This is a genomic window from Nonomuraea sp. B12E4 (assembly GCF_039871825.1).
GTDB lineage: Bacteria > Actinomycetota > Actinomycetes > Streptosporangiales > Streptosporangiaceae > Nonomuraea.
This window is the reverse complement of record NZ_JBDPME010000001.1, coordinates 57,672-113,507: the sequence shown is the minus strand read 5'-3', so window position 1 is coordinate 113,507 and position 55,836 is coordinate 57,672. Positions and strand designations below refer to the sequence as shown.

Below are 55,836 nucleotides of genomic sequence, written 5' to 3'. Positions count from 1 at the left end.
GTGGCGGCCGAGCGGCTGGGCAAGGCGGCGCTGGGCGACAAGACCATGGTGGACGCCCTGGCTCCGGCCTCGCGCGCGCTGGCGCTGGCCGTACGGGACGGGGTGGGGGTGCGGGAGGCGTTCGAGCAGGCGGCGCGCGCGGCGGCGGACGGCGCGAAGGCCACGATCCCCCTGCAGGCCCGCAAAGGCCGGGCCAGCTACCTGGGCGAGCGGAGCGTGGGCCACGAGGACCCGGGCGCGGCCTCGGCGGCGTTGCTCATGGCGGCACTGGCGGCGGTGGTCACGTGACAAGCACCGGTGCCGTGGCGGTGAGGCCGATGCGTGATGACAGGACGGGTGACGGGGTGGCAGGGCGGGTGACGTGATGGTGAGGGCGGTGGCGTGATGGTGGGGGTGGTGCTGGTCTCGCACAGTGCCGGGCTGGCGGCGGAGGCGGCGGCGCTGGTCCGGGGCATCGCGGGGCCCGAACCGCCGGTCGCCGCGGCCGGCGGCACCGGTGACGGTGGGCTGGGCACGAGCCTTGACCTGATCGAGGAGGCGGTGCGGGCCGCCGACCAGGGGGCCGGGGTGGTGATCGTGCCTGATCTGGGCAGTTCGGTGCTGACCGCCCGCCTCGTGGAGGAGGACGGGCGAGTGGTGGTGGCGGACGTGCCGTTCGTGGAGGGCGCGATCGCGGCGGCGGTGGCGGCGGGTGCGGGCGCGCCGCTGGCCGACGTGCTGGCCGCGGCCGAGGAGTCCCGCGCCTACCGCAAACTCTGAGCCACCGGCCGCGTCAGTGGCCTTTGAAGGCTTCCTCCAGCCACCAGGAGCCGTGCTCGCCGGTGACCTTGGCGTGCACCAGAAGCGGGCGGTCGCGCGGCCCTTCGAGCCAGGCGGCCACGCCTGACAGGTCGGTCCGCTCCCGGACCGTGACGGCGGCGAAGCCGAGCCCCCGCGCCGTGGCGGCCAGGTCCGCCGGCGGGAAGGTGACCGTTTCCAGCGGGTGGCCGTGCGGTCCGAAGTGGTGCACCTCGGCCCCGTACGCCTCGTCGTCGTAGACCACGACCACCATCGGCAGGCCGAGCCGGACCACGGTCTCCAGCTCCGCGAGGCCCATGAGGGCGCCGCCGTCGCCGAGCGCGGCCACGGGGAGCCGGTCCGGCCGGGCCACGGCGGCGCCGATCGCCGTCGCCAGTCCCAGCCCGATCGACTGGAACGCCTGCGTGAAGCAGAACCCGCTCTCGTCCGGGACATCAATGAACATCGACGGATATCCCATGAAATTTCCCGAATCGACCGCGAGGATCCGCTCCCGCGGCAGCAGGTCGTCCAGGCCGATGCTCAGCGTCCTCGGGTCGATGCGCCCGCCACCGCTCTCGTCCTCGTACGCCACCGTCCGCCAGCGCCCCCCGGCCCGGATACGAGCGGCGAGCCCCGGCCGGCGATACCCCTCGACGGGCGCGCCGACCTGGTCGGCCAGCGCGCTCGCCACCAGCCCGACGTCGCCCACCACGCCCAGATCCACGGGCACGTACGCCTTGAGCGCCGCCGGATCGAGATCCACCTTCGCCACCTTCGCGTGCGGCGAGATCAGCCGGCCGTGCCCGGTGGTCCACATGTTCAGCGCGCACCCCCAGCCGATCACCAGGTCGGCCCCCTGGATCAGCTCGGTGGCCAGCGGCGTGGCGAAGCCGCCGCTCACGTCGAGGTCCCACGGGCTGCCCCGGAAGAGCCCCCGCGCCACCGCCGAGGTGGCCAGCAGGGCGCCGGTGCGGTCGGCGAGCTTCTCCAGCCCCCGCCGTGCGTGCCGGGCCCCGCGCCCGGCCACGAACACCGGCCGCTCGGCCTCCCTGAGCAACTGCGCCAGGGCCGGCACCTCGCCGGGTGAGGGCTCCACGGCGGGCGCCCGGCTCGCGTCGACGGTCCGGGCGGCGATCTCCGCCGCGTCGAACGGCCCGTCCAGGGACGCGGCCTGGACGTCCAGCGGCAGGTTCAGCAGGACGGTGCGCCGCTCCCGCACGGCCACCCGGTACGCCCGCGCCACCTGCTCCACGGCCCTGTCCGCGGAGGTGACCCGCATCGGCACCGCCCCCACCGCCGCGGCCAGCCCGGCCTGGTCGATGTGGAAGTTGGAGGAGGGCTCGGTGGCCTCCCCGGCGAGCACGACCAGCGGCGTCCGGCTCTTGGCCGCCTCGGTGAGGCCCGTCACCGCGTTGGTGAGCCCAGGCCCCTGGTGCACCGAGACGATCCCTGCCTGGCCGCTCATCCGGGCGTAGGCGTCGGCCATGGTGGTGGCCCCGCCCTCGTGGCGGGCGGCCACGAAGCGCACGCCGCCGGCCCGGAGCGCGTTGGTCACGTGGAAGTTGCCGCTGCCGACCACGCCGAACGCGGTCTCCACGCCGCAGGCGGCCAGGACGCGGCCGACGGCCTCCGCGACGATCAACGTTCGACCAGGGCGAGCACGCGGACAGGGCTGCCGGAGCCGCCCACGATGGGCAGCGGCGGCGCGACCACGACGGCGCCGGTCACCGGCAGGCGGTCAAGGTTGCGGAGCTGGGTGAGGCCGTATTTGCCGGCGCCGAGCAGGAAGGAGTGGCACGGGAAGGCGGGGTCGAAGGAGTGGGCGGCGCCCGCGTCGGTGCCCACGGTCTCGACGCCGAGCCCGACGATCGGGGTCTCGGAGGCCAGCCACGACGCGCATTCGATGGAGATGCCGGGCGTGTGCGGGCCGGTCTCGTCGGCGTTGAGGAAGGCGGCCTGGTCGCCGGAGCGGGTGTCCCAGCCGGTCCGGTAGAGCAGCCAGCCGCCATCGGGAAGCGGGCCGTTGGCGCGCTCCCACTCCCGCACGTGGTCGATCTGGAGGAGGAAGTCGGGGTCCTTGGCGGCCTCGGCGGCGAAGTCCAGCACCACGGCGGGGGCGATCAGGCTGCGCGCGGGCACCTGGGCGACGTCCAGGCCGTCGCGGCCGGTGACCCAGTGGACGGGCGCGTCGAAGTGGGTGCCGGTGTGCTCACCGGTGTGGATGTCGTTCCAGTACCAGGCGGGGCCGCGATCGTCGTAGCGGCTGATCTCCTCCAGCCGGAACGGAATCGTGTTGCCGAACGGCTCGGGCAACTGGAGGATCGGCGTCTCGGACGACAGGGGCGCGGTCAGGTCGATCACCTCGATCGCCCCGCTGCGCACGCTGTCCACGAAGCTCTGCAACACCGACATGTCTTCCTCCTTGGTGGGCTTAGCGCATCCTCCTACGCCCGCTCCACCACCGCAAACAACGTCACGCCTTGATCCACTTCGCGCACCCGCCGGTCTGGAACGCCTTGTCGGTGGCCTGGATCGTGACGGTGGCTGCCCCCGTCGGCATGGCGGTCGCGATCACGCCGCCGGTCGTGGTCCTGAGCCTGGCCCAGAAGCACATGCTGAACCCCGCGGTGGGCCCGCTCGTGCGGTAGGTGCCCGGCTGGATGTCAGTGCCCACGACCAGCGTACGCAGGGAGGCGGGGTTGACGCTCAGCAGCCCCGTCCCCGTCTCGCCGCCCGGCACCGTCTGGCCCGGCGCGGTCTGGCTCGGCACCGTCCCCGGGGCGGTCTGACTGGGCACGGTCTGGCCCGGAGCGGTCTGACTGGGCACCGGCTGACTGGGCACGGGCTGACTGGGCACGGGCTGGCTCGGCAGTGACTGGCTCGGCAGTGACTGGCTGGGCGACGGCTGCTCGGGGGCCGTGGCCTCCGGCTCCGACGGCGTCTCCTCGACCGTCACAGTGACCCTGGGCGCGGACGGCTCCGACGTCGTGCCCGCGCCGAACCCCACGAAGACCCCGAGCAGGAACCCCAGCAGGGCGGCGAGCCCGGAAACGAGCACGATGATCGTCGGACTGCTCGACGCCCGAGGGTATTCGGGATACTGGGGGTAATCAGATGGCGGCCCGTACATCACGGACCAAGCGTGCCATCCCTGTCAACGGTGGAGGTAGTCCACGAGGGACGCCTTCTCCGTCTCCAGCTCCTCGATGGCGCTCTTGACCACGTCGCCGATGCTCACGATGCCCACCAGCCGGCCGTTCTCGACGACCGGCATGTGCCGGAAGCGCTGGGTGGTCATGGTCCGGCGCAACGTGTCGACGTTTTCGCCGGGGCCGACCGTGCGCACCTCGGTGGTCATGATCTCCGACACGCACTGATCGAGGACGACGGCGCCCCGATCGTGCAGATGGCGTACGACGTCACGTTCGGACACGATGCCCTCGATCGTGACGCCGTCGGTGGAGACCACGACGGCCCCGATGTTGCGCTCTGCGAGTCTGGTGAGCAACTCCCGCACCGTCGCGCCAGGCGCCACGGTGGTCACGTCGCTGCCCTTACCGCGCAGGATTGTCCCGATGAGCATGTGCACCACCTCTGCCCTCAGTCTTCCAAGTCTGGCTCCAGGCAAACAACACCGGAGGACGCCGTCAAGCGCTCACGTAGGCTGCTGACGTACGTGATCTCGTACATTGACCGAAAACCACCCTGGGGACTGCCACATGACCGAGGTGCTCAACACCGGAAGCCACGACCTTCCCATCACCGAGGAACTGGCCGCGTTCATGCGGACGGGCTGGGCCGGCGGGACGGCCCGAGACACGGCGCCGGTGACGGCACGGCCGATCGCGCCGTGGGCGGCCAAGCGCCGCGCCGCGCTGGCGCAGCGTTTTCCCGGCGAGCGGCTGGTGATCCCGGCCGGCCGGCTGAAGGTGCGCAGCAACGACAGCGACTACCGCTTCCGGCCGCACAGCGCCTACTCCTACCTGACCGGCGCCAGTGAGTCCGACGACGTGCTGGTGATCGAGCCGTCGGGCCAGGCGGTCCTGTACGTCAGGCCTCGCGCGCCGCGCGAGGAGGGCCAGGAGTTCTACCGGGACCGGCGCTACGGCGAGTTCTGGGCCGGCCCGCGGCCGGACCTGGCGGAGGCGGCCGAGCTGTACCAGGTGGAGTGCGCCCACATCCGCGACCTGGAGCTGGAGCGCCCGGCCCGGGTGCTGCGCGGCGTGGACGCCGCGGTGGACGCCCGGGTGCCGCGCGGCGACGGGGACGCCGAGCTGGAGACGTTCCTGGCCGAGATGCGGCTGGTCAAGGACGAGTGGGAGCTCGGCGAGCTGCAGTCGGCGGTGGACGCGACCGTACGCGGCTTCGAGGACGTGGTACGCGCCCTTCCCCAGGCGTTCGGGCACGCCCGGGGCGAGCGGTATCTGGAGGGTGTGTTCGGGCTGCGGGCCCGGCTGGAGGGCAACGCGGTCGGCTACGACAGCATCGTGGCCTCCGGGGCGCACGCCTGCGTCCTGCACTGGATCCGCAACGACGGCACGCTCAACCGCGGTGACCTGCTGCTGCTGGACGCGGGCGTGGAGACCGACACGCTCTACACCTCCGACGTCACCCGCACGTTCCCGCTGGCGGGCACGTTCGGGACCGTGCAGCGGCAGGCGTACGAGCTGGTGTACGAGGCGCAGACGGCGGCCATCGCCACGCTGAGGCCGGGCGCCCGCTTCCGCGACTTCCACCTGGCGGCCATGCGCGTGATCTGCGACGGCCTGCGCGACTGGGGCCTGCTGAAGGGCTCCACCGACACCCTCATGGAGACGGGCCTCTACCGCCGCTACACCCTGTGCAGCAGCGGCCACATGCTCGGCCTGGACGTGCACGACTGCGCGAAGTCGCGGGCGGAGGTCTATCTGGACGGCGTGCTGGAGGAGGGCCAGGTGCTCACGGTCGAGCCGGGTCTCTACTTCCAGCCGGACGACCTGACGCTGCCGGAGGAGCTGCGCGGCATGGGCATCCGGATCGAGGACGACCTCGTCGTCACCGCCGACGGGGCCACTCTCATGTCCGCCGGGCTCCCCCGCCACCCGGACGAGGTCGAGTCCTGGATGGGTGCGCTGTTGTAACGGGGCGGTCACGTTTCGTACCTGGCTGACAACGCCGACCCCGGGCCTCATACCTTTTCCGCAAATTCTCACCAAAGCATCGACTACTAGACAGGCCGTCAGTAGGGTCGGTCATCCGTAGCGGCGGAGGTGGTCGTCTGATGACCCTGGGCTACGTCGGACGCCGGGCCGGATCGCTGCTGGGCCAGGTCGGTGACCTGTTCGTCATCGTCCTTGAGGCATTACGCAGGAGCTGGGACGTCCGGCGCTGGTGGTGGGAGTTCGTCGAGCAGTGCTGGTTCCTCGCCCGCGTCACCAGCGTCCCCGTCCTGCTCGTCTCCCTGCCGCTGGGAGCCACCGTGGCGCTGCAGGTGGGCGAGCTGGCCTGGCAGCTCGGCGCCGGGTCGGCCACCGGCAGCGCGGTCTTCGTCGGCCTCATCCGTGAGGTGGCGCCGCTGGCCAGCGCGCTGCTGATCGCCGGGGCCGGCGGCAGCGCGATGACCTCCGACATCGGCGCGCGCAACATCCGCGACGAGCTGAGCGCGATGGAGGTCATGTCGGTCAACCCCGTCCACCGCCTGGTCACGCCGCGGATGTGGGCGGCCGGCACGGTCGCGGTGTGCCTGTGCCCGCTGGTCATCCTGGCGGGCGCGAGCGGCGGCTACTTCTTCAACGTGGTGGTGCAGGGCGTCACGCCCGGGGCGTACTTCGACGGGGCGCTGTCCCTGGTCGTGGCCTCCGACCTGTACGTCACGCTGTTCAAGGCGTGGATCTTCGGGTTCATCGCGGCCGCGGTGGCCTGCTACAAGGGCATGACGTGCGCGACCAGCCCGGTCGGCGTGGGGCGGGCGGTCAACCAGGCGACCGTGCTGACGTTCATGCTGGTGTTCACATTCAACTACGTGATCTCGGCGGTCTACTTCCTGGCCTACCCACCGAGGTCGCTCTGATGGTCACCTGGACCGCCGGTTCGGGACTCGCCCGCCTGCTCACTCATCGGGGACGGGACCTCGCCGAGCGGTTCGCGACGCTGGCCGACTGGCCGCTGTTCGTGTGGAAGGTGCTGTTCTACTCCGTCCGGGACATCGTCCTGCGGCTCAAATACGGCAAGGTCGTCATCAAGCAGGTCAGCGACGTCGTGGTGGGCGTCGGGGCGACCGTCATCGGCGGCGGCATGATCTTCGTGGTGTTCACGATGGCCTTCGTCGTGGGCGCGACCGTGGGCCTGCAGGGTTACCAGGGGTTGCAGGCGATCGGCGCCGAGTCGTTCATGGGCCTGGTGGGCAGCTTCGCCAACGTACGTGAGATCACCCCGATCATCGCCGCGACCGCGCTGGCGGCTCAGGTGGGCTCATCGTTCACGGCGGAGCTGGGCGCGATGCGGATCTCGGAGGAGATCGACGCGCTGGAGGTGATGGGCATCAACGCCTTCACCTACCTGGTGTGCACCCGGGTGGTGGCGGCGCTGCTGGCGCTGGTGCCGATCTATCTGATCGCGTTGTTCGCCAGCTTCTTCGCCACCCGGCTGATGTGCACGGTGCTGTTCGGCCTGGCACCGGGGGTCTACGACTACTACTTCTACCTGTACCTGCCGGTCAGCGACATCGTGTTCAGCGTGGCCAAGGTCGGCGTGTTCGCCTTCACCGTCATCGTGATCCACTGCTTCCACGGGTTCCACGCCACCGGGGGGCCGGTGGGCGTGGGCGTGGCGGCGGGGCGCGCCATCCGCCAGTCGATCGTCACGATCGTGCTGCTCAACCTGCTGCTGTCGTACCTGTTCTGGGGCGGCGGTGGCAACATACCGCTGACGGGGTGAGCCGGTGGCCCGTTTCGAGCTCTCCCTCACCGCCCGGGTGGGCCTCGCGCTCGCCGTGCTCGCGCTGCTCGCGGGCGCGATCATGTACGTCGTCCGCCCCACCGCGATCTTCGGCACCGCCGTCTCGGGCACCCGGATCGACGCCGTCTTCGCCCGGTCCGGCCAGGGCCTGGACACCAACTCGCCGGTAAAGATCCGCGGCATCAGGGTGGGCGAGGTCACGAACGTCTCGCTCGACCCCCGGGGCCGGGCCGTGGTGACCATGCACGTCGATGCCGGCGTCAGGGTGCCCGCGTCCACGGTCGCGTCCGTGGAGCCGACGTCGGTGTTCGGCCCCAAGTTCGTCGACCTGCGGCCCGGCTCCGGTGAGACCACCGGCCCCTACCTGGCCGGCGGCGCGGTCATCACCGACACCGAGGGGCCGCTCGACCTGTCCGACACGCTCGGCGCCGCCTACCGCGGCCTGGACGCCGTCGATCCCCGCGAGGTGACGGTCATCGTGCACACCCTGGCCAAGGGGCTCGACGGCGAGGGCGAGCACCTGCGCGAGCTGATCGGCGACGCCGGCACGGTCGTGGGCGTCGCGCACCGGCAGCGCGGCCGGGCCCGGCAGTTCCTGCACGACGCCGCGCTGCTGGGCACGGCACTGTCGGACAAGGGCGACGAGCTCGTCTCGATCTCCTCCGACGTCAACGTCATCACCACCGACCTGCTGAAACGCGCCGACAAAGTACGCGTGCTGCTCCAGCAGGTGACCTCCGTCTCCGGGCAGGCCGCGCACGGGCTGGCCCGGCACCGGCAGGACCTGCGGGCCGGCGTGCATTCGGGCGAGCGGGTGGCCTCCCTCCTCTATGCCCAGCTCGGCCTGGCCGGTGACGGCGTACGCGGCCTGAACCGGCTGGTGGACCTGCTCAACGAGCTGATCGAGGCGCCGGGCCCGGACGGCACCCGCCAGCTCCAGGTCGAGGTGTTCGTCGCCACCGACATCTGCGAGCTCATCGTCGGCGCCTGCGGCCCGGCCGACGGGAGGCGGTGACATGCGGCGCGGCTGGGTGCTGGTGCGGTTCGTCCTGTTCGTCGGGACGTGCGTGGCGCTGATCGTACTGATCACCGTGCAGATCGCCCGGGTGAGCACCGGCGGCGGCTACCGGCTGGTCGCGATGTTCGACGACGTCTCCGGCCTGGTCGAGGGCGACCAGGTCAAGATCGCCGGGGCGCCGGTCGGGCAGGTGGACACGATCAGGGTCGTGGACGGCCGGGCGGAGGTGACCCTGGAGGTGCAGGACGCTGTCAGGGTGCCCACCGACACCGAGGCCGCCGTACGCTGGCGCAACGCCGTCGGCCAGCGCGTGGTCTACCTGCTGCCGGGCACCGCGCCGGCCCGGCTGGCGCCCGGGGCGCGCATCACCCGCACGTCCTCCGTCGTCGACATCGGCGAGCTGATCAGCGACCTCGGCCCGCTGACCCGCAGCCTGGACCCCGAGCAGATCAACCAGCTCCTGACCGCCGCCGCCAGGGCGCTCGACGGCAACGAGCGGAACATCCCGCGGCTGCTCGACAACGTCAACGCCATCACCACCACGGTCAACGAGCGCAGGCGGACCATCGAGCGGCTGCTGAAGGACTACGCCACCGTCACGGGCGTGGTCGCCCGCCGTGACAAGCAGATCGAGCGGCTCGTCGACAACCTCGTGACGCTCTCGGAGGCGTTCGCCGACAACCGGGAGCTGATCGACGAGGCGCTGGTACAACTGTCCACGACCGTGCACACCTCCAACGAGGTGCTCGGCAAGAACGCCGGCGAGCTGGGCGCGCTGGTGGACAACCTGGCCGGCCTGACCGGCGGCATCCGCCGGCACGTCGGCGAGGTGGACCGGACGGTCAGCACCTTCCAGCCGCTGCTGGCCCGCGCTCATTCCAGCGTCAACCGCGGCCACTACTTCGTCAGCGCCATCCCGTGCGTGGCCCTGAGCGCCGCGCCCTGCCCGTACGGGATGCGGAGCCCGCCGCCGCTCCGCAACACCCGCGTCCAGAGTACCGATGACCTGCGCGAACTCCTGGTGGGCGGCTGATGGCGCTCAAGTCCTTCCGCGACCGCAACAAGATCGCCGTCGGCCTGGTGTCGGTGGCCACGATCGCCACCCTGCTCGTCGCCACGTTCCTGGCCGGCACCCTCGGGCTGCTGGAGGGCGGATACACGATGTCGGGCGTGTTCGTGGACTCGGGCGGGCTGCGCACCGGCAACGATGTCAGGGTCGCCGGGGTGCGCGTCGGCGAGGTCACCGAGGTGCGTGCCGACTACGCGCGGGGCCACGTGCTCGTCACCTGGCGGGTGGCCGACGACGTGCGCCTCGGCCGCGGCACCCGCGCCGACATCGCGCTGTCCAACCTGCTCGGCGGCCGGTACGTCAGGCTCACCGGCCTGGGCCGGGCCCCGTACTACGACCAGCTCCCCGAGGGCGGCCGGCGCATCCCGGTGACCAGGACCGGCGTGCCCACCCTCATCAACGACGCCATCAACGACGCCACCCGCCTGGTCGAGCGGCTGGACACCGGCGCCGTGGACGACCTGCTCACCGAGCTCGACCAGCTCGACCTCGGCAAGCGGGGCCGCCTCACCAGGCTGCTGGAGAACGTCGGCGACCTGTCGGACACGATCAGCGGGAGCGAGCCGCAACTGCGCCGCCTGCTCGACAACGGCACCAGGATCATGAGGGTCCTGGAGAGGAAGGACAAGCAGCTCACCCGGCTCCTCGACGCCATCGACGTGATGCTGGACGAGCTGCGCGCCCGCCGGAACGAGTTGCGCGCGCTTCTCGGCGACGGCAGCGACCTGGTGCGGAGCACGACCCGGCTGATCGACGAGCACGAGCGCTCGCTGGTCCGGGTGCTCGACGACAACGCGGCCATCACGGCCCGGCTCAGCGGCAGCAACAAGCAGCTCAACTCGCTGCTGGCGTGGGCGGGGCCGACGTTCACCGGCCTGTCCACGATGGGCGGCCAGGGCCCGTGGCTGGAGGCCATAGCCACTGGTCTGGGCCCCATCAACCCGGAGGTGCTCGCCGTCATCAAGAAGGACAGGAAGAGCGACCGATGAGACGACTTCTGGCGGTGCTGGTGGCCGGCGCGTTCCTGACGTCGGGGTGCTCGGTGCTGGGGGCGGAGCCGCCGTACCGGCTGGCCGCGATCTTCGCCAAGGCGCCCGCCCTGTACGAGGAGGCGCGGATCAAGGTGATGGGGCTCGACGCCGGATACGTCGAAAAGATCCGCATCGACGGGGACAAAGTGCGAGTTGACCTGCTGGTGGACCGGCAGGTGCCGCTCCCGGCCGGTGTGCAGGCCGTGGTCGCGCCGCAGAACACCCTCGGCGAGCGCAACGTCGTCCTCTATCCCCCGTGGAAGCCCGGCGACCGGCGGATCCAGCCCGGGGCGACCATCCCGCTGGAGCGCACCGACCTGCCGGTGGAGATCGACGACGCGCTCGACGCGTTCACCAAGCTGACGAACGCGCTCGACGACCGCAAGCTCGGCCACGTCGCGGGCGACCTGGCCGACGGCGTCCGGGGGCGGGGCAAGACGATCAACAACGCGATAGCGGACACCGCCGAGCTCACCGGCACCCTGGCCGAGCAGGACCAGCGGCTCGTCGACCTGGCCAAGGGCCTGAACAGGCTGGCCACCACCCTCAACGAGCGCGAGGCCCAGGTGACGGGCGCGATCGACTCCTTCGCCGAGGCCGGCGCGATCCTGGCGGAGGAGCGGCGGCGGCTGCGCGGCTTCGTCACCAGCATGGCCGGGTTCGTACGGCGCGGAGACGTGCTCATCGAGCAGTATTCCGAGCGGCTCCCGCAGGCCGCGGGAACCCTGGCCGAGCTGGTGCTGACGGTCAGGGCCAACAGCGCCTCGACGGCCCGGGCGGTCAAGGGCGCCGCCGACTTCGCCGACGTGATGATCGACGCGTGGGACCGGGAGCAGCACGTCCTGAAGATCCGCGTGGTGCTCAACGCGATGACCAGGGCATGGCTGACGCCTCTGTTCGACTCGCTCGGCCTGGGCCGGGTGCCGTGCCTGCCCGCCGGGCTCAGCAACTGCCCCTTCGAGCAGGGGAGGCGACGATGACGACACGCCTGTCGGCCGCGCTGCTCGCCCTGGGCCTCACGGCCGCGTGCTCGCTGCAGACGCTCGGCGCCACCACCGGCGACCTCACCCTGTACGCCACCTTCGACGACGTGCAGAGCCTGGTGGCCGGGCACAGCGTGCAGATCTCCGACGTACGGGTGGGCACGGTCACCGGCATCCGGCTGCAGGGCTACCGGGCCAGGGTGACGATGTCGGTCCAGTCCGAGCACCGGGTGCCCCGGGGCAGCACGGCCACCGTGGCCAAGACCTCCGTCCTGGGTGAGAACTACGTCCTGCTCACCCCGCTGCCGGGCAAGGACCTGGCCACGGGCCCGTACCTGGACGACGGCGCCACCATCGCCGACACGTCGGCCGAGCCGGACATCGAGCAGGTCACCGCGGAGGCCGGGCCGCTCATCGAGGCGCTCGGCGCCCAGGACGTGAACGCCATCCTCGACGCCGCCTCCACCGCGTTCGCCGGCCAGGGCGACGACGTGAACACGCTGATCAAGCAGACGGCCGAGGTCACCGACGCCTACGCCGCGGCCCGCCAGGACCTGGGGACCAGCATCGACGCCCTGGCCAGGCTGGGCGACGACCTCGCCAGGGGCAGCGCCGAGCTGGACCGGCTGCCGGGCACGCTCGCCGCGGCCACCTCCCGGATCGCGCACGGGCGGCAGCACGTGAGGAGGACCATCGTCGCGTTGACCGCGCTGGCCAAGGAGGCCAACCTCACGATCTTCCCGCGCCACGCGGCCCGGCTGCGCACGCTGCTGCGCGAGCTGGCGGCGATCTCCTCGGCCATGCAGCGGGGCCGGGAGGACCTGAAGGCGCTGGTGGTGAAGCTGCAGAAGTTCATCGACACGCCGCCGATCACGGTCAACGGGCAGGTGCTCATCTACCTGTGGCTGAAGGGCGTGCTGCCGCCCCGGGCCGGCCGTGGGCCCGGCGGCGTGCTCGGCGGCGTGCTCGGCGACGGGCCGCTGCCGAACCGGGTGGAGGACTTCCGCCTGCTGCTGGAGCCGCCGCGATGAGAAGCCGCATCTATCTGAACCTGGGGTTCTTCGTGGCGCTGGGGATCGTCATGACGGTCTGGGCGTTCAGCACGATCATCCGGCTCGACGCGATCGAGCGGCCGTACCGGGTGTCGGCGGAGTTCGTGTCCTCCCCCGGGCTGATCCGCGGCTTCGAGGTGGCCTATCTCGGCGTACGGGTGGGCAGGATCGGCGACGTGCGGCTGGCGCCCGGCAGGATCGTCGTGGGGCTGGACATCGAGCGGGAGATCCGGCTGCCGAAGGGCGTCACGGCCGAGGTGCGGCGCAAGTCGGCGATCGGGGAGCCGTACGTGGAGCTGTCGCCGCCCCGTACCGGCGTGACCGGGCCCGCGCTGGCGGCCGGGGACACGATCCCGCTGGCCAGGACGTCGGTGCCGCTCGACTACAAGAAGCTGTTCGAGGGCGTCGGCAAGCTGCTCAACGCGGTGCCGCCGCGGGACGCCAAGACGATCACCCACGAGCTGGCCGTCGCGCTGGACGGCCGGGCCCCGGCGATCAGGAGCATCATCGACGACGCCCACACCCTGACCGGCACCCTCGCCGACAACGCCGAGGTTCTCGACGACCTGTCGGTGCAGCTCACCCGGCTCACCCACACGCTCGCCGGCAAGCGGGACGAGCTCGCCTCCGGGATCACGGACCTGAGCGCGGTGACGGGCACGCTGCGTGCCTCACGGGCCGACCTGAACGCCTTCCTCGACCGGGGGCCGGGGGTGTTCGCCCGGCTCGACGAGGCCGTCAGGAGGTCCCGGCCGGGGTTCTCGTGCCTGCTGACGGGCCTGGGGCTGCCGCACAAGCCGGTGTTCTCGCCGGAGACCGAGCGGAACGTGCACCACCTGCTGAGCATCGTGCCGACGGCGCTGAGCCTGGCCGACGACATCAGCGACCGGCGCGGTGACACCGTCTACGGCAAGGCGTCGTTCATCTTCAGTGTGCCGGGCGGGCCCCAGCCCGCCGAGGAGTACGCGAGCGCCGTCGGCCCGCCGCCCGTACCCCGGCTGCGCTCCTGCCCCGCCCCGCCCCCCGCCGCCACTACCGGCCGGGACGGCGACCACGACGAGGGCCGGAACGACGGCCGCGACACCGACCCGGACGCCGACCCGCACGCCGACCCGGACGCCGGGCAGGCCGGGCAGGCCGAACCTGCCGAACAGGCCGATCGGCCGGAGCAGGGCACGCCGGCCGACGCGTCACCCGGCGGCCTGGCCGCCACCACCACCGCATCCCGCACCCCGCCGAACCCCGCCCCGCTGATCGCCGCGATAGCCCTCGCCGTCATGGCCGGCGGTGCCATCGTGGGCTGGATCGCCGCGGGCCGGGCCGCCCGCCGCCGTGAGGAGTCACCATGACCACCAGGCAGGACCTCACCGAGGACACCACCGAGGCCCACCCCGAGAAGGCCCCCGCCCCCACCCCCACCGACGCCGCGACACTCACCGACACCGTCCCCGCTGGGGCCGCACTCACCGACCCCACCCCCACTGAGACCGCACCGGCAGAGACCACCGGCAGCACGCCGGCCGAGGCCATCGGCGCGTCCTCCCCCGGCAGGGGCGGGCGTTTCACCCGGGCCCGGGCCATGGGGGCGCTGGTCGCCATGCTGGTGGTGGCCCTCGCCGCCACGGCCGTCCTGCAGTGGATCTCCGCCGCCCGGGCCGAGGACGCCCGCGCCCGGCTGGCGAGCGAGCGCGCGTTGCGGCTGGAGGTGTCCGGCGCGGCGAGCGCGTTCAGCACGGCCCTGCTCGGCTACGACTACCGGGACCTGCAGACCACCCGCTCCACCCTGGCCGCCCAGGCCACGGGCGACTTCCTGAGCACGTACGACGAGGCGTTCGGCGGCGCGATGGCGCAGGTGATCGTTAAACTGAAGGCCACCGCCCGGGCCACGGTGCGCGAGGTCTACCTGGCCGAGGTGGACGAGGCCACGGCACGCGCCATCGTCGTGGTCGACCAGCAGGTGAACACGTCGGAGGCGATCCGCTCGGTGAAGGACTCCCACTTGAAGGTCAGTATGGTGAAGGAGAAGGGTGCCTGGAAGGTCCACGACGTGACCGTCCTCGGCGCGGCCTCGGAGGACCAGTACAACCTCGACGGCGCCGAGAAGAAGGACTGAGACGATCGGCCCTTTGGCGATGGGCGGCCTCCCCGAGGAGGTGCTCGCCCCTGAGGAGTGGCTCACCGAGGTGGAGCGGGAGCGGGCCGCGCGGTTCAGGTACGCGACGGACCGCGAGAGTTTCGTCGCCGCCCACCTGCTGATGCGCGTCTGCGCCGCCGCCGTGCTCGACACCGAGCCGGGTGAGCTGACGCTGCGGCAGCACTGCGACCTGCACGGCCCCGGGCACGGCAAGCCGTACATCGAGGAGGCGCCCGCGCTGGGCGTCAGCTTCAGCCACACGCGCGGCTACGTGTGCGCGGCGGCCGGCCCCGGCAAGGTCGGCGTGGACGTCGAGCGCGTGCGGCCCGGCCCACTGGACGTGCTGCTGGCCGACCGGGTGCTGACGCCGCGCGAACGCGCGCTGGTCACCGGCAACGACGAGCTGATCAGGCACTGGACGCGCAAGGAGGCGCTGATCAAGCGCGGTGAGCTGGAGCTGGGCAAGGTGGGCAGCGGGGGCGACGACCTGACGGGCCGTCACCTGCTGGAGTGGAGCGCGGGCCCCGACATCCGCGTGGCCGTCATCACGGACACCCCCGCCAGGAGGGCGCCCATCCCCGGGTAGGGTTGCCCGCATGTTCTACCGCAAGCCCCTTGAGGAGCGGATCGCTGACCGGATGGCTCAGCGCAAGCCCCTCGATGAGGGCAAGACCTTCGAGCACGGTCCGGCGAAGTTCGTGTTCATCTCCTTGATCGTCGCGGTGGTGCTGATGCACGTCGTCGGCGTCGCCATCGTCATGGCGTTCACCTGATTCCGGCTCCGGGCCTGCGGGCACGCGGCCTCCGGCAGCATGGCCGCCGAGCCGCTGACGAGCCCCGCGGCGAGCTTGGCCAGCGCGATGGCCTGGTTGGCCGCGCCCGCCACGAGCACGGTGCCCAGGCTCTCTCCCGGCTTCTCCGCCATGCCGCTCAATTTTGGAGGTGGGCGGGTGGCGGACTCCACCGGGGCGCGGGGTCCGCTCGCGCGCGCGTGCGCTAGATTGGAGATCATGAGCGCGCCTCGCTGGCTTTCCACCGCCGAACAGCGTGCCTGGCGTACGCATCTGGCGCTGCACAAGCTCCTCATGCACCGGCTCGACCGCGAGCTGCAGGAGCACTCACTCTCGTTGAACGACTACGAGATCCTCGTCAACCTCTCGGAGAGCCCGGAACGCCGCATGCGCATGAGCGACCTGGCGGACGCGACCATCCAGTCGCGCAGCCGGTTGTCCCACCAGATCTCCCGCATGGAGGTCAAGGGCCTGGTCACCAGGGAGGACTGCCGGGATGACCGGCGCGGCACGTTCGCGGTGCTGACCGACGAGGGCTGGGAGACGATCCAGCGGGTGGCGCCGTTCCATGTGGCGAGCGTGCGCGAGCATTTCGTCGACCGGCTCACCGGCGACCAGCTCGACGCGATCGAGGCGGCTTTCCAGCCGATCGTGGAGCATCTGAAGAAGCTGCGCTGACACCCAACTGATATGCGCGACGGCGCACGGACGTTCCCGAGCGCTCGCTACGATCCGCTCATGCTCAGAAAGCTACTGATCGTGGCCGCGCTCGCGCTGGTGTCGGCGTGCTCGTCGGACGCCGGGACCGAGCTGCCCGCCGGGCCTGATCTGATGAGGAAAGCCGCGGCGGCCATGCAGGCCGTCAAGTCGGCGAGCTTCTCGATCTCGACCGAGGGCCGGCCGCAGGTGCCGGTCAAGAAGGCCGAGGGCAGGCTCACCGCCACCGGGGACGCCGACGGCACGATCACCATCGACATCCTGGGCACTTCGCAGGAGATCAGCTTCGCCGTCGTCGGGGAAACCGTCCACTTCAAGGGCGTGACGGGCGGGTTCCAGCAGATGACGCGGGAGCAGCTCGCGCAGTTCTACGACCCCTCGGTGATCCTGGAGCCGACCAAGGGCATCTCCCAGCTGCTGACCTCGGGCACGGACCCGAAGGTCGAGGCCGTGGAGGACGGCTCATACCGGGTGGCCACGACGTTCCCCGGGCAGGCCGTGGGCCCGATCATCCCGGGGGTCACGACGAGCGTGAACGCCAAGATCTGGGTCGACCAGGCCACCAGCAGGCTCACCAAGGCCAGCCTGCCGCTGCAGAAGGGCACGGTGATGGTGTCGTTCAGCGAGTATGACGCGCCGGTGACGATCACGCCGCCCGCCGGATGAGACACGCACGCCGGGTCGCGCTCGGCGCCGGGGGCGCGGTGGTGCTGCTGGCCGCGCTGGACGCGTACGTGGTGGTGACGGTCCTGGTCGGCATCGCCGAGGACGTGGACATCCCGCTCAACCACCTGGAGCGGGCCACCCCGATCGTCACCGGGTTCCTGCTCGGGTACGTGGCCGCGATGCCGCTGCTCGGCCGGCTCTCCGACCGCTACGGGCGGAGGCCGCTGATCCACGCCTGCCTGGCGGCGTTCGCCCTCGGCTCGGTGCTGACGGCGCTGGCCTCCGGTGAGGTGACGGTGGTGGCCGGGCGTACCGTGCAGGGGGTGGCCGGCGGGGCGCTGCTGCCGATCACGATGGCGCTCATCGGCGACCTGTGGCACGAACGGGAGCGGTCGGTCGCCCTGGGGACGGTGGGGGCGGCCCAGGAGCTGGGCAGCGCCCTCGGGCCCCTGTACGGCGGGCTGCTGGCGCAGATCCCCGCCGTCGCGGTGGCGGGGGTGGAGCTGGGCGGCTGGCACGCCATCTTCTGGATCAACGTCCCCCTGGCGGCACTGGCCGCCGTGGCGGTACACCTCACGGTCCCGGCACACACCAGACCCTCCCCTCCCAGCACGGACACACCGGGCACCGCGCCGGCACTCCTGACCACGGCGACAGCGGACACCGAGCCCACACCTCACACCACAGCCACACCGACCGCCGCCGCGACACCCCCAGCCGCTGAAACGCCGGACATCGCCGGAGCCCGGCCGGCGGGCCCAGGCGAACTCGCGGGCGTGGGCCGGGTGGATGTGGTTGGTGGGGTGTTGCTGGCGTTGGCGCTCGGGCTGCTCGTCGTCGGCCTCTACAACCCCGACCCCGCCAAAGCCGTGTTGCCGCCCTGGGGCCTGCCCGTGATCGCCGCCGGCGTGGTGGCGGCCGGGGTCTTCGTCTGGTGGGAGGTCCGATCCCCCGTCCGCCTCCTGGACCTGTCCCGCACCCGTAAGGGGCCGCTGCTGGCCACCCTGGCCGTGAGCTTCCTGGCCGGGTCGGCGCTCCTGGTGACGATGGTGTTCGTCCAGCTCACCGGCCAGACCCTGCTCGGCAAGGACGAGCTGGCGGCGGCGCTGGTGCTGGCCAGGTTCCTGGCCGCGCTGACGGTCGCCGCCCTGCTCGGCGGCCTGCTGGCGCGCGGGCTGGGCGACCGGGCCGTGGCCGTGGCGGGCATGGCGGTGGCGACGGTCGGCTACTGGCTGATGAGCCGCTGGCCGCTCGACCTGGCGAACGCGGGCCTCACGGTCGATGTCTCCCTGGTCGTGGCGGGGCTCGGGCTGGGCCTGGTCATCGCCCCGGTCTCGGCGGCGGTGCTGCGGGTGAGCCCGGCGGCCCAGCACGGGGTGGCCTCGGCGGCCGTCGTGGTGGCCAGGATGATGGGCATGCTGATCGGCATCGCGGCCGTGTCGGCGTGGGGTTTCTACCGCTTCCAGTCCCTGACCGCCGACCTGGACACGCCGCTGCCGTTCGGCGTGGACGCGGAGACCTACCAGCGGCGGCTGGCCGACTACCTCGCCAAGGTGCAGGCGGCGCTGCACACGGAGTACACGGAGATGTTCCTGGTCACGGCGGTCATCTGCCTGCTGGGCGCGGCCGTGGCACTGCTCATGCCACGCCGCGCCCAGCAGGTCGGACCCCGGTGACCGGCAGCCGGTAGCAGGCGGCTACGGCGAGAGGTGCCGGCGACCGGGTAACAGGCGGCTACGGCGAGAGGCGGTGCAGGTCGCGGGGGAAGGCCGTGGTCTGGCGGATGTTGGCGGCCCGGGTCAGCCGCGCCGTCCACCGCTCCAGCCCGAGCGCGAACCCTCCGTGCGGCGGCATTCCGTACCGGAACGCCTGCAGGTAACCCTCGTACGCCTGCGGACCCTCACCCCGGGCGGCCAGCACCTCCAGGTAGTCCGCGTACCGGTGCAGCCGCTGCCCGCCGGTCACCAGCTCCATCCCCCTGAACAGCAGGTCGAACCCGTTGGTGTAACCCGGCCGGGCGGGGTCGGGATGGGTGTAGAAGGGCCGTTTGGCCATCGGGTAGCCGGTGACGTACAGGAATTCCGAGCCGTGCTCCCGCAGTGCCCACTCCGACAGCAGGCGCTCCTGCGCGGGCGACAGGTCGGGCTCCGCGGAGCCGGTCAGCCGCTGGGCCTCGGTGAAGTGGATGGCCGGGATCTCGGCGGGCACCTCGGGCAGCGCGACCCCGAGCAGGCCGAGGGCGGGCCGGGCGCGGTGGCGTACGGACTCCAGCATGCCGGCCACCGCCTCCCGCAGCACCGCCATCACGTCCCGGTGGTCGCGAACGAAGCCCAGCTCGGCGTCGAGGCTCGTGTACTGGGCCAGGTGGCGTACGGTGTCGTGCGGCTCGGCCCGGAAGACCGGCCCGACCTCGTAGACCCGCTCGAACACGCCGACCATCGCCTGCTTGTAGAACTGCGGTGACTGGGCGAGATAGGCGGGCCGGCCGAAGTAGTCGATGCCGAAGACGTTCGCGCCCGACTCCGTCGCCGAGGCGACGATCTTCGGGGTGTGCACCTCCGTGAACCCCAGCCCGTCGAGCGTGGCCCGGAACCCGGCCACGCCGGCGGCCGAGATCTCCAGCGGCGCCCGCAGCCGCGGGTGCCGCAGCGCGACGGGCGCGTGGTCGAGGACCGTGGGCAGCGCCGCGCCCACGACGGGCCGGTAAAGGTCGAACGGCGGCGCCGCGCAGGCCTCCGCCAGCACCTCGATCTCCGGCTCGACCAGCTCGAACCCGCCGGGGGCCTGCGGGTTGGCGGCCGCGGTCCCGGTGATCTCGACGACGTTCTCCTCGCCGGGCAGGTCGCCCGCCGCCACCACCTGAGTGAGGCCGGTACGGTCCCTGACGACGAGGAAGGACACGGATTTCAGTTGCCGGCGGCGATGAACCCAACCGGCGATCGTCACTCGTTGCCCGGCGTGCTCAGCGAGCTCCGCCGACATGACACGAGAGATCATTACAGCTCCTCACGAGGAATTGCATGACCCCTTGGGAGTGCGGGGGAGAAGGGAGCTCCCGGTGCCACCGCACTTTCGCCGCCCCGGAGAGGCGGCCTCGGCGACCCGATGACGGGGGTCAGACCGGCGGGGCATTTCCTCCCCGCACTCAGGAGTGTCTTCGCCGGCGGGCTCGGGGCCGCCTTCACAGCAATCGGCGGCTCTCTGGGCCCGAACGGAACGCCGGCTACTCGTCTCCGTCAATGTTTGCGATCAATCCTACGATTGGGCCCGCCCGCTCGGCAAAACGATTACTTGTCCTTCTTGGCGCGCTTCTCCCTGATCTTCATTGTGACGTCGATCGGCGACCCCGCGAAGCCGAACTCCTCCCGGATGCGCCGCTCGATGAAGCGCCGGTAGGTCTCCTCCAGCCACCCGGAGGTGAACAGCACGAACTTGGGCGGCTCGACGGAGGCCTGCGTGGCGAAGAGGATCTTGGGCTGCTTGCCTCCGCGCACCGGCGGCGGCGTCTGCTGCACCAGCTCGGTCAGGAACGCGTTGAGCCGGGCCGTCGGCACCCGGGTGGACCACGAGTCGAGCGCCTTCTCCAGCGCCGGCACCAGCCGGTCGAGGTGCCGCCCCGTCTTGGCGGAGATGTTGACCCGCAGCGCCCACGGAGTGCGGACGAGCTGCCGGTCGATCTCCTTCTCCAGGTAGTAGCGCCGGTCCTCGTCGAGCAGGTCCCACTTGTTGAACGCCACCACCATCGCCCGGCCCGACTCGATGACCAGCCCGATGATGCGCAGGTCCTGCTCGGTGAGCGGCTCGCTGGCGTCGATCAGCACGATGGCCACCTCGGTGCGCTCCAGCGCCGCCCGGGTACGCATGGCGGCGTAGAAGTCGGCCCCCTGCAGCTCCCGGTCGCGCCGCCGGATGCCGGCCGTGTCGACGAAACGCCAGGTGCGCCCGCCCAGCTCGACCAGCTCGTCCACCGGGTCGCGGGTGGTGCCCGCCATCGGGTCGACCAGCACCCGCTCCTCCCCTGCCAGCTTGTTGAGCAGGGAGGACTTGCCCACGTTGGGCTTGCCGAGCAGCGCCACCCGGGCGGGCCCGCGCTCGGCCTCGAACGTCACCTCGGGCGTCTCGGGCAGCGCGTCGAGGATCACGTCGAGCAGGTCACCGCTGGAGCGGCCGTGCAGGGCCGAGACGGGGTACGGCTCCCCGAGCCCCAGCGACCACAGGGACGCGGCCTCCAGCTCCAGATTCTGGTTGTCGACCTTGTTGGCGGCCAGGATGACCGGCTTGCCCGACTGCCGCAGCACCGAGCCCACGATCTCGTCGGCGTCGGTCGCGCCCACGGTGGCGTCCACGACGAAGACGATCACGTCGGCCAGCTCGACGGCGACCTGGGCCTGCTCGGCGATGCGCAGGTTCATCCCCGTGGCGTCGGGATCCCAGCCGCCGGTGTCGACCACGGTGAAGCGGCGCCCGCGCCAGTTGGCGTCGTAGGTGACGCGGTCGCGGGTGACGCCCGGCACGTCCTCGACGACGGCCTCGCGGCGGCCGATGATGCGGTTGACCAGCGTGGACTTGCCCACATTGGGCCGGCCCACGATGGCCACGACCGGCAGCGGCGTGCTGTCGCCGTGCTCGGTGATCTCAAGCTCGTCGAGGCCGGCCTCGATCCAATCCCCCGTTGTCACGTTGTTTCATCCTTCGTGAGTACCGCACCTGTCAGGTGCGCTCGTGTATGTGGTCGCGGCCGCTTGGGAACTCGTGGGCGCCACTCGCCCCTCCCGAGCTCCCCCGCTGCTTGACCAGACTCAGCACCTCGCCGATGACCTCTTCGAGGCTCAGGGCGGTGGTGTCGAGCTCGACGGCGCCAGCCGCCATCGAAAGTGGGTCGGTCTTGCGGGTCGAATCGATGGTGTCACGCTTGGCCATGGCCGCCTGATGGTCCTCGACCTTGGATCCGGCCACCTCGGCGGTGCGCCGCCGGGCGCGGGCCTCGGCGCTCGCCGTGAGGTAGATCTTCACGGGGGCTTCCGGGCAGACCACCGAGCCGATGTCCCGGCCCTCGACCACGATGCCGCCCGCGCCGATGATCTCTCGCTGCCGGGCGACCAGGCGCGCCCGCACCTCGGGGACGGCGGCGACGACCGAGACCGAGCCGGTGACGTCCGTCTCCCTGATCGCCGCGGCCACGTCGACGCCGTCGACGTGGATCGTGGGGCCGTCGGGGTCGGTGCCCGAGACGATGCCCGGCTCGCCGCAGCGCGCGGCCACGGCCGCGGAGTCGGCCAGATCGACGCCCTCCCGGAGCATCCACCAGGTCATCGCGCGGTACATCGCCCCTGTGTCGAGGTAGCGCAGACCCAGCGCGCGGGCGACCCCGCGCGAAACGCTCGACTTGCCCGACCCCGAAGGGCCGTCCATGGCGACGACCAGACCGGTCACGGCCTCTCCCTCTGCAAGTTTAACCAACCCGAAGAGGCTACAGCCTCCGGCTCAGTCGGCGATCCAGCTTCCGTGGAAGCCGAGCGGCACCCTGGCGGGAAGGTGCACGGTGGCGACCGGTTCGCCGGTGAAGTCCTGTGCGGAAAGGATCACCAGGTCCGCCGCTCCCCGGGCCGGGTTGTTGACGTAGCTGAGCACATAGCCGTCGTCCTCCCCCGCGCCGGACGGCACGAACACCGGCTCCGCCACGTGGGCGCCCCGCCCGAACCGCCGCGCCTCCTGGGTGCCGCGCTTCAGGTCGTGCTTGATGAGCGTGTTGTCCAGCGCCCCGTCGGGCAGGTCCGTCAGGTCGGTCCCGTACGGGTGGACGGCGTCGTAGAGCTCCGGGGCGGCCGAGGTGTAGCCGTAGCGGTACGGCCGGCCGGTGCGGCGCTCGTCCATGCGCGGGAACTCCTGCGCCCGGTCGTCCAGCCGGGTCCGCCGCACCCGGCCGGAGCGGAGGTCGATGCGCCACCGGTCGAGCGTGGGGGCCCCGCCCTCCGTCAGTTGCGCGTCCACGAACCGCCTGGGGTAGCTGACCACGTCCACGACCACCTCGTCGCCGTCGTCGTAGGCGTTGAGCGTGTGGAACACCCAGCACGGCTCCACCTCCACCCACCGGATCTCACCGCTCTCGCGCGACATGAGCCCGACCCTGGCCCCGTGCGCGTCGTCCCACGCGTACGGGAACTGCCGCCCCTGCTCGGCGTGGGCCATGCTGAACGTGACCGGCAGGTCGTAGATCACCACGTATCGCTCGGTGAGCGCGAAGTCGTGCAGCATCGGCTTGCCGGCCACGGGGATGTCCCTGATCCGTGTGACCGTGCCCTTGCCGTCGAGGACGACGTGCTGGTGGTGGTCCCAGCCGAAGTAGTAGGCGATCGCGTGCAGCTCGCCGGTGGCCGGGTCGAGGTGGGTGTGCGCGGCGAACCCGCCGGGCAGTCCGCCGCCGAAGTCGCACGGGCCGATGGTGTCGAGCTCGTAGCCCAGCTCGTACGGCAGCGCTCCCGCCTCCACGGTCGCGAACGTGCGCCCGGCCAGCCCGATGACGTGCGTGTTGGCCGCGAAGTCCATGCCCTCGTGCACGGGCCCCGGCCGGGGCTGCTCGCCGAGGCGCTCGGCGACGGCGGCGCTGCGCACCCAGCGGTTGCGGTACCACTCGGCGCGGCCGTCGCGCAGCCGCACGCCGTGCACCATGCCCTCGCCCATGAACAGGTGCCCGGCGCTGGGGTCGTCGAGGCCGAGCGGGTTGGGGCCGTTACGCAGGTAGCGGCCGTCGAGCTCGGCCGGGATGCGGCCGGTGACGTCCAGGTCGAAGGCGGTGATCTCCTCGGTGACCGGGGCGAACGCGCCGCGGTAGGGGGTGGTCGTCATGCTGGTGTCTCCTCCCGCAGGAATGGCGTGAGAACCGAGGAGGAGAGCAGCCGGAAACGCCGCTCGGCCTCGTCCCCCTCGAAATAGCCTGAATTTTCCAGACTTACGGCGCCATGCACGGCCATCCACAGCACATCAGCGATCTCCTCGGCGGTGCCACCGCGCAGCGCCCCGGCCGCCAGGCAGTCGGCCACCCAGCCGACCAGGATCTCGAACGTCCGCTTGGCCGCCCGCAGCGCGTCGGGCCCCGGCTCGAAGCCCGGCATCGCCCCCTGGAACATGACCCGGTAGTAGCCGGACTCCGCCAGCGCGTAGTCGCGGTAGGCCTGCGCCCCCGCGATCAGGCGGGCGAGCGGGTCGTCGCCGGGCGGCACGCCGAGCAGCCGCCGCTCGAACCTGGCGAACCCCTCCAGCCACAGGGCCTCACTGAGCCCGTCCTTGCCGCCGAAGAGCGTGTAGATGACCTTCGTCGAGCAGCCGACCTCACCGGAGATCCGCCGCACGGTCAGAGCCGCAGGGCCCTCGGAGACGAGCAGACGCGTGGCCACGTCGAGAATGACCGCCCTGACAACACTCTGCCCTTCCCGCTGCGCCTGCTGGTACGCGCTGACCGTCATGTCGGTAACGCCGTTTCTTGTCGGTAACGTTGTTACCGCCTTTATACGCCCCCACACACCCGCTCGTCAATGGGGACCGCACTTCACGGAGCACCACCACACCACTCCCCCGGCGTCCTGAGGCGGGCCACGCCGTGCCGGACCCGTGCCCGAGGCCGGCCGTGCTGGTCACGCCTGTGCTGGTGGGACCGCGGGCGCGGCCCTCACTTCAGCCCGGCGGTCAGCGAGAACAGCCCGACGGGCACCAGGCCGCGCTTGAGCAGCTTGTACGTCGCCAACGGGCTGCTCGACACAGCCTCCTTGTACACGATGGCCGCCCGCCCCTTCAGGAACGCCCGGCGCGGGCTGTCATCAGGACGGGTGAACTGGATGACCGCGTCCTTCCGCCCGATGCTGACGGGCTGATGCACGAATCCGAACCTGAACCCCTTCGGCGTCCTGCCACGCAGCGTGGCGGTCAGGGAGTCGGCCGCGTGCAGGCCGGTCGGGATGCCGCCCTGGCAGGTGCCGTGCAGCACGCCGAACCGCTGGCTGACCGCGGCGGCGTCACCGACGGCGTACACGTCGGGGTGGGACACCGAGCGCAGCGCCGAGTCGACCACGATCCGGCCGCGGGCGTCGACCGTCAGCCCGGACTCCGCGGCCATGGGCAGGCCCTCGGTGCCGCCGGTCCAGAGCGTCGCGTCGGAGCGGACCAGCTCGCCACCGGCCAGCTCCACCGCGTCCGGCAGCACCTTGGTGATCTCGACACCGCCGCGCACCTCGACGCCGAGCCGCTCCAGCGCCGCCTCCAGGTAGGCGCGGGCCCCCTCGCCCAGCATCGCGCCCGGCCGTCCCCGGGACAGCAGGACGACGTGCACGCGGGGGTGCGCCTCGGCCAGCTCGGCCGCCGCCTCGATGCCGGTCAGCCCGCCGCCGGCCACCACCACCGTGCCCTCCTGGAGCGCGTCGAGGCGCTCCGCCAGGCGTACGGCCCGCCGGTGGTCGTCGAAGGTGTGGGCGTGCTCGCGGACCCCGGGCACCGAGTCGCCGGTGACGGTGCCGAGGGCGTAGACCAGCTTGTCGTAGCCGAGGACGCGCCCGTCGTCCAGCCGCACCTCGCGGCGCTCGACGTCGAGCGCGGCCACCCGGCCCGCCACGAACTCGACGCCGGTGCCCGCGACCACATCCCGCAGGGAATGGTCGGCCAGGTGCTCGCCCGCCGCCGTCTGGTGCAGCCGCAGCCGCTCGGTGAACCTCGGCGAGGCGTTGACCAGCGTGACCCGGCCGCCCAGCCGCCGGGTTTTGACGGCGGCCCTGATGGCCGCGGCGGTGCCGGTGTAGCCCGCGCCCAGTACCAGAATGTCGGTCATTTCCGTACCTCCTCGATTCGCCATGAAGACGGATCGAGGAGGTACGGACGTGACATCGGGCGCTAGGGAACCTGCCAGCCGCGTTCGCGCAGGGCGTGGGTGAGCTGGATGCCCGCGTCGGGCTCCACCGACAGCTCGGCGATGCCCAGGGGCAGGCCGGGAGCGTGCTCCAGGCGCACGTCCTCGACGTTGACCCCCACCTCGTCGCACACCTGGAACAGCCGGGCGAGCTGGCCCGGGCGGTCGCCGATGACGACCTGGACGGTGGTGTACTCGGAGTGGGGCCCGCCGTGCTTGCCGGGGATGCGGTCGTGGCCGACGACGCCGCGCTTGAGGAGCTGGGTCAGCTCGCCGGTGGCGGTGCCGTCGCCCTCGGCCAGGGCGCGCAGCGCGGCCGCGGCGTCGGCCAGGTCACCGGCCACGGCCTCCAGCACCTCGGCGACCGGCGAGGCGTTGCCCGACAGGATGCCGATCCAGAGCCCCGGGTCACTGCCCGCGATCCGGGTCACATCACGCACGCCCTGCCCGGCCAGGCCCAGCGCCACATCGGTGGCGTCGGCCAGGCGGGCGGCCACGGCGGAGGCCGCGACGTGGGGCGCGTGGGAGACGACGGCCACCGCGCGGTCATGGTCGATGGCCCCGACCTCGACCGGGTTGGCCCCGCACAGCTCGATCAGCCGCAGCACGGCCGCCTTGGCCTCGGGGTCGGCCTCCTCCGTGGGGCACAGCGCCCACGGGCGGCCGAGGAACAAATCGTCCCTGGCGGCTCCCGGGCCGGACTTCTCACGCCCGGCGAGCGGGTGGGAGGCGACGTAGGAGGACAGGTCGCAGCCGAGCTGCATGGCCCGGTGGATGGGCTCGGCCTTCACGCTGGCCACATCGGTGTAGCAGCGCGCGGCGCCGATGCGCTGCAGTTCGAGCAGCTCGGTCGCCACGTGGGCCGGGGGGACCGCGATGATCGCCAGGTCGGCGCGCTCGCAGTCGGGGATGGAGGCGCCGTCGGCGGTGCCGCCGTACTGCCACTCCTCGCCCGCGCCGAGCTCCCGTGCCAGCCGTACCGCGCCCTGATCGCGGTCGGCGAGCAGCACGCGTACGCCGCGCTTGCGCAGGGCCAGCGCCGCTGAGGTGCCGATGAGACCGGTGCCGACGACCAGCACGGTACGTAGTTCCATCTCGATGTCCTGATTTATCGGGCTGTTTAGAGTAATTTCACGGTTATGAGTATCGCCTGATGTGCTTGCCGGTGGCTTATTGCGCGATGTCCTGCCGCAACGCCACGGCACCACGCAGGTAGACATGGTGCATCTCGGCCCGCGGCTTGTCGGTCTCCACGTGGGCCATGAGCCGTACGACGCGGGGCAGCGCGCCGGGCACGTCGATCTCGGTGCAGCAGATCAGCGGCACATCGTGGAAACCCAGCTTCCGCGCCGCCAGCGCGGGGAACTCGGCCGTCAGATCAGGCGACGCGGTGAACAGCACGCTGATCACGTCATCCGTGGTCAGCTGGTTACGCTCCATGAGCGCCACGACCAGCTCCGTGGTCCCCTCGATGATGGCGTCACGGTTGTTGGCATCCACCTGGATCGCCCCACGGATGGCCCGCACCATGTGGTTTGTCCCTTTCTCACTAGTGGAGAAGCCCGTGCGGAGGTCCGCACGGGCTCCTACGTCCGGCCAGATTACAGCTTTACGGCCGCGTACAACTCGCCGACCTCCTTCAGGGACAGCGCCCTGACGGTCCCGGGCTTGGTACGGCCCAGCTTCACCGGCCCGAACTCGATCCTGGCCAGGTCGATGACGCGGTGCCCCGACTCCTCCAGCATGCGCCTGACGACATGCTTGCGGCCCTCGTGCAGCACCACCTCGACCAGCGCCTGCTGGCCGTGCTCCTGCACGATGGAGAAGGAGTCGGCCCGGACGAGGCCGTCCTCCAGCTCGACGCCCTGCCGGAGCCTGCGGCCGAGATCACGCGGGATCGGGCCGGGCACCTTGGCCCAGTATTTCTTCTGCACCCCGTAGCTGGGATGCGTGAGCCGGTTGGCCAGCTCGCCGTCGTTGGTGAGCAGCAGGAGCCCCTCGGTCTCGGTGTCCAGCCGCCCCACGTGGAACAGCCGCGGCGCCAGCTCCTCGACGAAGTCGGCCAGGCACGGGCGCCCCTGCGGGTCGCTCATGGTGGACACGACCCCGATGGGCTTGTTGAGCGCGTAGTAGACGAGGTCGGGCGCGGTGGGGATGCGCATGCCGTCCACATGGATGACCTGGGCGGCGGGGTCGACCTTGGCCCCGAACCGCCGTACGACCTGGCCGTTGACGGTCACCCGGCCCTCGCCGATCATCTCCTCGCACGCCCGCCGGCTGGCCACCCCGGCCTGCGCGAGCACCTTCTGCAGCCGCACCCCGTCCGGCACCTCGGTGGTGTCGCGCTCGTCGGTGTAGCCCTCGGGGTAGAAGTCGCGGTCCCGCAGGGGCTGACGTGCGGCCTTCACCCGCTGCTGCTGGGGGCTGCCGTAACTCTGCCGCCGCCCGCTGCCCAGGGTCTGCACGTCATCCCGCCGCGGCGCCCGCGCATTCCTCTCGCCCCGATCGGTACGGGCGGGGGCGTCGCCGTCCCGCCTGCCGTAACGGGAGCGCGTCGAGGACGACCCGCCCTCACGGCTCACGTCCTCCCGGCGCCCGCCCCGATCGGCCCGGAACCCCGTCCGTTCGGTCCGGCGGTCACCACGGTCGCCAGCCGAATGGTCGCCCCGGTCATCACGAGACCGCTCGGACCCGGCGTAGCGGCCCTCACGCCGGCCGCTCCCGTAACGCTCCTCACGCCCGTAGCGCGCCTCGCGCTCGCGACCGTAACCCTGCTCGCGGCCGCCACGGCTGTAACGCTCGTCCCGGCCACCACCACGGCGCTCGTCACTCTGACCGCGCCCATAGCGCTCTTCGCGATCGCCGCGCCCATAGCGCTCCTCGCGATCGCCGCGCCCATAGCGCTCCTCACGGTCGCGCCCATCGCGCTGCTCACGGTCACCGCGCCCGTTGCGCTGCTCACGACCGTAACGCTCCTCACGGTCCCCGCGTCCGTAGCGGTCCTGCTGTTCACGCCCACCACGGGCGAATCGACCCGCGTCGTCACCGTCGCGGCCGCCGGGCCTGCCGTACCGGGCGCGAGACCCGCTCCGGTCGGCGCGGAGGGAATCACGAGAGGCTCCGCCCCGGAAGCCATCACGCCCGGCGCCACCGCGGAACTCGTCGCGCGCGCCCCCGCCGCGGGAGTCCTCTCTCCGGGACCCACGGGAGTCGTCACGCCGGGCGCCACCACGGGAGTCGTCACGCCGGGTGGAACCACCGAAGTCGTCGCGCCGGGATCCGCCACGGGAATCCCTGCGGTCGGACCGGCCGCCCCTGAAATCGTCGTCGGAACGGAAGGCGGGACGCCCGCCACGGCCGGAGCCGCCGGTGCGTCCACGACCGCGTCCATCACCGGACGGGGTGCTACGCCTGTTGATCACTTTGTCGTCTCCTCGAGATTTTCCACGTCGTCGGGGAGGAAGGGAGCGAGCTCGGGAAGCTCGCTGAGGTCCCGCAGTCCCAGACGTTCAAGGAAGTATGAGCTTGTCCGGTAGAGCACGGCCTGGCTCTCCGGGTCGGTGCCGGCCTCTTCGACCAGCCCCCTGGCGACGAGCGTGCGCATGACGCCGTCGCTGTTGACGCCGCGTACGGCGGCGACGCGGGCGCGGCTCACCGGTTGCCGATAAGCCACCACCGCGAGTGTTTCGAGCGCGGCCTGGGTCAGCCGCGTCTGCTGTCCATCACGGACGAACCGCTCGACCAGCTGCGCGCAGTCGGCACGGGTGTAGAAACGCCAGCCCCCCGCCACTTCCCGCAAGTCAAAACCGCGCCCATCAGCCGTGTATTCCTCCGCCAGCCCGCGCAGGGCCGCAGCGACCTCATGAGTGGGCCGCTCCAGCACCTGAGCCAGGGTCACTTCGGCAACCGGCTCATCGACCACAAGCAGGATAGCCTCCAACGCCGCCCGAAGCGTCGGCCCGGGCGCTCCCGCACCAAAACCGCCCTCCGCCTCATCCACCCCAGCACCGAAAGCACCCTCGCCCGTCCCGTTACCGGCCACGAATGCGGGCTCGGGCTCGAATGCGGGCTCGGGCTCGAGCGTGCCCCGATCGCCCTCGTCCAAAGGCCTCTCGTCCGGGTGGGACGCGCCCGCATCCCCCTCGTCCGGAGCCCCGGCGTCCGGATGCGACGTGTCCGCATCGCCCTCGTCCAAAGCCCCCTCGCCCGGATGCGACGCGCCCGCATCCCCCACGCCCGCATCCCCCACGCCCGCATCCCCCTCATCCGCATCGTCCTCGCCCGGGGCCCCGGCGGCAGGGGACGGTGTCTCCGTTGCGGCAGGAGCCTGGGCAGGGGGTGGTGTGGACGAGGTTGGGAGGTCAGGGTCGGAGGGGTCGGGGGTCTGAGTGTCCTCGCCCTCCACAGCCGGTGCCGAGGGCTGGACCAGGGAGCCAGGGAGGGTCATCCAGGCGGGCAGCGGGGGCTCCGAGTCCGGGGACCTGCGAGGCGTGGGCAGTGGGTTGTCAGTCATTGGGTGGTTTCTCCGCTGATTCCTCGTAGTCGTCCCCCACCGCGACGTCACCGTCGTCGGAGCCCGTCCAGGTCACGTGCAGATCCCCCAGCGGCTCGACCTGCTCGAACGTCACCGCCGACTCCCTGAACAATTCCAGCACGGCCAGGAACCGGGCGATGACCTCGAAGGCCCCCTCGCAGTCGGCGACCAGCGCGCGGAAGGTGGCCCGGCGCATCCGCCGCAGGTGCGCGACCAGGATGGCCGCCTGCTCCTTGACGCTGGCCAGCGGCTGGTAGATGTGCCCCACGCTGACGGTCGGCGGAAGCTTGGGGGTGAAGGCCCGCGCGGCGATCTTGGCGAGCTGCTCCGGCCCGATGCCCAGGATGAGCTCGGGCAGGAGGTTGGCGAACTGGGGCTCCAACTGCACGGTGCGCGGAAAGCGCAGCGCCTCCTCCGCCATCCGCCCGGCGAAGACCTTGGCCACCTCTTTGTACGCCTTGTACTGCAGCAACCGGGCGAACAACAGGTCCCTGGCCTCCAGCAGCGCCAGGTCCTCCTCGTCCTCCACCTCGCCGGAGGGCAGCAGCCGGGCCGCCTTCAGGTCCAGCAGGGTAGCCGCCACCAGCAGGAAATGACTGGTCTGGTCGAGATCCCAGGCGGGGCCCCGGGAGCGGATGTAGGAGATGAACTCGTCGGTGACCTTGGAGAGGGAAACCTCGGTGATATCCAGTTTGTGCTTGGCGATGAGACCCAGGAGCAGATCGAACGGCCCCTCGAAGACATCCAGGTGAACCTGGAAACCCGGCTCTGCGGTCACCTGGCCATTGTCGCAGGTGCCGGCCAGCGGGAGAGCACCTCACGGGCCAGCTCACGATAGGCGTTGGCGCCCAGGGACGACGGGTCGAAGGTGGTGATCGGCTCGCCGGCGACGGTGGCGTCGGGGAAACGGACCGTACGGTTGATCACCGTGTGGAACACCTTGTCGCCGAACGCCTCGACCACGCGGGCCAGCACCTCGCGCCCGTGCAGGGTGCGGGCGTCGTACATGGTGGCGAGCAGGCCCTCGATCTCGAGGTCCTCGTTGAGCCGCTCCTGCACCTTGGAGATGGTGTCCATGAGCAGCGCCACACCGCGCAGCGCGAAGAACTCGCACTCCAGCGGCACCATGACGCCGTGCGCGCAGGTGAGGGCGTTGATGGTGAGCAGGCCCAGCGACGGCTGGCAGTCGATGAGGCAGACGTCGTAGTGCGGCAGCAGCGGCTTGATGACCCGCCCGAGCACCTGCTCGCGGGCCACCTCGGTGACGAGCTGCACTTCGGCGGCGGACAGGTCGATGTTGCTGGGCAGCAGGTCGAGCCCCTCGACGCCGGTCTCCAGCAGCACGTCCTCGGCGGTCACGCCGCGCTCCATCAGCAGGTTGTAGACCGTCAGGTCGAGCTGGAGCGGGTTGATGCCGAGCCCGACGGAGAGCGCGCCCTGCGGGTCGAAGTCGACCAGCAGCACCTTGAGCCCGTATTCCACGAGCGCCGCGCCCAGGTTGATGGTGGTCGTGGTCTTGCCGACCCCGCCCTTCTGGTTGACCATCGCCACGACCCGCGCCGGCCCGTGCTCGTCCGGGGGGACCGGCTCCGGGAACACCGGTCTGGGCCGCTGCGTGGGGCCCAGGTTGACGCCGTTGGAAGGCGCGTTGGTCTTAGTGTCGCCCCAGGGGTTGTCGGGGGTCCCCGGGGTCGAACCCTTGGTCGTCACAGTCACCAGCTCGAACCTCCCTGACGATCCCGAACCGGACCGTCCGGACGGACACTATGGCGTCACCACTAAACGCGGCAAGGCGGCACGCCGAAGGTACCGCACGTCGCACATGATCATAGTTCACTGCCGGGCACGCGGATGCGCGGCGGCATAGACCTCTCTGAGCTTGTCGACCGTGACCAGGGTGTAGACCTGTGTGGTCGTCACCGAGGCATGGCCGAGCAACTCCTGCACCACCCTAACGTCGGCGCCACCGTCCAAGAGATGAGTTGCGAAGGAATGCCGCAGAACGTGCGGACTTATCCCCGCAAGCCCGGCGCGTTCGGCCGCCGCCTGGAGCACTTCCCACGCGCCCTGCCTGGTCAGATGCCCGCCTCGGGCGTTCAGGAAGACGGCGGGGGTCCCGCGTCCGTGGGCGAGCAGGCCGGGCCTGGCCCTGACCAGGTACGCGTCGAGCGCGGAGCGCGCATAACGCCCCAGCGGCACCACCCGGGTACGCCCTCCCTTGCCGTGCAGGCGCACCTGGTCGGTCTCCAGGTCGTCCACCGCCAGCCCGACGGCCTCGGAGATGCGGGCCCCGGTGCCGTACAGCAGCTCCAGCAGGGCGCGGTTGCGCAGGGTCAGGGGCGCGCCGTCGGGGCCGGAGGCGGCGATGAGCCGCTCGACCTCGTCCACGGCGATGGCCTTGGGCAGCCGGCGGAGCTGGCGCGGCGGCCGTATCTCGTGGGCGGGGTCGTGGGCCGTCACGCCTTCGCGCAGGGCGAAACGATGCAGCCCCCGCACCGCGGAGACGGCACGCGCGGCCGAACTGGCGACCAGGGCGCGATGCTCGTCGTCGCCCTCGCGCAGCGCCGCCAGGAAGGCCTGCACGTCGTCCTCCCCCACCTCGTCGAGCTGACGCCGGCCCCGCGCCCGCAGATGCTCGACGTAACGGCGCAGGTCACGGCGGTAGGACGCGAGCGTGTTGGCAGCCAGGCCCCGCTCCACCGCCAGATGGGCGAGGTAGCTGGAGAGCACTGCCTCCACGAACCGGTCCTTCCGTCACTCCTCCGGGGCGTCGGCGGGGCGCAACAGGGCGAACCCGTCAGCCGAAGCCGCATACGCGGCGAGGATACCGGCCACGGCCGGGGAATTGTGGATCATTCCCATGAGCGCCTTCTGCACGGCGTCGGCCAGCGGTATCCACTCGACGGGCATATCGATCTCTTCGTGCCGGTGCACGAAGTCCGTTTCGACCTTGGTCAGGTCGCGGGCGAGGAACACCCGGATCCGCTCGTCGGTCATGCCCGGCGAGCTGCGCAGGTCGACGAGCGTGTGCCAGGTGCCGGCCCGGTATCCGGCCTCCTCCTCCAGCTCGCGGGCGGCCCCGGCGACGAGCGGTTCGCCTGCCACGTCGCGGATCCCGGCGGGCAGCTCCCACAGCAGGTGGCGCGTGGGGTGACGGTATTGCCGGATCATCAGGACCCGGTCGTGCTCGTCCAGCGCGAGCACGGCCACGGCCCCGGGATGCACCACGTAGTCGCGCTCGGCGGCCTCGTCGCGGGGCATCTTCACGGTGTCGGTGACGACCCGGATGATGTGGCCCTGGAACCGCTCTTTCGTCTCGATGACTTCCCACGACTCGGGCGTGTCTCTGATCATGGTCGTGCTCGCCTCCGCACCGTGGTCCGCCCGGGAGTCGCCGCTCACTGGCCCACCTTGGCGCCCATGCGGTTGTCCGCGTAGACCAGAGCCGCGCCGACGAGGCCGTGGAACATCGGGTTGGCCCGGGTGGGGCGGGAGCGGAACTCGGGGTGCGCCTGGGTGCCGATGAAGAACGGGTGCCGCTCGACGGGCAGCTCGGTGTATTCGACCAGGCGGCCGTCCGGCGACAGCCCCGAGAAGATCAGCCCGACCCCCTCCAGCCGCTCCCGGTAGGCGTTGTTGACCTCGTAGCGGTGGCGGTGGCGCTCGTCGGCCTTGGCCTTGCCGCCGTAGAGCTGCCGGGCGAGCGTGCCCTCGCCGAGCTTGGCGGTGTAGATGCCGAGCCGCATGGTGCCGCCCATGTCGCGCTCGCCGGCGACGACGTCCTCCTGGTCGGTCATGGTGGAGATGACCGGGTGCTTGGTGTCGGGGTCGAACTCGGCCGAGTTGGCGCCCTCGATCCCGGCCAGGTTGCGGGCGGCCTCGATGACCATGCCCTGCATGCCGAGGCAGATACCGAGCAGCGGGACCTTGTTCTCGCGGGCGTGCCGGATCGCGCCGATCTTGCCCTCGATGCCGCGCACGCCGAACCCACCGGGGACCAGCACGCCGTCCACGCCGTCCAGCTCGCGCTCGGCGCCCTCGGGCGTCTCGCAGTCGTCGCTCTTGACCCACCGGATGTTGACCCGCGCGTCGTTGGCGAACCCGCCGGCGCGCAGCGCCTCGGTCACCGAGAGGTACGCGTCCGGCAAATCAATATATTTCCCCACGAGGGCGATCGTGACTTCCTTCGCCGGGCGGTGCACCCTGCGCAGGAGCTGCTCCCACTCCTTCCAGTCCACGTCGCGGAAGGGCAGGCCGAGCCGGCGCACCACATAGGCGTCGAGCCCCTCGGAGTGCAGCACCTTCGGGATGTCGTAGATCGAGACCGCGTCCACGGCCGAGACCACCGCGTCCTCGTCCACGTCGCACATGAGGCTGATCTTGCGCTTGATCGCCGTCTGCACCGGCCGGTCGGACCGCAGCACGATCGCGTCCGGCTGGATGCCGATGCTGCGCAGCGCCGCCACGCTGTGCTGCGTCGGCTTGGTCTTCAGCTCCCCCGAGGGCCCGATGTACGGCAGCAGCGACACGTGCAGGAAGAACACGTTGTCGCGCCCCACCTCGTGCCGGATCTGCCGCACGGCCTCCAGGAACGGCAGCGACTCGATGTCGCCCACCGTGCCGCCGACCTCGGTGATGACCACGTCCACCTCGGGACCGGCCATGCCCCTGATCCGGTCCTTGATCTCGTTGGTGATGTGCGGGATGACCTGGACGGTGTCGCCCAGGTATTCGCCCCGCCGCTCCTTGGCGATGACGTTGGAGTAGACCTGCCCGGTGGTCACGTTGGCCGAGCCGTGCAGGTCGGTGTCGAGGAACCGCTCGTAGTGGCCGACGTCGAGGTCGGTCTCGGCACCGTCGTCGGTGACGAACACCTCGCCGTGCTGGAACGGGTTCATGGTGCCGGGATCGACGTTGAGGTAAGGGTCGAGCTTCTGCATGGTGACCCTGAGACCGCGTGCCTTGAGGAGGCGACCGAGGCTGGATGCCGTGAGCCCCTTGCCGAGACTGGAGGCGACACCGCCGGTTACGAACAGATGCTTGGTTTGCGATGCGCTGCGCAAAGGGGCTCCCGTGGCTCGAGGTGTGGTCGAAGTGTCCACGGGCTCTCAGGATATCAAACAACGCCCCTCACATGCCTTAACGGCCCGACCTAGCGGTAACTTTGGCACCTATGTACCTTGTACGGCGGGCAATGGGCACCCTGATCCATCGCGCCTACACGGCGATCCGGCGCGCGGGCGTGATCAGCCCGGCCTCGCCCGCGGGCTACCGGTTCCGGCGGCTCGGCGACGGAGTCAGCATCGCCTTCCCGCCGGGAGCGATCTTCGGCGAGGAGTGGATCGAGATCGGCGACCACACGCTCATCGGCGAGCGCGTGTCGATCTCGTGCGGCATGGGCCCGGGGGTGGACCTGGGTCCCGACTCGATCCTGCGCATCGGCGGGAGCTGCTCGATCGGCCGCGGCACGCACATCGTGGCCCACCAGTCGATCGACATCGGCGACCACGTGTTCACCGGCCCGTACGTCTACATCACCGACCAGAACCACGTCTACGACGACCCCGAGGTCCCGATCGGCAGGCAGTGGCCGCGCAACAGCCCGGTCTCGATCGGCTCGGGCTCGTGGCTGGGCGCGGGCGCGATCATCCTGCCGGGCACGACCCTGGGCCGCCAGTGCGTGGTGGCGGGCGGCGCGGTCGTACGCGGCCGGTTCCCGGACCACAGCGTGGTCGCCGGGGTCCCGGCCAGGTTAGTCCGCCGATACACCGCCGGCCACGGCTGGCATGCTCCGGACATCGCCCTGGCCATGAATCACCAGGCCACCGCCTCCTGACCGGCCCGAGCACCGATCGCCTGGCGGCAGGGGGCGGCGGACGGGATGGACCGAACATCCTTCTGACGGTTAGCGTCGAACCATGCGGACCGCCATATGTGAACGTCTGGGCATAGATTTCCCGTTGTTCGCCTTCAGCCACTGCCGCGACGTGGTGGCCGCCGTGACGAACGCGGGCGGGTTCGGGGTGCTGGGCGCGGTCGCGTACACGGCCGAGCGGCTCGACACCGAGCTGAGCTGGATCGACGAGCAGGTGCACGGGCGGCCGTACGGGGTGGACGTGCTCGTACCCGGCAAGATCGACGCCTCCGCGCTCGACCGGAGCGCGCACCTGCTGGACCACGTCCCCGACCGGCACCGCGACTTCGTCACCCATCTGCTGTCCAAGTACGGCGTGAGCGCTCCGGGACGGCCGCTGACGGCGGTGGCCGACGAGTTCGGCCGGCGGGTGACGGCGGCCGGGGCGAGCGGGCTGATCGACGTGGCGCTGAAGCACCCGATCGGGCTGATCGCCAGCGCCCTGGGGCCGCCGCCGCCCGAGATGGTGACGGCCGCCAGGCGGGCGGGCGTGCCTGTGGCGGCGCTGGTCGGCACGGTCGAGCACGCCCACCGGCAGGTGGCGGCGGGTGCGGACCTCATCGTGGCGCAGGGCACCGAGGCGGGCGGGCACACCGGCGAGATCGCCACGATGGTGCTGGTGCCGCAGGTCGTGGACGCGGTCGCGCCGACCCCGGTGCTGGCGGCGGGCGGGATCGCGTCGGGGCGGCAGATGGCGGCGGCCATGGCGCTCGGCGCGGAGGGCGTGTGGTGCGGCTCGGTCTGGCTGACCACGGAGGAGGCCGAGACGGCACCCGCGGTCAAGCGCAAGCTGCTGGCGGCCTCGTCGCTGGACACGGTCCGGTCCAGGTCGCGTACGGGCAAGCCGGCCCGGCAGCTCAGGTCGGCCTGGACCGAGGAGTGGGACTCCGGCCAGGAGAGCCCGGGCCCGCTCGGGATGCCGCTGCAACTGCTGCTGGCCGAGGGCGCGATGCACCGCATCTCGGCGGCGGCCGAGCGGGGCGAGCCGGGGGCATTGGAGCTGGTCAACTACTACGTGGGGCAGGTGGTGGGCCAGCTCGACCGGATCAGGCCGGCCCGCCAGGTGGTGTACGACCTCGTCAGCGAGTTCGGCGAGGCGGTGCAGCGGCTGGAGCGCCTGTCCGGCTGAAGGCGTGCAGGTAGCGGGGCGGTGCGGGCGTGCCGCGCCGCCGGCGTGCCATCCCGTACCCGGACCGGCAGGGCGAAGCGGGTGACCTCTCGACGAATTAATTTCGTACAGTCCATAATTATTGCGCTAACGTGCCCTGAACGACAGGGAGGGCCATGGAGCAGCTGGTCGCCGCCGACACGCAGTTCATGCGCGAGGTCAACGCCGAGGCGGCCCGGAGGTCGTGAAGAGACTGCTGCGCATGGTCCGGCGGGCGGCGGCGCGCGCCCTGGAGGTGCCGGCGCCGCGGGAGGACGCCGTCGTGCACGGCGCGCTGCGGCATTCGCTGGACGAGATCGAACGGACCGGATTCGGACCCGTGCGCAGGTGAGAAGGCCGGCGCGCGGGCGGGATCGGGCGCGTCGGCGAGAGCGAATCGGTAAGGAGAAAAGGTCATGGGTATGACGGCACCGGCTCGGTGGCTCGTGGCGGTCGGCAGCCTTCTCGCGCTGACGGCCTGCGCGGGCACCGGAGGCTCCCCCGGCGGCGGCACACAGAGACAGATCGCCGTGTCGACGGCCGTTCCGGACGAGCCCGTGACGCTCACCCTCGCCTACACCGACGACCCGCCCTCCAAGGCGCTCATCGAGGGCTTCACCAAGCGGCACCCGAACGTCACGATCAAGCCCCAGATGACGCCGTTCAACGACTACGTCAAGTCGATCAAGCTGGCGATGTCGTCCGCCCAGCCGCCGGACGTCGCCCAGTACAACCCGGGCGCCATGAGCTCGCTGGTCCCCGCCGGTCTCGTGCTCGACCTGGGCCCGTGGGCGAAGGCGTACGGCTGGAACGACCGTTTCCCACCGGCCACCCTGGAGACCCTCAGCTCCGACAAGACGGCCAAGCGGTTCGGCACCGGCGCCCTCTACGCCGCTCCCGGCGGGCTGTCCGTGCTGGGCGTGTTCTACAACAAGTCGCTCGTCAAGAAGGTGCCGAAGACGCTGGGCGACTTCGAGACCGCCATGCAGCAGGCGAAGGACGCCGGGCACGCCCCGCTGAGCGTCGGCGCGCTCCAGGTCGGCGGCTTCCAGATCTGGAACGCGCTGCTGAACGTGCTGGGCGACGTCAAGCAGTACCGCTCGTGGGTCTACGGCGAGCCGAACGCCACGATCGAGACCGACGGCGCGCGCAAGGCCGCCGAGACCCTGACCGGCTGGGTGCGCAAGGGCTACGTCCCGGCCGCCGCGAACGCCACGGCCGACACCGACGCGCAGGCCGAATTCGCCGGCGGCAAGAGCGCGTTCCTGATCACCGGCAACTGGGCCGCCGCCGCGCTGGAGAAGCAGATGGGCGACGACGTCGGCTTCTTCCTCATGCCGGGGCCGACGGCGGAGCCGCCGAAGGTCGCCTCCGGGTCGAGCGTCTCGTACGCCATCTCGTCCAAGACCCAGCACCCCAACGTCGCCGCGGCGTTCCTGGACTACCTCAGCTCGCCGGAGGCGGCGAAGGTGCAGTTCGAGGCCGGGTTCATGCCCGTCGACACCAAGACCGACATGGGCGGGGCGGGTCTGCCCGTGGAGATCAAGGCCGCCTTCACGCCGGTGGCGCAGGCCAACGGGATCGTCCCGTTCGCCGACTACGCCTCCCCCGGCATGATCGACAAGCTGACGCCCGGCGTGCAGGGCCTCATCAGCGGCAAGATGGCCACCGCCGGCTTCCTGAGCTCGCTGCAGCAGTCCTGGAACGAGCACCATGGCTCATGAGGCCGCCGGCCGCGGGCGGCGGATCCGCGGCCTGCCGTACGTGCTGCCCGCCCTGGCCGTCTACCTGGGCTTCGCGATCTGGCCGGCCCTGGACACGCTGCGCCTGTCGCTTCTCCACTGGGACGGCATCCTGCCGGCGACCTGGGCGGGCCTGGACAACTACGTCAAGATCTTCCAGGACAGCGCGCTCCACGAGGCCATCCTGCACAGCCTGGTGCTGATCATCTTCTTCTCGGCCATCCCGATCGCCGCGGGATTGCTGATGACAGCCCTGCTGATAGGGAAGGTCCGCCGGGGGATGACGTTCTTCCGGATCGTCTTCTTCCTCCCCCAGGTGCTGCCGCTGGTCGCCGTCGGCATCACCTGGCGCTGGCTCTACAGCGAGTCCGGCGTCGTCAACCAGCTCCTCGGCCTGGTGGGGCTGGGCGGGCTGACCCGGGCCTGGCTGGCCGACTACGCCCTGGCGCTGGTCGCGCTCGGCCTCATCGGCACCTGGGTGATGAGCGGGTTGTGCATGATGCTCTTCCTGGCCGGCGCGCAGAAGATCGACCCGGCCCTGTACGAGGCCGCCACGCTCGACGGCGCCGGCGCCTACCAGCGCTTCCGCAACGTCACCCTGCCCGGGGTGCGCAAGGAGATCACGATCGCCGGGGTGATCACCACGATCGCCGCGCTGGCCAGCTTCGACCTCGTCTTCGTCACCACGAACGGCGGCCCGGCCGGCCAGACCAACGTGCCGGCCCTGCTGGTCTACCGGCTGGCCTTCAACGAGGGCGACATCGGTGGCGCCAGCGCGCTGGCCGTCGTACTGACCGTGCTCGTGGTGGCCGTGGTCAGCGTCATCCGCTACGCCGCCAGGGACAGGGGTTGAGGATGCGCATCCGATACGGCGTGCTCGTGCTGCTGGCGGTCATGGTGCTGCTGCCGTTCGCCGGCATCGTCCTGGCCGCCCTGCACCCTCCCGGATCGCAGATCAGCGGGCTGAGCCTGCCGGAGGAGTGGTCGTGGCAGAACTTCGCGCTCGCCTGGGAGCGGGGCAACTTCTCCAACCTCATGGCGTCGAGCGTGCTGATCGCGGTCTGCGTGGTGCCGCTCACGGTGGTGCTGGCCACGCTGGCGGCGTACGGGCTGACCGTGCTCAGGGTGTGGGGCCACCGTACGCTGTCGGCCGGATTCGTGCTGGGGCTGACGCTGCCGGTGGAGCTCGTGGTGGTGGCGCTCTACTTCAACCTGCGCCAGGTCGGCCTCACCGACTCCTACGTGGGCATCGTGCTGGCCGAGGCGGCGCTGTTCCTGCCGTTCGGGGTCTACTGGATGCAGGCCCACTTCTCGGGCGTGCCGGGCGGCCTCGTGGAGGCGGCACGCATCGACGGCGCCCGCGACCTCGTCGTGCTGCTGCGCGTGCTGCTGCCGATCTCCTGGCCGGCGATCACCACGCTGTCGGTGCTGTACTTCATGTGGTCGTGGAACCAGTTCCTGCTGGTGCTGGTCATGATGCAGAACCCGGACGAGCGGACCGCGCCGACCGGCCTCGGCCTGTTCGTCGGCCAGTATTCGACGGACATCCCGCTGCTGGCGGCCGCCAGCCTGATCGTGATCGCGCCGATCGTCCTGGTCTACCTGACGTTCCAGCGCAGCTTCGTCGAGGGGATCACCCGGGGGGCCGTCAAGGGGTAACCGCGCGTGTCCCGGTACGCCGCGGCGTCACGGGACCAGCGGCTCCTTGACCACGGTGCCAGGCACCCAGGTGCCCTCCACCTCCACCTCCACCTCCGTGGGGGCACCGGGCAGGTAGGCGTAGGCGATGGACTCCCGGGCGGTGTAGCCGTAGCCGCCGGAGGTGACGCGGGCCACCACCCGGCCGTCCACCCGGACCGGCTCGTTGCCGAGCGCGACGGCCCCCGGGTCGCGCAACGTCAGGCACCGCAGCCGCCGCTCGGGCTCCGGGTCCAGGGCGTCCTTGCCCAGGAAGTCCTTGTCGAGCTTGACGCAGAAGCCCAGTCCCGCCTCGTACGGGGTGGTCTCGGGCCCGAGGTCGGCGCCCCACACCCGGTAGCCCTTCTCCAGCCGGAGGCTGTCGATGGCGCGGTAGCCGCCGGCGGTCAGGTCCTGCGGCTCGCCCGCCCGCCAGAGCGTCTGCCACAACGCCGAGCCGTACTCGCTGGAGCAGTAGAGCTCCCAGCCCATCTCCCCCACGAACGTCACCCGCAGCGCCAGCACCGGCACATCGCCCACGGTGATCTCGCGCGCCGACATGAACGGGAAGTCCAGCGGTTCGGGGGTCAGGCCGGACAGGATGTCGCGGGCGCGCGGGCCCCACAGGGCGAAGCACGCGTACTGGCCGGTGACGTCGGCGATCCTGGCCGTGGCGCCGGTGAGCGCCGCCTGCTTGCGCAGCCAGCCCAGGTCGTGCGAGCCGAACGCGGTGCCGGTGATGATCAGGAACTCCTGCTCGCCCCGCCTGGTTACGGTGAAGTCGCATTCGATGCCGCCGCGCCGGTTGAGCGCCTGCGTGTAGGTGACGGCGCCCACCTGGCGGGCCACGCGGTTGTCGCACACCCATTCCAGCAGCTCGGCGGCGTCCGGGCCGGTGACCTCGATCTTGGCGAACGAGCTCTCGTCGAACAGCCCGGCGCTCGTACGGGTGGCGCGGTGCTCGGCCCCGACGGCGGGCGACCACTCCCGCCCGGCCCAGCCGCCCGGCCGCTCCGCCTCCTCGCCCCGCCCGTCGGCCTGCTCGTTGGCGGCGTAGTGGTTGACCCGCTCCCAGCCGGCCTTCTCGCCGAAGACGGCGCCGTGGGCGGCGTGCCAGCCGTAGGCGGGCGAGACCCGCAGCGGGCGGCCCGCCGCGCGCTCCTGGCCCGGATAACGGATGTCGTAGTACGACTCGTAGTTCTCGACCGTGCGCTTGACCGTGTACGACGGCGAGCGGTACTGGCGGCCGAAGCGGCGGATGTCCATGTGCCAGACGTCCATGCTGGGCTCGCCCTCGACGATCCACTCGGCCATGATCTTGCCGATGCCGCCCGCGCCCGCGATGCCGTGCGCGCAGAACCCGGCCGCCACGTAGAAGCCGCCGACCTCGGTCTCGCCCAGGCAGAACTCGTTGTCGGGGGTGAACGCCTCGGGCCCGTTGATCAGCTTGCGGATGCCGACGTCGGCCAGCGCGGGCACGCGGATCACGGCGTTTTCCGAAATTTCCTGAAATCTGGGCCAATCTTCGGACAAGAGGCGGCCGTTGAAGTCCTGCGGGATCGCGTCGTAGGTGTGGTGGCCGGCCGTCCAGGGGGCGGAGGTGCGCTCGTACCCGCCCATGACCAGGCCCTGCACCTCCTGCCGGTAGTAGACGAGCAGGTCGGGGTCGCGCAGCGTGGGCAGGCCCGACAGGTCGTGGCAGGCGTCGGTCACCACGTACTGGTGCGACATGGGCACGACCGGGATCCGCACCCCGGCCATGCGGCCGATCTCGGCCGCGAACATGCCGCCGCAGTTGACCACGATCTCGCAGGCGATGTCCCCCTGGTCGGTGCGCACCCCGGTGACGCGGCCGCGCTCGGTGGTGATGCCGAGCACCCGGGTGCGGGTACGGATGTCCACCCCGCCCTCGCGGGCGCGGGCCGCGAGCGCCATGCAGAGCTGCGAGGGGTCCACCTGCCCGTCGGTGGGCAGGTACGCGGCCCCGAGGACCCCCTCCGGGCTCATCAGCGGGAACAGCTCGACGGCCTGGGCCACCGAGATCTCCTCCAGCGGCAGCCCGAACGTGCGCGCCCAGCCGATCTGGCGGCGGATCTCCGCCATGCGCTCCGGGGTGGTGGCCAGCTTGATGCCGCCGCACTCGGTCCAGCCCGCGTCCAGGGTGCGGTAGAGCTCGACCGAGTACTGGTTCATCCTGGTCAGCGTCGGGTCGGCGCGCAACTGGCCGACGAGACCCGCCGAGTGGAAGGTGGAGCCGCTGGTGAGCTCGTCCCGCTCCAGCAGGACGACGTCGCGTTCGCCGAGTTGGGTGAGGTGGTAGGCGACGGACGCGCCGCCCACGCCGCCGCCGATGATCACGATGCGGGCCGAGTCGGTCATGGTCGCGAGGCTAGCCGCCGGAGTGTAAAAGGGTCTAGACCGTTCGGTTGAACGAAGATCTTGTTCTTCCCTCTACGGCCGGGCGCCGGAGAAGTAGGATCTACCATGGCCGTGCCCGAGGTCCTCGATCGCATCCCCCTGCTGTCCGGTGTGCCGCGTTCCGTGGAGGAGCTGCCCGGCGGGCTGACCAACCACAACTACAAGGTCACGATCCCGGCCGGCGAATACGTCGTACGCGTGTGGGCCAGCGACGGCGCGCTGCTGGCGATCGACAGGGACGCCGAGCACGCCAACTCGATCGCGGCGGCGCGGGCCGGGGTGGGCGCGCCGGTGCACGCGTACCTGCCCGAGCTCGGAGTGCTGGTGGTGGGGTTCCTGCCGGGGCGGACGTTCACGGAGGCCGATCTGCGGGATCCGGCGAACCTGCCGCGGGTGGCGGAGGCGTGCCGGCGGCTGCACGCGGGGCCGCGGTTCGTCCGGGATTTCGACATGTTCGAGGTGCAGCGGGGGTATTTGGCGATCGTCCGGGAGCGGGGGTTCCGGCTTCCTGCGAAATATCTCGACTTCATGCCAACCGTCGCGAGAATCCGGAAAAGTCTGGAAAAAAGGGATGTTGGGACCGTTCCGTGTAACAACGACCTTTTGCCGGGGAACATCCTCGACGACGGCGGGCGCCTGCGGCTGATCGACTACGAGTACTCCGGGAACAACGACGCCTGCTTCGAGCTCGGCAACGTCTGGAGCGAGTCCAGCCTGCCACAGGGGCACCTGGAGGAGCTGGTCACCGCCTACTACGGCCGCCGCCTGCGCCACAAGATCGCCCGGGCCCGCCTGCTCGGCCTCATGTCCAAGTACGGCTGGACGCTCTGGGCCTCCATCCAGGACGGCGCGAACGAGAGCATCGACTTCGACTTCTGGTCGTGGGGAATGGAGAAGTACGAGCGGGCGGTGGCGGAATTCACCGGATCTGGTCTGGAACGTCTCATGGACGAGGCCGCGCGGGCAGACTAGGGACGTGATCGCCGCACTCACCGGGCTGGGCCTGTCCACCGCCGCCGGTTTGAACGCCTACATCCCGCTGCTGGTCGTGGGGGTGCTGGCCAACTTCACCGACACCGTACGGCTGCCCGACGGTTACTCATGGCTGTCCAACTGGGGCGTGCTCGCGGTCCTCGCGGTCCTGCTGCTCGCCGAGACGGTCGTGGACAAGGTGCCCGCCCTGGACAGCATCAACGACACCATCCAGACCGTCGTGCGCCCGGCCTCCGGCGGCGTCGTCTTCTCGGCCACGAGCGCCGCCGCCGAGCTGGACAACTCCACGTGGATGTCGGAGCACCCGTGGGCCGGGTGGGCGCTGGGCATCGTGCTGGCGCTGGCCGTACACGTGGTCAAGGCGGTGGCCCGGCCGGTGATCAACGCGGGGACGGCGGGGGTGGGGGCGCCCGTGGTGAGCACGGTGGAGGACGCTGGCTCGCTGGGCATGAGTCTGCTCGCGGTGCTCGCGCCGGCGCTGGTGATCGTCGCGCTGCTGGTGCTCGTCCTGCTGGCGTGGTGGCTGATCAGGAAGGTCCTCCGCTTCCGCGCCCGCCGGCGAGCGGCCAGAGGCCACACCCTTGGCTGATCCGAAAGCCCCGCCGCCCGCCGTCACTCACAGCGCGGCCAGCCAACCTCGTACCAGGTGTACGAACTCTGCCGGGCGCTCCTCGTGCAGCCGGTGGCCGGAGCCCTCCCAGCACACGACCTTGGACGCGCGGTCCTTGAGCAGCCCCGCCTCCCAGCCCGCCCGCCCGGAGTCGGACCAGATGGACAGCACCGGGCACCGCCGGCGGGCCAGGTAGTCGTCCGAGGCCGGGCGTACCCCGATGGCGCCGGGGGCGGTGAACATGGCCTCGAACGCCTCGGCGAGCACGTGCGGCGGCATGCCGTACAGGCGGCGTTTGTGCCAGCGCCTGATGACGGCGGGGGTGGCGGCGTTCGTGCACCACTCGTCGATCGACTCGGCGACGGCGTGGGCGTGCGCGCCGCGCAGGCCGGCGATCATCTCGGGGAAGCGCCGGGCGATCCGGTCCGTCATGCCGTAGCCGGGATCGACGGTGACCAGCGCGCGCACCCGCTCCGGGTGCTCCACGGCGAGGAAGGACACCACCTGGGCCCCCATCGAGTGCCCGACGGCGATCACCGGCGGGAGGCCGAGGCCGCCGATGAGGTGGTGCAGGTCCTCGGCCATCATGCGCGGCGTGTTGCCCGTCTCGGGGACCGACGAGTAGCCGTGGCCGCGCAGGTCGGGGGCGATCACGCGGTGCCCGGCGGCAAGCGCGTCGATGTGCCACGACCACTGGTGCGAGTCGGTGCCCCAGCCGTGCACGAGCAGCAGCGGCGGCCCGCCGGGATCGCCGTCGTCGGTGTAGAAGAGCCTGACGTCTCCGGCGACCTCCGCGTACGGCACCTATCGCTCCCTCCGGCGAACGGCCACGCGGACCGGCCCGCCACACCCTTTCCGCCCCGCTCGAACCACGCCCATGTGCACTGAAGCACAGCCCGCGACCTCGATCAAGTGCTTGCTTGGCTACGCGCGCCAAGACGGCTCCGGGCGACTATCCTCAAGGCATCAACCCCCAACAGGAGGTGTCGAAAATCGGCGAGTTCCTGATCATCGTGCTGGTGGTCCTCGCGTTCCTCCTGCTGCTGGGTGGGGTGGGCATCTGGCTGCTCGTCAAACTGGGCAAGAAGGCGGCGGTCAAGGCCAGGCAGGCCACGGTCCGGCTCAGCACCCACGTCAACGCGATGGGCACGGGCGACGCCGCCGAGGTCGAGCGCCTCCGGCTCGACTTGCGCCGCGAGGTGACGCTCACCCGCCAGGCCATCGAGCACGCCCAGCGCCAGGGCTGGGGCCTCGGCGACCTGCCCCGCCTCATGGCGGACCTGTCGGCGCAGGCCGACGTGCACGACGGGCAACTCGGGATGTACGCCCAGCAGCGCCGCATGTCCTCCTTCGCCGACCATGCCACGCTCGACCGGCTCCGGCAGCACCAGGCCAAGCTGACGGCGATGTGCGCCCGCATCCGCGCCGACCTCATGAGCGACCAGGTCCAGCACACGGCGACGGGCATCGACGACCTCAACGCCCGCACGGACCTGGAGATCGAGGCTCGCCGGCACGCCCCCGACCCGCTGGACCAGATCGACGAGCTCTACCGCCGCACGATGGAGGAACGCAAAGACCTCCCTTGATGATTACCGAACGTGGCAGAATGAATCCGCCGCGTGAGATCGCTGAGGAGGCAGATTGATGACTATGGCCCTTCCTGAGTGGTTCTATCCCGGCCCTCCAGGCGGCTGGACCGCCGACATGCTCGATCACCTTCCCCCTGACGCGCCCCGGCACGTCGAACTGATCGATGGGTCGCTCATCATGATGTCCCCGCAGACCGCCTTTCACATGTACGCCACTCGACTGTTCGAGAACCGGCTCAGCCCTCCTGAAAACCTGGCGGTCGTTCGGGAGATGACGGTGACCCTGGGCTTGCGTCAGCGGCCCGAGCCAGACATCCTCTTGGTCAGCAAGTCAGCGATCACTGATGAAACCACCTCCTTCAAACCGGAAGATGTCCATCTGGTCGTCGAAGTGGTGTCCGCCGAATCAATGGAGAGAGACCGGACCACCAAACCGATCAAATACTCAAACGCGGGCATCAAGCACTTCTGGCGAGTGGAGAGAGAGGATGGCTTGCCCGTGGTCTATACCTTCGAGCTCGAGCCTGCGGTCAAGGCCTACGTCCCAACCGGCATCCATCGCAAGCGCCTGCGGACCACCATCGGATTCGAGGTGGATATCGACCTCCACCTGGAGTGGCCGCCCAGTTAGGTGACGCCCCACTCCCGGTAGATCGCCTCCGCCAACTCGGCTTCGGTGGCACCCCTGTTGGCCAGGGCCTTGGTGGCCTGGGCCTGGGCGTTCGTGGGGAGGCGGCCCTCCAGGAGGACGGGCAGGGACAGCCGCCGCAACAGCACCTCGGCGTCCGAGATCCCGTACGGCCTGCGTGTCACGGCCACGTTGACCCGCAGCGCGTGCTCGTTCCCCGGCGGAACGGCTGGGCGGTCCACCTCAATGGCCGCGTAGCGAAAACCGTTCGCCTTGTTGCAGGTGGCGCATGAGGCGGGCCCCCTGCTCAACCGATCGCCACATTCAGCACAGGTCAGACGATCGTAGGCGGCATCGACCACGCGCCACGGGTGCCTGTCAGGCTCGTCCACGACCATCTCGGCAACGAGGCGCTCGTCGAGCGGCTCGGCCGTACCGAACTCGCGCTCCAGAAACGCACGCCACCCCTCCTCGACGATCTCATCCACCAGCCCCGCGCATCGAGGGCATCCGGGCGCTCCAGCCGGCTCCCAGTTGTCACAGTCGGGGCATCGTCGCATCCCCGCACCGTACCCGCCCGCCCAAACCCCCGCACCCCGATATCCCCCACCCAGCGAACCCCACCTCCCGCCATTACACCGCACCCCCGCTCCCACCCCACTCGCCGCAGCCCGCCATCCCACGGGCATCCACCCGCCCCATCGGCACTGCCGATCTCCCGCCCATCCCGCTGCACCGGCCACCACTCACGCTCAATCGCGTTGGCTCGCGTTGGCTCGCGTAAATCAGTTGCGGCTGTCTGGTCGGGCCCGGCATACTCCGGCGCTGGTTGATCTCTGCGGCGTGAAGGGAGGCTGAGACTGTGACGACGATTGTTCGCGTGCCGTTTTCCGCGTCCTCAGACCTTCCCACCGGGCCGCCGCCGACCTGATCGACGAATGCCGCGCCGGTGGGCCTCAATACCTGGAGCAATCCCACCGTGCCGAAGCACCCGCAACACCGCCGCCGTGGCAAGAACGCCCTCGACGCCGACGACATCGAATGGCTTGAAAGCACCCCGGAGACCGACGACGGCCCGCCCGAAGGCGACCGCTGGTCCACCTGGGACCAGAGCACTCCGACGGAGAAGGGCCCCAAACCGTACCCCGGCTGGCTGGTCACCGAGCTGGCCGCCGTCGACACCGAGCACGGCGTGCTCAAGACCGGCAAGGAAGCCGACGTCCACCTGATCTCCAGAGGCGTGCCCGGCACGGATCGCGTGTGCCTGCTGGCCGCCAAGCGTTACCGCTCCACCGACCACCGCATGTTCCACCGCGACTCCGGCTACCTGGAGGGCCGCAGAACCCGCGAAAGCCGGATGAACCGGGCCATGGCCAACCGCACCGCCTTCGGCCGGCAGGTGATCGCCGCCCAGTGGGCGGTGGCCGAGTTCGCGGCGTTGTGCCGGTTGTGGGAGCTCGGGGTTCCGGTGCCGTATCCGGTGCAGATCGTCGGAACGGAGATCCTTCAGGAGTTCATCGGTACGCCGGACGGGTACGCCGCTCCCCGGCTGGCCCAGGTGACCGAAGACCTGGACGATCTGTGGGAGCAACTGGTGTCGGCCATGGCCACGCTGGCCCGGGAGGGCCTGGCCCATGGGGACCTGTCCCCGTACAACCTGCTGGTCCACGACGGCAGGTTGGTGATCATCGATCTGCCGCAGATCGTGGACGTGATCGCCCATCCGGCGGGCCCGACGTTCCTCGACCGCGACGCCCGCAACGTCGCCACCTGGTTCGCCGCCAAGGGCGTCCTCGCCGCCGACCCGGACACACTGGCCGCCCAACTCCGCAAGGAGGCCGGCATTTCCCCGTGAACCACCGGTCGCGGGGGGACGGGAGCCCCTGGACAAGCGCAACCGCCGATGTGGCATGCCGACAGGCATGACCCATCTGAGCCGCGCGATCCCCGGAATGCCGCGTCGTCGCTTTCCCGAAAGACAACGCACCTCCTGAGAGAGCGCCTATCGAGAGAGAGCGCGTCTTCCGGGAGGCCGCGCGATCCACGTGGCTTGCGGGCGCCCGCGCCTTACGAGTGCCCGTGACCAGCGGGTGCCCGTGACCAGCAAGTGCCCACGGGCCGCGGGTGCCCACGGCCCGCGGGTGCCCGTGGCCTGCGGGTGCCCGTGGCCTGCGGGTGCCCGTGGCCTTACCTGCCATTTCAGGCATCAGCATGATCTTGGCGTGAGAAATGCGGTAGTCGTATACGAACCACGATCAGCTTGGAGGGTTGCGGAGCTATGCCGCATGACGGTTCGTACCTGTCTGAATTGACCCAGAATCTGGGAACGGAGGCCGCAGGGCTGGCCGAGGACGCGCTCGACCATGCGGTGTCGAGCGCGGAGGGCTCGGCCGAAGGGTTCTCGCCGTTCGCCATGGTTCTGCAGCAGGACGGGGCACGGGAGCTCACCCGTTTCATCGCCGCCCCCGACCTCACGATGGCGCGCTCCTCGGCGGCGGACACCAACCCGACCGCCGTATGCGTCACGCTGGCCTGGGACGGCTATCTGACGATCGACGACGAGCGGGCGGAGGCGGCGTTCGTCGAGGCGTACGAGCTGGGGAGGCCCGCCGGCGTGCTGATCGCCCAGCGGTACGAGCGGCAGGGCGACGCACTGACCCGAGTCGGCGCCCCGATCGTGTGTGCGGAACCGGAGCCGCTGGTGCCGCTGACTCTTGAGCTGGCGAGACGGCACACCAAGGAGTTCGGCGACGGCGGGCACCAGGCGTTGCGGGAGCTGGTGGAGCAGGCCGGCGGAGATGTGGACGCCTTCGACGTCCAGCCCATGACCTGCCAGCCGATCATGGATGCGGTGACGGACGAGCTCCGGTCGGACGATCTGGACGACGACGACCGCATCTACCTGCACTCCCTCTTGTCCGCCTACCTCGCCGAGGTCCTGATCCGGGCCAACGGCGGACACTGGGACGTCGCCTTCGAGAACGGCGGCATCAAGCACATGGTCGTCGTCGGCGACCGGCAGGTAGACCCGTTCAGCCTGGTCAACGAGGAGGCCAAGGAGGGCCGATCCGCGTCACAGATGCTCGACCGAGCACGCGAGACGGTCGGACTCTGATCAGCGGCCGCACCCTCCCCTGCTCGACCGAGCACGGGAGACGGTCGGACTCTGATCAGCGGCCGCACCCTCCTCCGTTCGACCGAGCACGGGTAACAGTCGCACTCCGATCAAGGGCCACGCCTTCCTCCGCTCGACCAGGTACGGGGAACGGTCGGACTCTGATCAGGGGCCGTGCCTTCCCCTGCTCGACCGAGCACGGGAAACGGTGGACTCCGATCAGAGGCCACGCCTTCCTCCGTTCGACCGGGCACGGGGAACGGTCGGACTCTGATCAGGGGCCGTGACTTCCTCAGCGGCCAGGACGTCGCGTCTGCGCGACCCGTCCCCGTGGCGCCCACCCCGCCGAACGGCGCCACGGCCTCGCCTCGATCGAGACGAGGCTGGTACCGGGCACCGCCCGCAGCGCCGCCTGGGCCGCCTGCCGCAACCCCCTCGTGCCGGCCCGCCCGGGGTCGCCGCGCCCTGGATCGGCCGTCGGGGTGACGGCTGACGGCCGGCTCGCGGTGGTGGACGGCGTGCTCCCGGCGACGAGCGGCCAATTCCCAAAGGTGAACGGCACATTACCTACTACGCACAGTCCGCTCCCGATGGTGAACGGTGTGTTCCCGACGGAGAACGGCGCATCACCCATTACGAACGGCCCGCCCCCGGCACTGAACGGCGTCCTCCCAGCAGCGGACGATCCACCCCCGAAAGCGGACGATCCACTCCAAACGGTGGACGATCCGCTCCCGGTGGTGGACAGCGGGCCCCCAGCGCCGACATGCTCCGACTGCGGCGCAACTGTGCCGCAGCCCGCGACGAACATCGCCGCACCAGCCACGGCACCGATGGCCTTCTTGTGCATGCCCTGCCGCTGCCCGCCGAGCGCCCAACCATTCGCGCAGGTCAGAGACCCTGCCCAACGCCCCGCCTTCGGCACGCCGCAGCGACCCGGGCGACGCACGCGACTGCTCACCTCACACGTGTCACGCAACCGGGGGGTCAGCGACAGCCACTCCGTGCCACGTAGGTCAGGCGGCCGGCACGACCGCCCACCCCGCGTCTGCCGCACCACTCAAGCAACCGGGCACAACCACCCACCCCACGACTACCGCACGCCTCAGGATGGTCTACTGGACGCCCGCCTCGCGCATGTCACGCAGCTCGCGCTTGAGCTCCTTGATCTCGTCGCGCAGTCGCGCAGCCACCTCGAACTGCAGGTCGGCCGCCGCCTGGTGCATCTGCTCCGTCAGCGAGTCGATCAACGACTCCATCTGTGCCCGGGGCATCTCGCCCGCGATGGCCTTGGCGTGCTGGCCCGCCGCCCGCCCGCCGAAGCCGGGCACCGGGGCCTTGCCACGCGACTGCTGGCGCCCGCCGCCGAGGAGGCGGTCGGTGTCGGCGTCCTCGCGCTGCAGGGAGTCGAGGATGTCCGCGATCCTCTTGCGCAGCGGCTGCGGGTCGATACCGTTGGCCTCGTTGTAGGCCATTTGCTTGGCCCGCCGCCGGTTGGTCTCGTCGATCGCCCGCTCCATGGACGGGGTGATCTTGTCGGCATACATGTGGACCTGGCCCGAGACGTTTCGGGCGGCGCGGCCGATGGTCTGGATCAGCGAGGTCTCCGAACGCAGGAAGCCCTCCTTGTCCGCGTCGAGAATGGACACCAGCGACACCTCGGGCAGGTCGAGGCCCTCCCGCAGCAGGTTGATGCCGACCAGCACGTCGAACTCGCCGGTCCGCAGCTCCCGCAGCAACTCGATGCGCCGCAGCGTGTCGACCTCGCTGTGCAGGTAGCGGACCCGGATGCCGAGCTCCAGGAGATAGTCGGTCAGGTCTTCGGACATCTTCTTGGTCAGCGTCGTCACCAGGACGCGCTCGTCCCGCTCGGCGCGCTCGCGGATCTCGTGGACCAGGTCGTCGATCTGCCCCTTGGTGGGCTTGACGACGATCTCCGGGTCGACCAGGCCGGTCGGGCGGATGACCTGCTCGACCACCTCGCCCTTGGCCCGCCCCAGCTCGTAGGGGCCCGGCGTGGCGGACAGGTAGACCGTCTGCCCGATGCGCTCCAGGAACTCCTCCCACTTCAGCGGCCGGTTGTCGAGCGCCGACGGCAGCCGGAACCCGTGCTCGACCAGCGTGCGCTTGCGGGAGGCGTCGCCTTCGTACATGGCGCCGATCTGCGGCACCGTCTGGTGGGACTCGTCCAGCACCAGCAGGAAGTCCTCGGGGAAGTAGTCCAGCAGCGTGTTGGGCGCGCTGCCGGCCTCGCGGCCGTCCAGGTGGCGCGAGTAGTTTTCGATGCCCGAGCAGGTGCCGATCTGCCGCATCATCTCGATGTCGTAGGTGGTCCGCATCCGCAGCCGCTGCGCCTCCAGCAGCTTGCCCTGCCGTTCCAGCTCCGACAGCCGCTCGGCCAGCTCCGCCTCGATGCCGGCCACGGCGGCGGCCATGCGCTGCTCGCCCGCGATGTAGTGGGAGGCCGGGAAGATGTAGAGCTCCTCGTCCTCGGTGATGACCTCGCCGGTCAGCGGGTGCATGGTCGAGAGCTTCTCGATCTCGTCACCGAACATCTCGATGCGCACGGCCAGCTCTTCGTATTTCGGGATGATCTCGATCGTGTCGCCGCGCACCCGGAACGTGCCCCGGGTGAAGGCCAGGTCGTTTCGCGTGTACTGCATGTCGACCAGGCGGCGCAGCAACTGGTCGCGGTCGACGTCCATGCCGACGCGGAGCCGGGCCATGCGGTCGACGTATTCCTGCGGGGTGCCCAGGCCGTAAATGCACGACACCGAGGCCACCACGATCGTGTCACGGCGGGTGAGCAGTGAGTTGGTGGCCGAGTGGCGCAGCCGCTCGACCTCGTCGTTGATCGAGGAGTCCTTCTCGATGTACGTGTCGCTCTGCGGGACGTATGCCTCAGGCTGGTAATAATCGTAATAAGAAACGAAATATTCGACAGCGTTGTTGGGCAGCATCTCCCGCAGTTCGTTGGCGAACTGGGCGGCCAGCGTCTTGTTGGGCTGCATGACCAGCGCGGGCCGCTGCAGCCGCTCGATCAGCCAGGCGATGGTGGCCGTCTTGCCGGTGCCGGTGGCGCCCAGCAGGACGTTGTCCTTCTCCCCGGCCTTGACGCGGCGCTCCAGCTCGGTGATGGCCGTCGGCTGGTCGCCCGACGGCGTCATCTCGGTGACGACCTCGAAGGGCGCCACCCTACGCTGCAAATCTGTGACCGGTCGCATGCTGCCCACTGTAGGCGGCCCCACCGACATAATCCGTCAGACGGTCCGTTCCCCGATCCGGGGGAAGGGGCTGGTCGAGAAGACGACCTCGACGGGAACCTCGAAATACTCGGCGATCCGCAGGGCGAGGTAAAGGCTCGGGCTGTACTCTCCGCGCTCCAGGTAGCCGACGGTCTGGTAGTGGACCCCCAGCCCGTCGGCCAGTTGCCTGCGGGTGACGTTCCGCTCTGCGCGCAGCAGGGCGATGCGGTTGTAGACGGTCTCGCTCATCACCACGTATCTTCTCAGCCGATCCGCTGCATCGCCCGATCCCGTCGCAGTCGCATGAGCGAGCCGGACTCCCGCCTGGCCATCCTGCGCAGGATCGGCGGCGCGAGCAGCAGGCTGGCCACGATCCACGCGCCGAGCACGAGCAGCATCTCCACCGGCCGCCAGAACCCGCCGATCTCCAGCGCGGCCGCGGAATCCGGCAGGAACGCCGAACGCATGCCCAGGCCCAGCGCGCCGCCGGACACCATGCTGAACCCGATCTCCTGCGCGTTGACCAGGCTGTGCCGGAGCTCGATCCAGCCGCGCGCCAGGCCGAGCTTCACCGCGTGCAGCGCGGAAATCGCCGGGCGTGCCCCGGTGCTCATCCCTCGTGCCTCCTCACGATCTCCATGTACGTGTCCTCGAGCGTGGCCCGGCGCACCTCCAGGTCGCCGATCTCCGCGCCGTACTGGCCGAACAGCTCCCGCACGAACGTGGTGGCGTCCTGTGTCGCGTGCACGAACTGCTCCCCGCCGCGGCTCCAGCGCACCTGGGCGTCGCGGGACACCTCGCGGGAGAGCCGGTCGGCGCTGCCGTCGGCGACGATCCTGCCGCCGGCCAGGATGAGGATCCGGTCGGCCAGCTTCTCCGCCTCGTCGAGGTCGTGCGTGGTGAGCATGATCGTGGTCTCGTCGAGGTCCGACAGGCGGTGCACCAGGTCGTGGAAGTCGCGCCAGGACTGCAGCACCACGCCCAGCCTGGCCCGCCAGCGCTCGTCGCCGCCGGCCGGGGTGACGCCCAGCACCTGTACGACCCCGGCGGAGGACATCCGGAAACCCTCCAGGATCTCGATCGTCGTCGTATTGCCGGCACCGTTCGGCCCGAGCAGGGCGATCACCTCGCCGGGGGCGACCGCGAAGTCGACGCCCTGGAGGACCTCCACGGACCCGTACGCCATCCGCAGCCCCCTGACCTCGATGGCGGCGGTCATATCCGCCGGCTCGACGTCGCCCACGAGTTCTCGTACCGTTCCCATCACCCTACAAGTAGCAGTCCTACTACATAAATAGCATGTCTACTACATAATGTAATAGACCTGTGATGCCGCTTGCAAGCGAAATGTAAGTCACACCCGATACGGTCTAAATCGCCTGTAGCGGAAAAGGAAGGTTCAATGTCACGACCCAGAGAGGCCCTGGTCCAGGCGGGCGCGGGCATAGCCCAAGCGGTGGCCAGAGGGGGTGACGTACGGCAGGCGGTCGGGCAAGCGGTGGGACAGGTCGCCGACCAGGCGGGGCGGCTGGCGGGCCAGGCTCCCGGCTTCGTGCTGAACCCGCACGACTTCGCCGCGGCCCGTGACGGCGGCGCGTCCGTCGGCACCCTCATCGAGGCCAGGTCGGCGTCGCTGAACGAGGCGGGCGAGATCGTCAGCCGCAGCTTCGCGGAAAACGGCATGCACGTCATCTCGCCCGTGGTGATCCCCAAGGGCGGCACCGCGAAGGTAGTGGTGCCGCTGGGCATCCTGGTGGTGCTCGGCCTCATCGGCGCGCTCGGCAACGTCATCCCGAACACGGATCTGATCTTCGGGCCGCACTACTGGATGGTGCTGGTCCTGGCCGCCGGGTTCCTGTGGTGGCGGCGCAGCGTGGTGATGGTGCCCGAGGGCTGCAAGGCGCTGATCACCCAGTTCGGCAAGCTGGTGCACATCGCGGATCCGGGCCGGGTGACGCTGTTCAACCCGTGGAAGCGGGTGAGCTACATCGTCAACACCACCCGCGAATACCCGTTCAACGCGCCCATCAGCGAAGCGCCGACGCAGCAGGGCGTCAAGGCGAGCGTGGACCTGTTCCTGCAGTTCAGGATCGAGAACCCGGCGGAGTTCATCTTCGTGCTCGGCTCGGTCAGCGGCTTCCAGTCCAAGCT

57 protein-coding genes (2 of these 57 running past the window's edge) are annotated in these 55,836 nt (G+C 70.7%); 31 read left to right on the top strand and 26 right to left on the bottom strand.

Annotated elements, in window-relative coordinates:
- Positions 1 to 288, top strand: the end of a protein-coding gene (gene dhaL, locus ABGB18_RS00525) for a dihydroxyacetone kinase subunit DhaL (RefSeq protein WP_347693242.1). Its footprint begins 330 nt before the window's first position; the window shows 288 of its 618 coding nt (coding positions 331–618); its start codon lies beyond the left edge, outside the window; the stop codon is at positions 286 to 288.
- A gap of 96 nt (positions 289 to 384) precedes the next feature.
- A complete protein-coding gene (locus tag ABGB18_RS00520) occupies positions 385 to 759 on the top strand; it encodes a phosphoenolpyruvate--protein phosphotransferase (RefSeq protein ID WP_347694281.1) in 375 nt (124 codons plus the stop codon).
- A gap of 13 nt (positions 760 to 772) precedes the next feature.
- On the opposite strand, the gene ABGB18_RS00515 is transcribed toward ABGB18_RS00520, so the two are convergent.
- The 4 genes from ABGB18_RS00515 to ABGB18_RS00500 all read right to left on the bottom strand — a co-directional run bounded on the left by ABGB18_RS00515 (position 773) and on the right by ABGB18_RS00500 (position 4,363).
- Positions 773 to 2,422, bottom strand: a complete 1,650-nt coding sequence (locus ABGB18_RS00515; RefSeq protein WP_347693241.1) for a thiamine pyrophosphate-binding protein — start codon at positions 2,420 to 2,422, stop codon at positions 773 to 775.
- On the bottom strand, positions 2,419 to 3,192 hold the full coding sequence (locus ABGB18_RS00510) for a cyclase family protein (RefSeq protein WP_347693240.1): 774 nt from the start codon (positions 3,190 to 3,192) through the stop codon (positions 2,419 to 2,421). The genes ABGB18_RS00515 and ABGB18_RS00510 overlap by 4 nt, the downstream gene beginning before the upstream one ends.
- A 61-nt stretch (positions 3,193 to 3,253) precedes the next feature.
- Positions 3,254 to 3,838 (bottom strand): hypothetical protein, encoded by a 585-nt coding sequence (locus tag ABGB18_RS00505; protein ID WP_347693239.1) that lies wholly within the window; start codon positions 3,836 to 3,838, stop codon positions 3,254 to 3,256.
- 96 nt (positions 3,839 to 3,934) lie between these two features.
- Entirely contained in the window at positions 3,935 to 4,363 is a 429-nt protein-coding gene (locus tag ABGB18_RS00500; RefSeq protein ID WP_347693238.1) for a CBS domain-containing protein, read from the bottom strand.
- Positions 4,364 to 4,499: 136 nt separating this feature from the next.
- Here ABGB18_RS00500 and ABGB18_RS00495 point away from each other — a divergent pair, with 136 nt between their 5' ends.
- The 15 genes from ABGB18_RS00495 (at position 4,500) to ABGB18_RS00425 (ending at position 18,853) form a co-directional block, all read left to right on the top strand.
- The gene (locus ABGB18_RS00495) at positions 4,500 to 5,900 is read left to right on the top strand and encodes an aminopeptidase P family protein (protein WP_347693237.1); all 1,401 of its coding nucleotides are present in this window, start codon (positions 4,500 to 4,502) and stop codon (positions 5,898 to 5,900) included.
- A 140-nt stretch (positions 5,901 to 6,040) separates the two neighbouring features.
- On the top strand, positions 6,041 to 6,829 hold the full coding sequence (locus ABGB18_RS00490; RefSeq protein ID WP_347693236.1) for an ABC transporter permease: 789 nt from the start codon (positions 6,041 to 6,043) through the stop codon (positions 6,827 to 6,829).
- Positions 6,829 to 7,695, top strand: a complete 867-nt coding sequence (locus ABGB18_RS00485; protein ID WP_347693235.1) for an ABC transporter permease — start codon at positions 6,829 to 6,831, stop codon at positions 7,693 to 7,695. The genes ABGB18_RS00490 and ABGB18_RS00485 overlap by 1 nt, the downstream gene beginning before the upstream one ends.
- A 4-nt stretch (positions 7,696 to 7,699) precedes the next feature.
- On the top strand, positions 7,700 to 8,731 hold the full coding sequence (locus ABGB18_RS00480) for an MlaD family protein (protein WP_347693234.1): 1,032 nt from the start codon (positions 7,700 to 7,702) through the stop codon (positions 8,729 to 8,731).
- Between the two features lies 1 nt (position 8,732).
- Positions 8,733 to 9,767 carry an MlaD family protein gene (locus tag ABGB18_RS00475; protein WP_347693233.1) on the top strand — a complete coding sequence of 345 codons (1,035 nt, stop codon included), beginning with the start codon at positions 8,733 to 8,735 and terminating at the stop codon, positions 9,765 to 9,767.
- A complete protein-coding gene (locus tag ABGB18_RS00470; RefSeq protein ID WP_347693232.1) occupies positions 9,767 to 10,792 on the top strand; it encodes an MlaD family protein in 1,026 nt (341 codons plus the stop codon). The genes ABGB18_RS00475 and ABGB18_RS00470 overlap by 1 nt, the downstream gene beginning before the upstream one ends.
- Positions 10,789 to 11,814, top strand: a complete 1,026-nt coding sequence (locus tag ABGB18_RS00465; RefSeq protein ID WP_347693231.1) for an MCE family protein — start codon at positions 10,789 to 10,791, stop codon at positions 11,812 to 11,814. Before ABGB18_RS00470 ends, ABGB18_RS00465 begins: the two co-directional genes overlap by 4 nt.
- Positions 11,811 to 12,848 carry an MCE family protein gene (locus ABGB18_RS00460; RefSeq protein WP_347693230.1) on the top strand — a complete coding sequence of 346 codons (1,038 nt, stop codon included), beginning with the start codon at positions 11,811 to 11,813 and terminating at the stop codon, positions 12,846 to 12,848. Before ABGB18_RS00465 ends, ABGB18_RS00460 begins: the two co-directional genes overlap by 4 nt.
- Positions 12,845 to 14,218 (top strand): MCE family protein, encoded by a 1,374-nt coding sequence (locus ABGB18_RS00455; RefSeq protein WP_347693229.1) that lies wholly within the window; start codon positions 12,845 to 12,847, stop codon positions 14,216 to 14,218. Before ABGB18_RS00460 ends, ABGB18_RS00455 begins: the two co-directional genes overlap by 4 nt.
- Entirely contained in the window at positions 14,215 to 14,982 is a 768-nt protein-coding gene (locus tag ABGB18_RS00450; protein ID WP_347693228.1) for a hypothetical protein, read from the top strand. The genes ABGB18_RS00455 and ABGB18_RS00450 overlap by 4 nt, the downstream gene beginning before the upstream one ends.
- Positions 14,983 to 15,001: 19 nt before the next feature.
- A complete protein-coding gene (locus ABGB18_RS00445) occupies positions 15,002 to 15,589 on the top strand; it encodes a 4'-phosphopantetheinyl transferase superfamily protein (protein WP_347694280.1) in 588 nt (195 codons plus the stop codon).
- 10 nt (positions 15,590 to 15,599) lie between these two features.
- Positions 15,600 to 15,776: a hypothetical protein gene (locus ABGB18_RS00440; protein WP_347693227.1), complete on the top strand. Its 177-nt coding sequence runs from the start codon at positions 15,600 to 15,602 to the stop codon at positions 15,774 to 15,776.
- A gap of 237 nt (positions 15,777 to 16,013) precedes the next feature.
- The gene (locus ABGB18_RS00435; RefSeq protein WP_347693226.1) at positions 16,014 to 16,472 is read left to right on the top strand and encodes a MarR family transcriptional regulator; all 459 of its coding nucleotides are present in this window, start codon (positions 16,014 to 16,016) and stop codon (positions 16,470 to 16,472) included.
- Positions 16,473 to 16,532: 60 nt separating this feature from the next.
- Positions 16,533 to 17,177 carry an LppX_LprAFG lipoprotein gene (locus tag ABGB18_RS00430; RefSeq protein ID WP_347693225.1) on the top strand — a complete coding sequence of 215 codons (645 nt, stop codon included), beginning with the start codon at positions 16,533 to 16,535 and terminating at the stop codon, positions 17,175 to 17,177.
- A complete protein-coding gene (locus tag ABGB18_RS00425; RefSeq protein WP_347693224.1) occupies positions 17,174 to 18,853 on the top strand; it encodes an MFS transporter in 1,680 nt (559 codons plus the stop codon). Before ABGB18_RS00430 ends, ABGB18_RS00425 begins: the two co-directional genes overlap by 4 nt.
- 58 nt (positions 18,854 to 18,911) lie before the next feature.
- Here the strand turns inward: ABGB18_RS00425 and aspS are convergent, their stop codons facing one another.
- The 9 genes from aspS to ABGB18_RS00380 all read right to left on the bottom strand — a co-directional run bounded on the left by aspS (position 18,912) and on the right by ABGB18_RS00380 (position 28,652).
- A complete protein-coding gene (gene aspS / locus ABGB18_RS00420; protein WP_347693223.1) occupies positions 18,912 to 20,174 on the bottom strand; it encodes an aspartate--tRNA(Asn) ligase in 1,263 nt (420 codons plus the stop codon).
- Positions 20,175 to 20,464: 290 nt separating this feature from the next.
- Entirely contained in the window at positions 20,465 to 21,838 is a 1,374-nt protein-coding gene (gene der / locus ABGB18_RS00415) for a ribosome biogenesis GTPase Der (RefSeq protein ID WP_347694279.1), read from the bottom strand.
- A 49-nt stretch (positions 21,839 to 21,887) separates the two neighbouring features.
- Complete coding sequence (gene cmk / locus ABGB18_RS00410) at positions 21,888 to 22,610, bottom strand: (d)CMP kinase (RefSeq protein ID WP_347693222.1); 723 nt, start codon at positions 22,608 to 22,610, stop codon at positions 21,888 to 21,890.
- Positions 22,611 to 22,661: 51 nt separating this feature from the next.
- Positions 22,662 to 24,023, bottom strand: a complete 1,362-nt coding sequence (locus tag ABGB18_RS00405) for a carotenoid oxygenase family protein (RefSeq protein ID WP_347693221.1) — start codon at positions 24,021 to 24,023, stop codon at positions 22,662 to 22,664.
- Complete coding sequence (locus ABGB18_RS00400; RefSeq protein WP_347693220.1) at positions 24,020 to 24,640, bottom strand: TetR/AcrR family transcriptional regulator; 621 nt, start codon at positions 24,638 to 24,640, stop codon at positions 24,020 to 24,022. The genes ABGB18_RS00405 and ABGB18_RS00400 overlap by 4 nt, the downstream gene beginning before the upstream one ends.
- A 203-nt stretch (positions 24,641 to 24,843) precedes the next feature.
- Complete coding sequence (locus ABGB18_RS00395; RefSeq protein ID WP_347693219.1) at positions 24,844 to 25,992, bottom strand: FAD-dependent oxidoreductase; 1,149 nt, start codon at positions 25,990 to 25,992, stop codon at positions 24,844 to 24,846.
- 62 nt (positions 25,993 to 26,054) lie between these two features.
- Positions 26,055 to 27,164 (bottom strand): prephenate dehydrogenase, encoded by a 1,110-nt coding sequence (locus ABGB18_RS00390; RefSeq protein WP_347693218.1) that lies wholly within the window; start codon positions 27,162 to 27,164, stop codon positions 26,055 to 26,057.
- Between the two features lie 76 nt (positions 27,165 to 27,240).
- Entirely contained in the window at positions 27,241 to 27,600 is a 360-nt protein-coding gene (gene aroH, locus ABGB18_RS00385) for a chorismate mutase (RefSeq protein WP_347693217.1), read from the bottom strand.
- Positions 27,601 to 27,671: 71 nt separating this feature from the next.
- Positions 27,672 to 28,652, bottom strand: a complete 981-nt coding sequence (locus tag ABGB18_RS00380; protein WP_347693216.1) for a pseudouridine synthase — start codon at positions 28,650 to 28,652, stop codon at positions 27,672 to 27,674.
- A 75-nt stretch (positions 28,653 to 28,727) separates the two neighbouring features.
- Here ABGB18_RS00380 and ABGB18_RS00375 point away from each other — a divergent pair, with 75 nt between their 5' ends.
- The gene (locus tag ABGB18_RS00375; protein WP_347693215.1) at positions 28,728 to 29,606 is read left to right on the top strand and encodes a hypothetical protein; all 879 of its coding nucleotides are present in this window, start codon (positions 28,728 to 28,730) and stop codon (positions 29,604 to 29,606) included.
- On the opposite strand, the gene scpB is transcribed toward ABGB18_RS00375, so the two are convergent.
- The 6 genes from scpB to ABGB18_RS00345 form a co-directional block, all read right to left on the bottom strand.
- A complete protein-coding gene (gene scpB, locus ABGB18_RS00370) occupies positions 29,489 to 30,070 on the bottom strand; it encodes an SMC-Scp complex subunit ScpB (protein ID WP_347694278.1) in 582 nt (193 codons plus the stop codon). The genes ABGB18_RS00375 and scpB overlap by 118 nt on opposite strands.
- 505 nt (positions 30,071 to 30,575) lie before the next feature.
- Positions 30,576 to 31,382 (bottom strand): segregation/condensation protein A, encoded by an 807-nt coding sequence (locus tag ABGB18_RS00365; protein ID WP_347693214.1) that lies wholly within the window; start codon positions 31,380 to 31,382, stop codon positions 30,576 to 30,578.
- Positions 31,379 to 32,320, bottom strand: coding sequence for a ParA family protein (locus ABGB18_RS00360; protein WP_347693213.1), 942 nt, complete (start codon positions 32,318 to 32,320; stop codon positions 31,379 to 31,381). Before ABGB18_RS00360 ends, ABGB18_RS00365 begins: the two co-directional genes overlap by 4 nt.
- Positions 32,321 to 32,437: 117 nt before the next feature.
- The gene (gene xerD / locus ABGB18_RS00355) at positions 32,438 to 33,343 is read right to left on the bottom strand and encodes a site-specific tyrosine recombinase XerD (RefSeq protein ID WP_347693212.1); all 906 of its coding nucleotides are present in this window, start codon (positions 33,341 to 33,343) and stop codon (positions 32,438 to 32,440) included.
- A 15-nt stretch (positions 33,344 to 33,358) separates the two neighbouring features.
- Positions 33,359 to 33,958 carry an NUDIX hydrolase gene (locus ABGB18_RS00350; RefSeq protein ID WP_347694277.1) on the bottom strand — a complete coding sequence of 200 codons (600 nt, stop codon included), beginning with the start codon at positions 33,956 to 33,958 and terminating at the stop codon, positions 33,359 to 33,361.
- A 44-nt stretch (positions 33,959 to 34,002) separates the two neighbouring features.
- Complete coding sequence (locus ABGB18_RS00345; protein ID WP_347693211.1) at positions 34,003 to 35,667, bottom strand: CTP synthase; 1,665 nt, start codon at positions 35,665 to 35,667, stop codon at positions 34,003 to 34,005.
- A gap of 110 nt (positions 35,668 to 35,777) precedes the next feature.
- On the opposite strand from ABGB18_RS00345, the gene ABGB18_RS00340 reads away from it, so the two are divergent.
- From ABGB18_RS00340 to ABGB18_RS00315, 6 genes are all read left to right on the top strand, one after another.
- The gene (locus ABGB18_RS00340) at positions 35,778 to 36,440 is read left to right on the top strand and encodes a DapH/DapD/GlmU-related protein (protein WP_347693210.1); all 663 of its coding nucleotides are present in this window, start codon (positions 35,778 to 35,780) and stop codon (positions 36,438 to 36,440) included.
- An 82-nt stretch (positions 36,441 to 36,522) separates the two neighbouring features.
- Positions 36,523 to 37,647, top strand: a complete 1,125-nt coding sequence (locus ABGB18_RS00335; RefSeq protein ID WP_347693209.1) for a nitronate monooxygenase family protein — start codon at positions 36,523 to 36,525, stop codon at positions 37,645 to 37,647.
- Between the two features lie 223 nt (positions 37,648 to 37,870).
- Entirely contained in the window at positions 37,871 to 38,017 is a 147-nt protein-coding gene (locus ABGB18_RS00330; RefSeq protein ID WP_347693208.1) for a hypothetical protein, read from the top strand.
- A 64-nt stretch (positions 38,018 to 38,081) separates the two neighbouring features.
- Positions 38,082 to 39,389, top strand: a complete 1,308-nt coding sequence (locus ABGB18_RS00325; protein ID WP_347693207.1) for an extracellular solute-binding protein — start codon at positions 38,082 to 38,084, stop codon at positions 39,387 to 39,389.
- Entirely contained in the window at positions 39,379 to 40,260 is an 882-nt protein-coding gene (locus ABGB18_RS00320; protein WP_347693206.1) for a sugar ABC transporter permease, read from the top strand. The genes ABGB18_RS00325 and ABGB18_RS00320 overlap by 11 nt, the downstream gene beginning before the upstream one ends.
- A gap of 2 nt (positions 40,261 to 40,262) precedes the next feature.
- A complete protein-coding gene (locus tag ABGB18_RS00315) occupies positions 40,263 to 41,066 on the top strand; it encodes a carbohydrate ABC transporter permease (protein WP_347693205.1) in 804 nt (267 codons plus the stop codon).
- Between the two features lie 27 nt (positions 41,067 to 41,093).
- Here ABGB18_RS00315 and ABGB18_RS00310 read toward each other — a convergent pair whose 3' ends face one another.
- Positions 41,094 to 43,463, bottom strand: coding sequence for an FAD-dependent oxidoreductase (locus tag ABGB18_RS00310; protein WP_347693204.1), 2,370 nt, complete (start codon positions 43,461 to 43,463; stop codon positions 41,094 to 41,096).
- 105 nt (positions 43,464 to 43,568) lie between these two features.
- Here ABGB18_RS00310 and ABGB18_RS00305 point away from each other — a divergent pair, with 105 nt between their 5' ends.
- Entirely contained in the window at positions 43,569 to 44,474 is a 906-nt protein-coding gene (locus ABGB18_RS00305) for a phosphotransferase (RefSeq protein WP_347693203.1), read from the top strand.
- Positions 44,475 to 44,478: 4 nt separating this feature from the next.
- Positions 44,479 to 45,084, top strand: a complete 606-nt coding sequence (locus ABGB18_RS00300; protein ID WP_347693202.1) for a DUF4126 domain-containing protein — start codon at positions 44,479 to 44,481, stop codon at positions 45,082 to 45,084.
- Between the two features lie 27 nt (positions 45,085 to 45,111).
- On the opposite strand, the gene ABGB18_RS00295 is transcribed toward ABGB18_RS00300, so the two are convergent.
- On the bottom strand, positions 45,112 to 45,909 hold the full coding sequence (locus ABGB18_RS00295) for an alpha/beta hydrolase (protein WP_347693201.1): 798 nt from the start codon (positions 45,907 to 45,909) through the stop codon (positions 45,112 to 45,114).
- 179 nt (positions 45,910 to 46,088) lie between these two features.
- On the opposite strand from ABGB18_RS00295, the gene ABGB18_RS00290 reads away from it, so the two are divergent.
- Both ABGB18_RS00290 and ABGB18_RS00285 read left to right on the top strand, forming a co-directional pair.
- Positions 46,089 to 46,694 (top strand): hypothetical protein, encoded by a 606-nt coding sequence (locus ABGB18_RS00290; RefSeq protein ID WP_347693200.1) that lies wholly within the window; start codon positions 46,089 to 46,091, stop codon positions 46,692 to 46,694.
- Positions 46,695 to 46,752: 58 nt separating this feature from the next.
- Positions 46,753 to 47,328 (top strand): Uma2 family endonuclease, encoded by a 576-nt coding sequence (locus tag ABGB18_RS00285; protein WP_347693199.1) that lies wholly within the window; start codon positions 46,753 to 46,755, stop codon positions 47,326 to 47,328.
- Here ABGB18_RS00285 and ABGB18_RS00280 read toward each other — a convergent pair.
- Complete coding sequence (locus ABGB18_RS00280; protein WP_347693198.1) at positions 47,325 to 47,813, bottom strand: hypothetical protein; 489 nt, start codon at positions 47,811 to 47,813, stop codon at positions 47,325 to 47,327. The two genes, ABGB18_RS00285 and ABGB18_RS00280, sit on opposite strands and share 4 nt — an antisense overlap.
- A 491-nt stretch (positions 47,814 to 48,304) precedes the next feature.
- Between ABGB18_RS00280 and ABGB18_RS00275 the strand changes: the two genes are divergently transcribed.
- Both ABGB18_RS00275 and ABGB18_RS00270 read left to right on the top strand, forming a co-directional pair.
- Positions 48,305 to 49,180 (top strand): RIO1 family regulatory kinase/ATPase, encoded by an 876-nt coding sequence (locus tag ABGB18_RS00275; protein WP_347693196.1) that lies wholly within the window; start codon positions 48,305 to 48,307, stop codon positions 49,178 to 49,180.
- 453 nt (positions 49,181 to 49,633) lie between these two features.
- On the top strand, positions 49,634 to 50,440 hold the full coding sequence (locus ABGB18_RS00270; protein ID WP_347693195.1) for a hypothetical protein: 807 nt from the start codon (positions 49,634 to 49,636) through the stop codon (positions 50,438 to 50,440).
- A 1,115-nt stretch (positions 50,441 to 51,555) separates the two neighbouring features.
- Here ABGB18_RS00270 and uvrB read toward each other — a convergent pair.
- Genes uvrB through ABGB18_RS00250 form a run of 4 tightly spaced genes read right to left on the bottom strand, consistent with a single transcriptional unit; the run spans position 51,556 to position 54,949 of the window.
- Entirely contained in the window at positions 51,556 to 53,664 is a 2,109-nt protein-coding gene (gene uvrB / locus ABGB18_RS00265) for an excinuclease ABC subunit UvrB (protein ID WP_347693194.1), read from the bottom strand.
- Positions 53,665 to 53,700: 36 nt separating this feature from the next.
- Positions 53,701 to 53,934 carry a helix-turn-helix transcriptional regulator gene (locus ABGB18_RS00260; protein WP_347693193.1) on the bottom strand — a complete coding sequence of 78 codons (234 nt, stop codon included), beginning with the start codon at positions 53,932 to 53,934 and terminating at the stop codon, positions 53,701 to 53,703.
- Between the two features lie 14 nt (positions 53,935 to 53,948).
- Positions 53,949 to 54,299, bottom strand: coding sequence for a hypothetical protein (locus tag ABGB18_RS00255; protein WP_347693192.1), 351 nt, complete (start codon positions 54,297 to 54,299; stop codon positions 53,949 to 53,951).
- Positions 54,296 to 54,949, bottom strand: coding sequence for an ATP-binding cassette domain-containing protein (locus ABGB18_RS00250; RefSeq protein WP_347693191.1), 654 nt, complete (start codon positions 54,947 to 54,949; stop codon positions 54,296 to 54,298). The genes ABGB18_RS00255 and ABGB18_RS00250 overlap by 4 nt, the downstream gene beginning before the upstream one ends.
- A 138-nt stretch (positions 54,950 to 55,087) precedes the next feature.
- Between ABGB18_RS00250 and ABGB18_RS00245 the strand changes: the two genes are divergently transcribed.
- Positions 55,088 to 55,836: the beginning of an SPFH domain-containing protein gene (locus tag ABGB18_RS00245; protein ID WP_347693190.1), read on the top strand. The gene runs 868 nt beyond the window's last position; 749 of the gene's 1,617 nt are visible here — the first part of the coding sequence; it begins with the start codon at positions 55,088 to 55,090; its stop codon lies beyond the right edge, outside the window.

Coding starts and splice junctions, on each gene's coding strand:
- ABGB18_RS00315 (WP_347693205.1), top strand. CDS start 40,263: ATGCGCATCCGATACGGCGTGCTCGTGCTGCTGGCGGTCATGGTGCTG.
- ABGB18_RS00325 (WP_347693207.1), top strand. CDS start 38,082: ATGGGTATGACGGCACCGGCTCGGTGGCTCGTGGCGGTCGGCAGCCTT.
- aroH (WP_347693217.1), bottom strand. CDS start 27,600: ATGGTGCGGGCCATCCGTGGGGCGATCCAGGTGGATGCCAACAACCGT.
- ABGB18_RS00430 (WP_347693225.1), top strand. CDS start 16,533: ATGCTCAGAAAGCTACTGATCGTGGCCGCGCTCGCGCTGGTGTCGGCG.
- ABGB18_RS00450 (WP_347693228.1), top strand. CDS start 14,215: ATGACCACCAGGCAGGACCTCACCGAGGACACCACCGAGGCCCACCCC.
- ABGB18_RS00260 (WP_347693193.1), bottom strand. CDS start 53,934: ATGAGCGAGACCGTCTACAACCGCATCGCCCTGCTGCGCGCAGAGCGG.
- ABGB18_RS00340 (WP_347693210.1), top strand. CDS start 35,778: ATGTACCTTGTACGGCGGGCAATGGGCACCCTGATCCATCGCGCCTAC.
- ABGB18_RS00435 (WP_347693226.1), top strand. CDS start 16,014: ATGAGCGCGCCTCGCTGGCTTTCCACCGCCGAACAGCGTGCCTGGCGT.
- ABGB18_RS00335 (WP_347693209.1), top strand. CDS start 36,523: ATGCGGACCGCCATATGTGAACGTCTGGGCATAGATTTCCCGTTGTTC.
- ABGB18_RS00320 (WP_347693206.1), top strand. CDS start 39,379: ATGGCTCATGAGGCCGCCGGCCGCGGGCGGCGGATCCGCGGCCTGCCG.
- ABGB18_RS00510 (WP_347693240.1), bottom strand. CDS start 3,192: ATGTCGGTGTTGCAGAGCTTCGTGGACAGCGTGCGCAGCGGGGCGATC.
- ABGB18_RS00500 (WP_347693238.1), bottom strand. CDS start 4,363: ATGCTCATCGGGACAATCCTGCGCGGTAAGGGCAGCGACGTGACCACC.
- ABGB18_RS00350 (WP_347694277.1), bottom strand. CDS start 33,958: ATGATCAGAGACACGCCCGAGTCGTGGGAAGTCATCGAGACGAAAGAG.
- ABGB18_RS00305 (WP_347693203.1), top strand. CDS start 43,569: ATGGCCGTGCCCGAGGTCCTCGATCGCATCCCCCTGCTGTCCGGTGTG.
- ABGB18_RS00465 (WP_347693231.1), top strand. CDS start 10,789: ATGAGACGACTTCTGGCGGTGCTGGTGGCCGGCGCGTTCCTGACGTCG.
- ABGB18_RS00520 (WP_347694281.1), top strand. CDS start 385: ATGGTGGGGGTGGTGCTGGTCTCGCACAGTGCCGGGCTGGCGGCGGAG.
- ABGB18_RS00390 (WP_347693218.1), bottom strand. CDS start 27,164: ATGGAACTACGTACCGTGCTGGTCGTCGGCACCGGTCTCATCGGCACC.
- ABGB18_RS00495 (WP_347693237.1), top strand. CDS start 4,500: ATGACCGAGGTGCTCAACACCGGAAGCCACGACCTTCCCATCACCGAG.
- ABGB18_RS00445 (WP_347694280.1), top strand. CDS start 15,002: ATGGGCGGCCTCCCCGAGGAGGTGCTCGCCCCTGAGGAGTGGCTCACC.
- ABGB18_RS00440 (WP_347693227.1), top strand. CDS start 15,600: ATGTTCTACCGCAAGCCCCTTGAGGAGCGGATCGCTGACCGGATGGCT.
- ABGB18_RS00455 (WP_347693229.1), top strand. CDS start 12,845: ATGAGAAGCCGCATCTATCTGAACCTGGGGTTCTTCGTGGCGCTGGGG.
- ABGB18_RS00405 (WP_347693221.1), bottom strand. CDS start 24,023: ATGACGACCACCCCCTACCGCGGCGCGTTCGCCCCGGTCACCGAGGAG.
- ABGB18_RS00395 (WP_347693219.1), bottom strand. CDS start 25,992: ATGACCGACATTCTGGTACTGGGCGCGGGCTACACCGGCACCGCCGCG.
- ABGB18_RS00460 (WP_347693230.1), top strand. CDS start 11,811: ATGACGACACGCCTGTCGGCCGCGCTGCTCGCCCTGGGCCTCACGGCC.
- ABGB18_RS00250 (WP_347693191.1), bottom strand. CDS start 54,949: ATGGGAACGGTACGAGAACTCGTGGGCGACGTCGAGCCGGCGGATATG.
- ABGB18_RS00375 (WP_347693215.1), top strand. CDS start 28,728: ATGGTCGCCCCGGTCATCACGAGACCGCTCGGACCCGGCGTAGCGGCC.
- ABGB18_RS00255 (WP_347693192.1), bottom strand. CDS start 54,299: ATGAGCACCGGGGCACGCCCGGCGATTTCCGCGCTGCACGCGGTGAAG.
- ABGB18_RS00470 (WP_347693232.1), top strand. CDS start 9,767: ATGGCGCTCAAGTCCTTCCGCGACCGCAACAAGATCGCCGTCGGCCTG.
- ABGB18_RS00400 (WP_347693220.1), bottom strand. CDS start 24,640: ATGACGGTCAGCGCGTACCAGCAGGCGCAGCGGGAAGGGCAGAGTGTT.
- ABGB18_RS00310 (WP_347693204.1), bottom strand. CDS start 43,463: ATGACCGACTCGGCCCGCATCGTGATCATCGGCGGCGGCGTGGGCGGC.
- aspS (WP_347693223.1), bottom strand. CDS start 20,174: ATGATCTCTCGTGTCATGTCGGCGGAGCTCGCTGAGCACGCCGGGCAA.
- ABGB18_RS00425 (WP_347693224.1), top strand. CDS start 17,174: ATGAGACACGCACGCCGGGTCGCGCTCGGCGCCGGGGGCGCGGTGGTG.
- uvrB (WP_347693194.1), bottom strand. CDS start 53,664: ATGCGACCGGTCACAGATTTGCAGCGTAGGGTGGCGCCCTTCGAGGTC.
- ABGB18_RS00285 (WP_347693199.1), top strand. CDS start 46,753: ATGACTATGGCCCTTCCTGAGTGGTTCTATCCCGGCCCTCCAGGCGGC.
- ABGB18_RS00485 (WP_347693235.1), top strand. CDS start 6,829: ATGGTCACCTGGACCGCCGGTTCGGGACTCGCCCGCCTGCTCACTCAT.
- ABGB18_RS00475 (WP_347693233.1), top strand. CDS start 8,733: ATGCGGCGCGGCTGGGTGCTGGTGCGGTTCGTCCTGTTCGTCGGGACG.
- ABGB18_RS00490 (WP_347693236.1), top strand. CDS start 6,041: ATGACCCTGGGCTACGTCGGACGCCGGGCCGGATCGCTGCTGGGCCAG.